Raw genomic sequence first — 56677 nt, 5'->3', positions numbered from 1 at the left:
ATATCTGATGGAATACAGTTTTTGCCGATAAACTCTGGGATGGTGCGCGTGTCTGACACCAGATTGACCAATGTCACCGTATCCACCAAGAGCATCCTGCTGATAATCACACGGCTGAGCCACGCCATATCGTAGGCGATCACCATTGGTGTCGCATTGGCTGCCAGTTCCAATGACACTGTCCCTGAAGCAGCGAGCGCCACATCTGCCCGCTTGAACCACGCCCGTTTGTCAGCACTGTCAGCAGGCAATACGGTGACTGGGGTCGCCCAGTCGGCCACTTTTTCGCAAACCAAGTCATGCACCCCACGTGTGGTTGGAATGACAAAACTGGCCTCTGGGTAGCGCGCTGCAATCTGCTGCACGGCCATACCAAACCGATCTGCGAGCCTGTTCACCTCTCCCTTGCGGCTGCCCGGCAGGACCAACACCACTTTGCCCTGCCCTAACTGCGCGGCCTCGGCGTCTGTTGCGACGGGTTCATCCACCACCGGGTGCCCGACAAAATCACAGCGCATACCAGCAGATTGCATCAAGGGCGGCTCAAACGGGAACAACGCCAAGACGTGATCAATATAACGCGCCATCTTGGCCGCACGCCCTTTGCGCCACGCCCAAACAGTTGGGGCGACGTAGTGGACGGTTCTAATATTGCTGCGCTCCTTGACGATCTTGGCCACGCGCAAACAAAAGTCCGGACTATCAATTGTGATCAGTACATCTGGCTGAGTTTCGATGATCGCATGTGCCATCTCGCGAATGCGCGCCTTGAGCGCGCGATATTTGGGCAAGATTTCCGCAAGCCCCATAACGCTCAGTTCTTCCATGGGGAAGCGACTTGTCAGACCCTCAGCTTGCATCAAAGGGCCGCCAACACCGTCAAAGCTGACCTCTGGCTGCAACTCTTTGAGACCAGCCATCAAAGCGCCGCCCAACTTATCGCCAGAGGCTTCTCCTGCAATCAAAAAGACTTTCACGCCCCACCCCTTGGTCGCACCCAAAGAAACATACCTTGCGCATCGAGTATGCGGCGGACTGCGGGTAGATCCAATACCATCACTCCGCCCGCCTCGATCACGATACCATCCAGTCCCTTGGCCGCTTTCGCAGTCGCAGGTCCAATCAGCGGCAGATCTGCGCGCCGATCTTGATTTGGTTTTGGCGCCTTAAACAAAACCCCACCGTCACCAACGACGCGGCCCAACATGGCGTCCGTCCCATTCGCATCTTCGCGTAGGGCGACCTGACCATCACGAATGACGCAGGCCTGCCCGGTATCGGCCTGTCCCATTTCAGCAACGCAAGCCTCACCAGTAAAGGCATCCACCGTATGGCTTGATGCTGGACCTTTTTTGGTCAACACGCCAGCCCGCGGCAAGAGATCACGGGCCACATCATGGGCCGCCATGACCTCGAACCCGTGTTCTTCAAGGATTGTGATGATGATACGCAGTGCCCCATCGTCACCTTGGGTCAAAGCGGCCTGTACCTTTGGAACCAAAGGCATGGTCGCTGCATCAATTTGAGCAGGGTCAATCTGCGGCCTGCGCACCGCCCCGGCCATACAAATCTGCGTCACTCCGCGTGACTTCAGCGTCGCCAGAAAACTACCCAGATGCTCCATCCGAAATGTGATATCTGGTGCGATACTGGGTTCAAACCCGCGCATTGCGCAAATCAACGGTCGCTCTGGCAGGCGGGCCACAAGCGCGGGAGGCAGATCACCCGTCCCTGCAATCAACGCTAGCATCAGCCCGGTGTTAAGAAGTTACGATCAGTGTCGCCCAGAATAAAGGCAACCATCTGCTGGACGTAATCACTATCGCTTTCGTCACCTAAGCGGCGTGCGCGATCTTGGAACGTTCCTTCGCCATCCTTGAGCATCTGAAACGCAGCACGAAGTGCGGTAATATCAGCGCGCGCTACGCCTTTGCGTTTCAATCCAACAAGGTTCAGACCATCCAGAACACCGCGCGGCCCCTGTACCAGACCATGTGGAACGACATCATTTGTCACCATTGTTACGGCGCCGATGATCGCACCTTTGCCAATGCGAACCCATTGATGAACACCGCTAAGGCCGCCGATGATCACGTCATCTTCGATAATGCAATGCCCTGCAACAGCCGAAGAATTCACGACAATTACGCGATCGCCAATTTGCGCATCATGGGCAATATGGCAACCGGCCATAAACAGGCCATCGTCGCCAATACGGGTTTCACCGCCGCCCTGCGCTGTGCCAGAATTCATTGTGACATGCTCGCGAATGCGGTTACGCGCCCCAATCCGCAGACGGGTATGTTCACCCGCGAACTTGAGATCCTGAGGTATCTCGCCAATCACTGCAAAAGGAAAGACGACCGTATCTTCGCCGATATGGGTATCGCCCTCGATGACGACGTGACTTTTCAATGTCACCCGATCACCAAGGACCACATTTTCCCCGATCACGCAAAAAGGGCCGATGGAACAATCCGCCCCTATCTTTGCACCCGGTGCAATAATTGCCGAAGGGTGAATCGTGCTCATTCTTTTGGCAGGTCCATCATCGCGGTGAACTCGGCCTCGGCCGCCATTTCACCGTCAACGGTTGCAACGCCTTTGAACTTCCAGACCTTTCCACCGGGCTTACCGCGCGTGGTTTCCACATGCATTTCCAGCACATCACCGGGCACGACTTTGCGGCGGAATTTGCACGCGTCAATCGCCATAAAATAAACCAAAAGGTTTCCGTCTGTCAGACCCAAAGTCGCACCGACCATGACTGCAGTCGTCTGCGCCATGGCTTCGACAATTGTCACCCCAGGCATAATCGGATTGCCGGGAAAATGGCCTTGAAAATGTGGCTCATTCATCGTGACGTTTTTGATCCCAACAGCAGATTGGGTGCCGTTGATGCTGTGCACCTTGTCAACCAGCAAGAACGGATACCGATGCGGCAGAATTTTTTGAATGAGTTGAATGTCGGCTTCGGTGACAGTTTCGGACATCGGTTGGTATTCCTTGTTATTGCTGCTGAACTGAGTAGCAAGGGAATGCCCGACGGGCAAGCGTGGGCTAGCGCGTGCCGTCACCCAATTCGGCGTCAACACGCACAATAACGTCATCGGTAATATTGGCCGCACGCACGGACATCACGACATTGCGCTGTTCCATTACGATGACCGCATTCCGTTCAATCATGACATTCGCGATGATGCCCTGCACACGATCCTCAAATTCGGATCGTTGTTCTGCGTCACGCGTTTGTAGCTCAATATTCTTGGCGGCCCGCACACGACGAACTTCTTCAACTTTGTCGTCAAAGGCATCCGCTTCGGCTCGAAAATCGACCGGATCCATATCGGGCCGACGCTGGGTCAAGCTACGCTCTTCCTCTGTCAGGGTCGCAACGATTTGGTCGTTTTCTTCTTGGACCTCTTCGATGGCCGCATTCAATTCGGCTGCGATCCGCCGCCCATAGAGTGTTTCATAATAGATCCGATCACTATCAATGATCAGGATCTGTGGCCCGCTATCTTGGGCTGTGGCAGGCGTCACCAACCACAGCCAAACGAATATGGCGCGCCACAGTTTCATTTAGAAGCTCGTCGAAATGGTGACGTCGAATGCTTTGGTGTTGTCGCGCTCTTGCGCATCCAAAGCCTCGGTAAAGTTGAACCGCAATGGGCCAATTGGCGTGGTCCAGAACAAGGAAACACCTGCAACAGCACGTGGCGTGAACTCGTCATAGATCACTGCTTCGCCGTAGGTCTCTCCCACTTCCCAGACTGATCCGTAGTCGATAAACGCACCGCCTGACAGACCGTATTCGCTGGGCAACCCAAGCGGAAATTCGGTTTCCAGACGCAGCACCGCAAAGGCGTTTCCGCCCAAGGCATCATCTGTTGCATCATCACGCGGCCCGATTCCGCCGGCCTCGAATCCACGCATCACACGGCTGCCCATAAAGAAGCGGTCGGTCACACGGCTGCTGCCCTCTTGGTAGCTCAGATAACCACCCTCAAGCGTTGCGCGCAATGTCACTTCTTCGTTCAGGATCTTAGCCTCGGCGCCAGCAAGTGCCGTGGATTTGATGAATTGCGTGTCACCAAATCCGAATTCTTGCCCAAAGCGAAGAAGAACGCCAGCATTCGGGTTCAATCCAGTCCGACGGGTATCAAAGCTATAGGTATAGCCAAGAGCATTGGTGGTAACTGCACCTTCTGCTGCTTCGTTGTGAATGATTTGGCTCGCGGACGATGAAACATCTGTCAGGTCATGATACTCAAGCGCATAGAGAACCGTCAAACGACCGTTTTCGCTCACTGGGAAGCTAAGAGATGGGCTAAACCGCAGATTCTCAGTGTCGTAGAGCGCATTTTCATTGTCTGTCGTGGCATAGGACAGATCAATGCCAAGGCGTAGGTCACGACCCAAAAGCTGCGGTTCAGTAAACCCAAATGCCAATCGGCGGTTTGATTCAGCCGTCGACAGATCAAAGTTCAATCGCTGCCCGCGCCCTTGAAAGTTCGACTGCTTGTAGGATGCGACCAACCCGACGCCAGTGTCGGTGTTGTAGTTTGCACCAAAGCTAAGGCTACCTGTTGGCCCCTCAACGACATCTACATCGACAATGACTTGATTTTCGCTCGTTCCCTGACGGGCATTCACGTCAACGTTTTGAAAGAACCCCAATGAGCGAATGCGACTTGCGCTATCGCGAATTGCGCGCGGGTTAAAGGGATCGCCTTCGACAACTTCGACACGGTTACGGATCACGCGGTCAAGCGTTGTGCCGTTTCCTTCGATATCGATCCGTTCAACAAAAATACGTGGGCCACGGGTCAGCACGTAGTTCAGATCAAGCGTCAAATCACGCGGGTTACGGGTGATGCGCGGTTCAACTTGCAAGAAGTTCACACCACGATTGACAGCCAAACGTTCGATACGCGTGATATCCGTCTCGATCGGCACTGGCGAATATGTTGCGCCAGACCGCACACGAATTGCGTTTTGATAGGGCGTTGGATCAAGCCCCTCGATTTCACTGGTGACTGTGACACGTCCAAAGTCAAATTTCTGACCTTCGCGCATGTTGTAGGTTACCAAATAGGCATCACGTTCACGTGTCAGTGCGACATCAACGTTTTGCACGACGAAATCTGGATAGCCGCGTGAGTTATAGAAATCCGTCAACAACTCACGGTCAGCAGCGACACGGTCGGGCGAATAGGTATCACGGCGAATTAGCGCGCGCAGCGCCCCCGCCTGTTTTGTCTCGAGCACACGGCGCAAGCGCGATTCAGAATAGGTGCGGTTGCCCAAGAATGATATCCGCTCGATCTCTGTCACGGCAGATTCGGTAACGACAAAGACCAAATCGACGCGATTGTCAGACAATGGAATAATGCTTGGCGTGACTGTAGCGTTGATCCGACCTTGCTGAGCGTAGGCTTCGGTGATCGCTGCCGTATCTGCCTCGGCCTGTGTCGGGTTGTACACGCGGCGCGGTTCGGACTGAACGACTTGCATCAGATCGCTATCACGCAAACGGGCATTGCCCTCAATGTTGATCCGGTTGATTGTCGGATATTCAACCACTCGAATAACCAAAGTGCCACCCGTTGGGACAACTTCGACGCTTTCAAAAAGTCCAGAGGCCCGAATTTTCTGGGCCGCATCGTTCAGCGCGCCCGTGCTCAATGAATCACCGGGTGAAATTCCCGCATAAGTCAGAATAGTTCCGTCAGCGACACGTAAATTGCCGTCAATTGAAACGTCGTTAACAATAAATCCTTGGGCCGAAACTGCACCAGTCGATAATGACGTAATAAGCGCAACGGCACCAATGCGGCACGCGGCCGAACCTTTTTGCGCCACAAGGCGCCCCACAAATTTATACATTTTGTCCGCCTGTTTTTATCTGCTGTTTATTGAACTAGCCGGAATAGTTGCACATGTCAAAATGACATAGGCCCCTATGGGCACAGCACTGTGTCGTTCAAGATTGTAAAGGGGATCGCAGTCAATATGATCGCCAACCCGATAAACATAAAGACCTGTATCGCCCGTTCAGAGGGCTTGCGACGTGCAACACCCTCATAGGCATAGAGCACGAGATGCCCGCCATCCAACACAGGAATCGGCAACAAGTTCACCAACCCAACTGCTGCGGAAAGCGCGCCAATCAGCCATACAAAGCTATGCACGCCCTTGCGTGCCATGGACGCGCTGGTTTCTGCAATACCGACCGGCCCGGACAAACTACAGGTCGAGATATTCCCGAGTACCATGTGCTTCATCCCCGACAAGGTCGTCGTGACTGACCGCCAGACGCTCTGTACCCCAAATCCCAATGCGCTGATTGGGCTGACACGTTCTGTCAGCGGCTCAAAGAAAAAGCTGCTTGTCACACCAATCATATATTTGGTTTCAAAACCGCCCTCTGGCAATGGCTGATCTGTGACGCGCGCAGCCAAGGTCACCTCGCGCGTTTCTCCTTCGTTCCACAAGGACAAAGTGACTGGTTCACCCGCAGCTTGGGTGACGACGTCTTGCAGCTGCATGAAGGAGAAAATGGGTGTATCATCCACGGACTGGACGACATCCCCGCTTAATACTCCGGATTCATCAGCCGCACTGCGGGGAATGACCTGACCAATCAGCGATGGCATCAAATATGGCCCCATCACTGTCATCTCAACGCCATCACGCAAGACTGTATACTCGAGCGACTGTTCTACGGGCAAAAGGTCAATCAGCCGTTCTGTTCGCGTCGCATCATCGAACTGGTGGCCATCCACCGCCAGCATCACGTCACCCGGCAATAAGTCGTTTTGATAGCTGTCAGGTAAAGGTTTGGCATGATCAAATGTCAGCGGATCAACCGACTGCCCCTGCACCATCGCAGAACCGGCAAAGACGAGGATCGCCAATACAAAATTAAATACCGGCCCCGCGAGAACGGTCGCAGCGCGCGCCCAAAGCGGGGCACCTTCCATCGTTTTGCGTGGATCAATATCCGGGGCGACATCCTCTGATCCGACACTTGCGGCATTGGCATCACCCAGAAACTTAACATACCCCCCCAGAGGCAGTGCAGCGATTTGCCAGCGCGTTGCACGCTTATCGACCCGGCTGATCAAAACAGGACCAAAGCCGACCGAGAAAACGTCCGCGTGAATTCCGCTCCAGCGGCCAACAATATAGTGGCCATATTCATGAACCGTCACGATAATCGAAAGCGCTACAACAAATGCAGCAATCGCAAAGGCGACATTCCCAAAAAGCGGGACAATCTGGTTCATAAATTCCAAGGCGTTATCCTAGTGTTGCAATTGCCTCACCAGCGCGAATACGCGCCAGCCTGTCAGTCTCTAAAACATTCTCAAGTGTAATGGCACCCGTAGTCACCCCAAGCTCGGATGACATTTTGTTCAACGTCATTTCAACAACACGCGCCATATCCAAGAACCCGATCTCAGATGCTATAAAACCATCCAGCGCACGTTCTTTGGCCGCGTTAAAAATCGCGCCTGACAGCCCGCCCTGCTCCATCACCTGATGAGCAAGTTCCAGCGCAGGATAACGTTCCGTATCTGGCTCTTCAAAACTCAGCTGTCCAATCTTTGCCAGATCAAGTCGTTCGACTGGCAGTTGCGCGCGTGTAGGCCAATGTAACGCGTAACCAATCGCATGGCGCATATCTGGCGGGCCAACATGGGCCATCAGGCCACCGTCATGAAACCCGACCAAGGCATGGACCATGCTTTCGCGATGAACCAGCACTTCGATCATTTGATGCGGAACGTTGAAAAACTCTTTTGTTTCAATTAATTCCATCGCCTTATTAAACATAGACGCGCTATCGATCGTGATCCGCTGGCCCATGTCCCAATTCGGATGACTCGATGCCTCTGCCAAGGTTGCAGTGGCCAGTTTTTCCATCGGCCAATCACGAAACGCACCACCGCTTGCGGTAATGATGACACGTTCGACGGCAGAGATATCCTCGCCCACGAGGGCCTGAAACACCGCTGAATGCTCACTATCAACTGGAAGAATGGTGGCACCGTACCGCTGGGCCTCGCCCATGAGTAAGGGGCCAGCCGTCACCAGCGATTCCTTATTCGCGAGCGCCAGAGTATTCCCTAGCTCAAGTGCCTTGAGCCCTGGGACGAGCCCCGCTGCCCCAACAATCGCAGATAACGTCCAATCGACCGGACGGGTCGCGGCATCTGCAATCGCCTCGTTGCCCGCGGCCACTTCGATCCCGGTACCAGACAAGAGGTCTTTGAGTTCTGCAAAACAATCGTCAAAACAGGTCACCGCAAGTTTTGCGCCCAATCGCTTTGCATCATGCGCCAACTGCGTGACATTCCTGCCGCCAGTCAGCGCTACCACATCGTATGCATCCTGATCGCGAGCGATCAAATCAATTGCGCTTTGCCCAATAGACCCCGTCGCGCCGAAAAGAGTGACGCGCTTCAAAAGGCTACTCCAGGCACGTTAAATACCACAGCGACCAAGAGCATAAACACCGATGCCCCAAGCAAAGCATCAAATCTATCGAACAGCCCGCCATGACCGGGGATCAGTGTTGAACTGTCTTTTACGCCCATACGACGCTTGAGCGCGCTTTCGGCAATATCGCCCATCTGCCCAGCAAAGCTAAGCACCATAGAGATCACAACGATCCACGACCCAGCATTGGTAAAGAGTGTAAAGATGTACCCAACCAGCGCGGCACCAATCCAGCCAGCGATTGTACCGCTCCAAGTTTTCTTTGGGCTGATCTTCGGCCAGAATTTGGGGCCGCCAAACGCGCGCCCAGCAAAGTAGCCGAAAACATCGGTGATGATCACGACCAGCATCAACCAAAGCAGCCAAAGGAAACCGAACTCCATCCGGAAATGCACCAGTCCCCAGCCAGCCACTTGGATACCCAAGGCAAAGATAAAGAACGTCAACCGCTCCTTCTTTAACTGGGTCACACCGATAGTTGGCACCACAAAGAACAAGAGCACGCCGATCAGCGTGCCATCCGCAATCGTCCCAGACAATATCGACGCCACAAGTGCCGCCAGCAACATCCCTTTGGTCGGTTCATCGTTGCGGATCATCATCCACAATTCCCAAACCATCACGGCAGTGACAAAAACAGCAAGCATCTGAAACCAGACGCCCCCCGCGATTACAGCTGCGGCGCCAATAATCGTCATGGCAGCACTGGAAGCGACACGCACCGAGAGGTCGTCCCAGTTCGAAGGTTTCGAGGTCGTCATTTAGGCTATTACTCCACCAAACCGCCGTTCACGTGCTCCGTAATTGGCAAGGACCTTGCCAAATTCGTCAGCCGAAAAATCCGGCCAAAGCGTGTCAACGAATTCGTATTCTGAATATGCAGATTGCCACAGCAAAAAGTTCGAGATCCGAGCCTCACCACTGGTACGAATAACCAAATCGGGATCGGGTAGAACATGGGTGTCAAGGAACCCAGAAAGGGTCTCTGCATCGATGTCTTTGTGCGAAAGTCTGCCCTGCTCTACCTCAAGGGCAAGCCGCTTTGCAGCGCGGGTGACTTCATCGCGGCCACCGTAGTTCAACGCCACAGTCAAATGAACGAGATCATTCTTCGCTGTAAGTAGTTCGAGGTCGTCCATCAGGCGCACCAACTTTTCGTCTAGCCGGTTGCGATCGCCAATGAAACGGACCCGCACGCCATTTTCCAACAGCGCTTTGGCCTCGCGTTCGATGTAGCGTCTGAACAATAACATCAGACCCGAAACTTCGGCCTGCGTGCGTTTCCAATTCTCTGTCGAAAACGCAAAAATTGTCAGATATTTGACCCCATGCGCGGGACAGGCGGCAACGATTTCGCGAACCCGCTTTGCGCCTGCCTGATGGCCAAACAAACGCGGGCGTCCACGTTGCTGCGCCCATCGACCATTCCCATCCATGATGATGGCAACGTGGGCGGGGCCTGTCATTGGGTCGTCTTGATCCTTTGGCATTGCTAGCCCTTCCGCCCGAGCGCGCTGGTCCGTGTCTTAGACCTGCATGATCTCTGCTTGTTTCACTTCAAGCGTTTCATCGACTTTCTTAATGTGTGCGTCCGTCAAATCTTGCACCTCGGTTTCCCAGAATTTCTGGTCATCCTCAGACATGCCATCTGCTTTGGCTTTCTTGATCTGATCCATCCCGTCACGGCGCAGGTTGCGGATCGAAACGCGTGCTGCCTCGGCGTAGTTACCGGCGACTTTGCCCAGCTCACGACGACGTTCTTCGTTCAACTCTGGGATTGGAAGCATGATAATTGTGCCGTTCAGCTGCGGGTTAATACCCAGACCGCTTTCGCGGATCGCCTTTTCGACCTTACCGACAAGTGCCTTATCCCAAACGTTGATTGTCACCATACGTGGCTCTGGCACGTTGACTGTCCCGACTTGGTTGATTGGGGTCATCGAACCATAGGCGTCCACCATCACCGGCTCGAGCATCGAACCTGAAGCACGCCCAGTCCGCAGCGAGGCCAGTTCTGTCCGCAAATTGGCAATCGCACCATCCATACGGCGCGCCAAATCATCGGTATCTAGTTCAAAATCTTCTGACATCTTCTACTGCTCTTCCTTGGCGGGCAAAGCCCGACTTTTGATCGTTTTACGGGAAACCGCGTAACTTGTATAGGTCAGCAAACGTGCAGAGTTTGTGCAGGTCTACCGACCTGAATTCTATTCGTGAACAATTGTATGCGTGCCTTCGCCGGCCAAAATCCCACGGAAGCCGCCCGGCTCATCCAGTGAGAACACAATGATCGGCAAACCATTGTCGCGCGCCAAAGCAATGGCGCTGGCGTCCATCACACCCAGATGCTTTTGTAGAACCTCGTCATAGGTCACATCATTATAGCGTACCGCATCTTCGAATTTCGCCGGGTCTTTGTCATAGACGCCGTCAACTTTGGTGCCCTTAAAGATCGCCTCGCAGGCCATTTCATTGGCGCGCAGCGTCGCGGCAGTATCGGTCGTGAAATATGGGTTGCCAGTACCTGCTGCAAAGATACAAACCCGCTTTTTCTCAAGGTGGCGTACAGCACGGCGGCGGATGTAGGGTTCAGCGACCTCGTTCATCGTAATGGCCGAGATCACACGCGTGTGGATACCCAGTTCTTCAAGTGCTGATTGCATGGCCAGCGCGTTCATGACGGTTGCAAGCATTCCCATATAGTCCGCAGTGGTGCGCTCCATCCCTTGGGCCGACCCTTGCAGCCCACGAAAAATATTTCCACCGCCGATGACCATGCAGATCTCAACGCCCATGTCGTGAACTGACTTTACTTCTTTGGCGATGCGCTGAACTGTAGGCGGGTGCAAACCAAAGGTCGTATCCCCCATCAACGCCTCACCCGAGATTTTAAGCATTACACGTTTATACGCTGTCTTCTCAGTGTCAGTCATGGCGGCCCCCGGCTCTATGTTGTTCTGCCGGGCAAAATGTCGCAAAACGACATCGAATTCAATGGCAGCTTGCCGACAAAACGACACGCAACGCAATAAGATTAATGATTACGATCACACCTCATAAACCAGTCTTGATTGCTGGCCCCACAGCATCGGGTAAGTCCGCGCTCGCGTTACATATCGCCCGCGAACAAGGGGGCGTGATCGTCAACGCCGATGCGCTTCAGGTCTTTGACGGTTGGCGCATTGTAACCGCACGCCCCGATGATGCCGATCTCACGCTGGCGCCGCACGCGCTTTATGGGCACGTAGCATATGATTCTGACTATTCAGTTGGCCATTGGTTGCGCGACGTGACGCCATATATCGGTACTGATCTCCGCCCAATTATCGTTGGCGGGACAGGACTAAACTTTAATGCCTTGCTCAAAGGGTTGGCAGATATACCAGCGACCCCGCCTGAAGTGCGGGAATATGCGAACACCCTGCCCCTCGAAACCTTGCTCGCCCAGCTCGATGAAACCACTAAATCCCGCATTGATCAGCGCAATCGAATGCGTGTGCAGCGTGCATGGGAGGTTTTGAATGCCACTGGCCGTGCGCTAAGCGACTGGCAAGACGCCACGCCGCCGCCCTTGCTGCGCCCGGACAATGCCGTTTTGATCAACCTGAACTCTGATACCGATTGGTTGAACGCTCGGATATCCAAGCGATTCGACCAAATGCTCGCACAGGGCGCGCTCGACGAAGCACGTGCGATGCTGCCAAACTGGAATCCTGCCCATGCATCATCCAAAGCCATCGGCGCACCGGAACTTATCGCGCATCTGAAGGAGGAAACGACCCTATCCGAAGCGCGCGAAGTCGCTATTATTGGTTCCAGACAGTACGCAAAGCGCCAGCGAACGTGGTTTCGTTCACGACATAAGGACTGGAATCAACTTCAGATTGATAGCTCTGACATATCAGCAACAGTCGAATTCGCAAACTGACGTATACGTTGATTTACAACGATTTTCGGCGAAACTGAAAATCAGTTTCAACATCGGGACACGTTGATGACTATTATGTCAGAAGTGAAGGCGTCACTTTCGCTGTCGCCTATTAAACATCAGGGGAACCAGAGTCGCTGGCGCACCGAAGCCATGCGAAGCCACGCATCGCCGCGACTTATTCACGTAACCAAAGGTCAGGGCCGCATTACAGTCGCGGGCCTGACCAATGGGTATGGACCGAATAACCTCATCTATATTCCGCCACATACAATGTACGGAATAGAGGTTGGGCCGACGGTCTTTGCCCAAATTCTAGAACTGCCAGATGCTGCGGGCATGCCACTCGACCCGTTTCATCTGCGGTTACTCGAAGTCGGACCACAAAAAGAACTTCTTGGGCTTTTTGAGTCAATCGAGCGAGAGCTTTTGCCAACAGGCGATCAGCGTGCAGTGCAATGCCACCGCGTTCTACTGAGCATCTTTATCGAAAGGCAGCTTAAGCTGCGCCCGGAAAGCGTAAGCGACGCGCGCCGAAATTCAGCCGCCGCTAAGTTAGTTGCGCGCTATACATCATTGATCGCACAGGACTTTAAGTCTGATCGGTCCGTCGCAGACTACGCCGCAGACTTGAACGTCACGCCAACACATTTGACAAGATGTTGCCAGCAGACTTGCGGGCGGTCGGCGCTTAAGCTCTTGAATGAACGGATCCACTACGAAGCATGCACTTTGTTGTGCGAAACACGTGCATCCGTGCAGGATATTGCGGATCGCCTAGGGTTCCAGTCGGCGGCCTATTTCACACGTACGTTCAAAGACCGAACCGGCGCAACTCCGACCCATTTCCGCAGAGCCGTCTAGGCTAGTGCCCCCAAATGACCCGAACGTAGTTCTGGGTTTCAGAATATGGCGGCACGTCGCCATATCTCTGAACAGCGCCGGGCCCGGCGTTATAAGCCGCAAGCGCCAATCGCCAATTCCCAAAAGCGTCATATTGTTGGCGCAGGTAACGCGCGCCCCCTTCTAGGTTTTGCACTGGATCGTGCGGGTCCACGCCAAGCACCGCCGCAGTCTGCGGCATCAACTGAGCCAACCCAAGCGCCCCTTTGACGGAAACCGCTGTGGCGTTCCATCCACTTTCTTGTTGGATCAAACGCAAAAATAAATTAGCCGGCACCCCATGACGCGCAGCGGCATCGCGGGCAATTGCCATAAACGGGCCCCGATACCCACCAGTGTAAGCAGGAACGATCTGCGCAGCATCTGCCCTTGGCGGCTGTAACCGTACGGAATCACGATATTGCGAAGCAGCCCGCCGATCCAAGACATCCGTCTGGCTTTGCAGCAGCCGCGTCCGGTTCATGGTCGACACTTGTTCTTGTGCGAATACAGGGCTGACCGTCAGTAGCAGTGCGATGCCAATCATCGGTGCCTTCATCTGCCTTATCCTATGCCGCTACAATGAACTTGGGCTAATATAGGGAATGTGCCGCACTCCGCCAAGGCTTTCAATTGGAAACGACGGACAAGCTTGTTGCGACGTGCCCGGTCTGTCACAAAAGCCCAAAGAAGAATCGTGGGAGATACCGCAATGGCCGGATCAGTGAACAAAGTCATCCTTATCGGCAACCTTGGCGCCGACCCAGAGGTGCGCCAATTTCAAAACGGTGGCAAAGTATGCAACCTGCGCATCGCGACCTCTGAAACTTGGAAAGACCGGAACACCGGTGAACGCCGTGAGCGCACCGAATGGCACTCTGTCGCGATCTTCCAAGAGGGTCTGGTGCGCATTGCAGAACAATATCTGCGCAAAGGATCAAAGGTATACGTCGAGGGCAAACTGCAAACGCGTAAGTGGCAGGACCAATCGGGTGCAGACCGCTATTCAACTGAAGTTGTTTTGCAAGGTTTCGACGGCACTTTGACAATGCTTGATGGCCGCGGCGAAGGTGGTGGCCAAGGTGGCGGTGGCTACGGCGGTGGTCAAGGCGGCTATGGTGGCGGCAACGACGGCGGTTATGGCGGTGGCAACAATGGTGGCTACGGCGGCGGATCAGGCGGTGGTGCACCTGCGGGTGGCGGCAGCGATATGGACGACGAAATCCCGTTCTAAACCACAGCCTATCTGATGAAGATACAAAAAGGCCGCGCAAATACTGCGCGGCCTTTTCTTTGGGAATATGATTAGCCGCCTATCCGCGTCCACGGTAAGGCGGGACGCCCTGATCAGGAATCCAGACGCCTTCGGGCATTTGACCCGTTTGCCAAAACACATCAATCGGAATGCCACCGCGCGGATACCAGTAGCCACCGATCCGCAGCCATTTCGGATCGAGAAAAGCAACAAGGCGGCGCGCGATGGAAATCGTGCAATCCTCGTGAAAAGCGCCGTGGTTGCGGAACGACCCCAAGAACAGTTTCAGTGATTTGCTTTCGACCAGCCAGTCACCCGGAACATAGTCGATGACCAAATGCGCAAAATCAGGTTGCCCTGTCATGGGGCACAAGGATGTGAACTCTGGCGCGGTAAAGCGTACATTATACAGCACATCTGCCTGCGGGTTTGGAACGCGCTCTAGCTCTGCGTCCTCGGGGCTAGCAGGCATAACAGTTGCGCCGCCCAATTGTTTGAGATTGCTATAGATATCGTCACTCATCAGAGATCCCTTTCGGAAGAATTAGACGCCGCGTTTGTTCCCCCAAACGAGCACATGCAATTGCGGAAGCACGCGCGGGGTAAACCAGCGGTCAGCGGTTACTTTTTCAATAAGCCAATGCAGACGGTCAATCGCTGCGTTCAAGTCAACAGGCAACTCAGGGTCCACTTCGGCATTTCCAGGCTGAAGATAGAGCGGTAGATCAGGGTATTTCGCGGCCGCCTCACGCGCCCAAGCGTAGTCGATATCGTCAAAGATAACGATCTTCATCACAACATTGGGCTGCGTTCCCGCAGCGGCAAGGCATTTATCAAAAGCCGCCCAATCAACTGTTTCCCCGCTTGAGGGCGGTTTTGGGCTCAGCACCAATGTATCTAGATCAGCAAACCACGGTTTCGCGATTGAGCCTTGGGTTTCACAAGCGAAGCGATACCCCTGTGATTGCCCCAAAGCGATCATTGGGCCGAAATCTTGGATCGCTGGGTTTCCACCTGAAATCGACACGGTGAGCGGCTGACCACCAGACAAGTCAGTGACCTGCTCCCAAACTTGTGCGGTGGTCAGCGCATCCCATGAGTGCCGATTGGCACTGTCGACGGCATGCATGGAATCGCACCACGTGCAACGGTAGTCGCAGCCACCTGCCCGCACAAATACGGTCGGCTCGCCGATCAACGCGCCCTCGCCCTGGATCGTCGGACCAAAGATTTCAGCGATCCGTAGTGTCATGGCCGGTACTCGGCCCAAGTTTTTGGTGTTTCTGAGACCTTCACAGCACTTGTTTCTGGCCAGCGCGATTTGCACCAACTGTAGAAATGAAACGCCATGTTTTCCGCCGTCGACGGACCATCAAGCACATCATTCAAGTGCCGATGATCAAATTCGTCATCGATATAGGTCTTTAGCGGCTTGAGCTCGTGATAATCGCGCACAAACCCATCACTATTCAGCGTGGGTGACGCCAATTCGACGACCACAATATAGTTATGGCCATGAAGCCGCGCACATTGATGATCCGCGGGCAGATGGCTCAATTGGTGCGAGGCCGAAAAGTGAAACTCTTTGGAAATGCGAAACATCAGTTGCCACCGTGCGTTTCAATCGCAGCGCGCCAGAACTCTGGGTCTTCGTATTCCGTTGGGTCGGTCACACCTGCCAGATGGAATGCTTCGCGACGTTCAACGCAAGTACCACACCGCCCACATTGTTTTTCTCCACCTTTGTAGCATGACCATGTTTGCGCAAATGGCGTGCCGACACGGGCCCCTTCGGTTACGATATCCGCCTTTGACCGGTGCACGAATGGCGTTGACAAGGCAACATCTGCATAACCGTCGAGCGCTGCACGCTGCATCCGATCAAAGCTCTCGGTAAATGCGGGCCGACAATCAGGATAGATAAAGTGATCACCGCCATGCACTGCCGTCGCGACGGCATCATCACCATTGGCGGCTGCAATGCCATAAGCAATCGTCAGCATGATTGCATTGCGGTTTGGCACCACGGTGATTTTCATGGTCTCTTCGGCATAGTGACCATCAGGCACATCGATGTCATCGGTCAGGGCAGAACCACTCAGCGCGGCGCCAATCTGACGCATATCAATGATATGATGCGGCACACCCAATCTCTCGGCGCAGGCCGCCGCGAAATCAAGCTCTTTGCGATGCCTTTGACCGTAATCAAAGGACACAAGCCGGGACAGGTTGCCTTCGTTGGCAACCACATGCGCGAGCGACACGGAATCCAAACCGCCCGAGCAGATAACAATCGTCTTCATTCTTTCAGTCCTTGTTTTGATGACCGGGTAGGCTGCGACCGGTGGAGCGCCGTTTAGACAAGCTGCATTCTGTTGGCAACACCGAATGCAGGGTTCCTATCCTTTGTGACAGTTAGTTTTGCGCCGCTTTCAACGATAACGCATCCTGTAGGACGGTTAGCACCGCGTCACGTGGTACATCCGACGTGATAAATGCGTCACCAATCCCGCGCGCAAGGATAAAGCGCAATTTACCATCCAGTACCTTTTTGTCCTGCCCCATCAGTTCCAGCAAGCCCTGGGCATCGGGTAATTCGCCAGCAATATCGGCGATATCGACTTTCACTCCCATGTCGCGCAGATGCGCACGTACACGGCTTGGGTCCTCTTGGCTACAAAGCCCAAGACGCGCTGAAAGTTCAAACGCAAGCGCGCAACCGATAGCAACACCTTCGCCATGCAACAGACGATCAGAATACCCTGTCGCTGCCTCTAGCGCGTGCCCGAATGTATGTCCAAGATTTAACAATGCGCGATCACCTGCTTCGGTTTCATCGCGTTGCACGATATCCGCCTTCATCTGGCAAGACCTCTTTACGGCCTCAACACGTGCATCCGTGTCACCAGCGGCCAAAGCGGGCCCATTGATTTCTAACCAGTCAAAAAACGCCGCATCGCCCAACATGCCATATTTTATGACTTCCCCGTAGCCCGCCAAAAAATCGCGTGCGGTCAACGTCCCCAAGAGCGCAATGTCAGCCAAAACCAAACTCGGCTGATGGAAAGCTCCAATCAGGTTTTTACCATGCGGAGAGTTGATGCCTGTCTTGCCGCCGACAGAACTATCAACCTGCGCCAATAGCGTTGTCGGAATTTGAACGAACCGAACCCCCCGCCGCATGATCGCCGCAGCAAAGCCCGCCAAGTCACCGATCACGCCGCCGCCAAAGGCGATCACGACATCGCCACGCTCGACCTTTTGCGACAACAGCCATTCAACAGATCGCTGCAATTCGGCCCAGCATTTCGTGGATTCACCTGCTGGCAGGACAAGCGCCTCTGCACTAAGGCCCGCGGCATTTAGTGATTGCTTCAAGTGATTCAGATGGAGCCCAGCAACCGTTTCATCCGTGAGAATACAAACATGTTTCCGGCCGCCAAATTTCGCGATCTTCTCGCCCGCCTGATCCAACAGTTCTGGGCCAATCAGAATGTCATATTCGCGCCCCGGTAAGTCAACATGAACAGTTGCGGTCATTTATGCAGCCTCCAAGATATCAGGACGGTTCGCGAGCGCCTCAAGCGCGCTCTCGGTGGTTTCATCAATACTGGCATCACGTGCGACCTTGAGTTGGACGCCAGCATGTTCGTAGATCGGGCGACGTTCCTGAAAAATATGTGTCAGCGTCGCTTTGGGGTCGGGTGTGCGTAGCAATGGGCGTGTATCTTTGTGGCGGACGCGCTCCCACAGGGTGTCGATATCTGCGTCTAACCAGAGGGCAACACCCATATCTTGGATCAAATCCCGATTCCTTGCGGCCAAGAATGCGCCACCCCCGGTTGAAACAATCCCCGGCGGCCCTGAAAGTAAGCGTCGTAGCACTTCAGCCTCACGTTCTCGGAAGAATGCCTCACCGTCACGTTCAAAAATCTCAGCAATGGATTGCGCGGCGGCAGCCTCGATTGCGGCATCACTATCGACAAACGGCACGCCCAATCGTTCCGCAAGTGCACGACCAATGGCAGATTTTCCGGACCCCATCATCCCCACCAACACAACTGTGCGATGCAGTTGATAATCCGGTCCGTCTGTCATTTGTCTTGCCCCCCGACTTTCGGCATTTTGCCGCCTCACGTAAATTTAATGCATGAATGCCGTGATCTTGCGGAAAAGGCCATATATAAACACTTCATAAGCGGGCAATAAGACCACATACTGAGGCAGAAAAAGAGAAACGGGGCAGGAAGAATGTTGCGGCTCATCAAGGCACTATTGTTTTTAATCGTATTGGCGGCTCTGGGTTTAATAGCCTTTGCCTATATCGGACCGATTTTCTTTCCGGCTGATTTCGCCGCTCCTTCAAGTGAGGTAACACGCCCTGTTACGCTGGAAACAAACTAAGCGGGCTGCTCTGATTTGTAGTGTGCTAGGAACTTCTGCCTTGGCAGAGGGTGAACCTTTGTCGGCTATTGATTGGTTGTCGCGCAGTGTAGAGCCTGCAATCGCCCAACCAGAGCCACCAATCACTACCGGCGCGCTTTCTCCACATGTCAGCGTTACGCCACTTGAACAACCGTCCAAAGACCCGGTTGGATTGCTCCCCACGTCTGTAACAGGCCTACCCAGATCGCTTTGGGCGGCCAGTCAAGAGGACACGCTTGTCGCGCTTTTGGCGGCCGAACGAATAGATGGCCTGCCCGCAATCCAAGATTTCCTAAAGGTTTTGATCCTTGCCGAGGCGGACGCGCCACTCAATGCAAGCGCCTCTGGGCAGATGTTTTTAGCACGCGTCGATAAACTGCTTGATATGGCCGCGATCGAACCGGCCAAGGCGCTTATCGAACAGGCCGAACCTGATACGCCCGCGTTGTTCCGCCGTTGGTTTGATGTGGCACTTCTCACTGGGACAGAGGATGATGCCTGCGACGTGATGCGCGACAAACCCTCTATCGCACCGACCTACCCTGCCCGCGTATTTTGTCTGGCACGAAACGGCGATTGGGCAACCGCGGCGCTGACGTTAAACACTCACCGTGTTCTTGGGGATATTAGCCCCGCCGAAGAGACCTTGCTCACAAGGTTTCTTGACCCGGAGCTATTTGAGGGCGAACCGCCGCTTGATCCCCCCGAACGCATCAGCCCGCTGATGTTTCGCATCCACGAGGCCATCGGCGAAGGATTGGTCACTGACAGCCTGCCACTCGCGTTTGCCCATGCAGATTTGCGGCCCACCGTTGGTTGGAAACCGCAACTTGAGGCGGCCGAGCGTTTGGCCCGTCATGGCGCGGTATCTGAAAACGTTTTGCAAGGCTTCTACACGGCTCACACCCCCGCCGCATCAGGCGGGATCTGGGACCGCGCGACGGCGGTGCAGCGATTTGATCGGGCAATCTCAAACGGCGACACGTCTGAAATTGCACGCGTTTTGCCTGCTGCTTGGCAGGCGATGAAACAGGCCCGAACCGAAATTCAATTCGCCAAGAGCTACGCCCCGGCCCTGTTGGACCTCGACCTTAATGGCCAGGCGCAATTGGATGCGATCACGATTGGCCTGCTCTCTCCGAATTACGAATCTGTTGCCCTGCGCGCCGCTGACAGCCGTTACGATCCGTTCTTACTCGCGCTCGCGCGTGGCCGCCCCCAAGAGGTCGCGGTCAACTCTCCGATTGCCCTGGCAATTCAGTCTGGTTTTAACGGAGCACCACCACCAGCGGTCCTACGTGATTTAGCCCGTGATGGAAAACTTGGCGAAGCGCTCTTGCGGGCTATTGCAATATTCAATGCTGGATATGCGGGCGACTTTGGGTCGCTGACCGATGCCTTGGCCTTTATGCGGTCGGTCGGGTTAGAAGATGTAGCGCGCCGCGCTGCCCTACAAGTGATGATCTTGGAACGCACACCGTGACCGCCACACATGCACCCATGCAAAATTGGATCCAATCGTTCCTAGAGGCCCAAGCTGCAGAGCTAGACGCAGCAACAAACACGCAGCTTGCCTATGCACGCGACCTGCAAAAATTTGCCGAGTGGCTCTCGGATCAAGACTTTCACTTTTCTGACGCCACGCGCGACCACATCGAAGGCTTTTTGATCGATGCCGAGAATGAAGGATTATCGCAAGCGACGCGCGCGCGCAGATTGTCTGCGATCAAGCAACTTTATCGTTTCGCATTTGAAGAAGGCTGGCGCGACGATAATCCGGCTATCCAGATCAAAGGTCCGGGCCGGGCAAAACGGCTGCCCAAAACGCTCGATATCGCAGAAGTGGACAGGTTGCTTGCTGCCGCGCGTTCCTCCCCGCGAGAAGCGCTGCGCAATACTTGCCTGATGGAATTGCTTTATGCGACGGGCATGCGCGTGACTGAACTGGTAAGCCTGCCAGTTGTCGCGGCGCGCGGTGATCCAAGGATGCTCTTGGTACGCGGCAAAGGTGGCAAGGAACGACTTGTCCCGCTTTCTCCGCCAGCGCGTGCAGCGCTTGAGGCGTATCTCTTGAGCCGCGACGAACTCGAAGAGAAAGCAAGAGAAAAAGGCAAACCCGCCTCGCCTTTCCTCTTTCCATCACGCGGTAAGCTGGGGCACCTCACGCGCCATCGGTTCTTTGGGTTAATCAAAGAGTTCGCCATCGCAGGAGGCGTTTCCCCAGACAAGGTCACCCCACACACCTTGCGCCATGCCTTTGCGACGCATCTTCTTGCTGGTGGGGCGGATTTACGCTCGATCCAAACCATGCTGGGGCACGCTGACGTTGCAACAACAGAAATCTATACACATGTTCTTGATGAACGACTAAAAGAGCTTGTGCTAGAACATCATCCGCTCGCCAAAAAGAGCAAACCCGAAAGACCCTAATGGAAACCCTGACTTCTGACGCGACCTTTTGGATTACAGCAGGCGCGATCCTTATCCTGTTGATCCTCTCCGGATTTTTCTCTGGCTCTGAAACGGCGCTGACTGCTGCCTCTCGCGGAAAATTGCGCTCTGCTGCGGACAAAGGGTCCAAAGGCGCGGAAACCGCACTGAATGTCACTGAGGATAGCGAGCGCCTGATCGGGTCTGTTTTGCTGGGCAACAACGTCGTCAACATTCTGGCGACCTCATTGGCTACGGCGCTTTTGACCAAAATCTTTGGACAAAACGGCGTTGCCGCAGCCACGCTGATCATGACTTTGTTGGTGTTGATCTTTGCAGAGGTGCTGCCCAAGACATTTGCAATCACCTACCCCGAAGAAGTCGCCTCAAAGGTCGCAGGACCAATTGCACTGGTCGTCTTGGTGTTTTCGCCCATGGTGTCCGCAGTCCGCTATTTGGTGCGCGGCGTATTGTATCTGTTTGGGGTACGCACTGACCCGGACAGCAATATTCTTGCCGTGCGTGAAGAAATCGCTGGTGCGCTGCAACTTGGCCACTCTGAGGGGATTGTCGAAAAAGAAGACCGCGATCGGATTCTTGGCGCACTTGACCTGAATGAGCGCGCGGTCGAGGAAATTATGCTTCATCGATCAAGCATTCAGATGGTTGATGCGGATTTGCCCCCGCAGGATATCCTTACGCAAATTCTCGATAGTCCGCATACGCGCCTACCGCTGTATCAAGGCGATCAAGAAAACATCGTTGGTGTCATTCACGCCAAAGATTTGCTGCGCGCGATGCATAAACTACTCGCAGGCTCTGACGCACAGGGCCTTGCAGCCTTTGATGTTATGAAAGTTGCGATGCCTGCGTATTTTGTCCCCGAGACAACAACGCTGGACGACCAGATGCGGAACTTCCTGAAACGTCAGACGCATTTTGCACTGGTCGTGGACGAATACGGCGGTTTGCAGGGGCTCATTACACTTGAAGATATTCTAGAAGAGATCGTCGGCGAAATCGCTGATGAGTTTGATGATCACGAAGAAGACTTGATTGAGGCCACTGCCGATGGCGCCTTTATCGTGGATGGCGGCATGACGATCCGTGACCTTAACCGCGCGCATGATTGGTCTTTGCCTGATGATGAGGCCAACACCGTGGCGGGCCTGGTGATTCACGAGGCGCAGATGATCCCCGTCGAAGGACAGGTATTTTCCTTCCACGGGTTTAGATTTGAAGTTCTCAAGAAAGAGGAAAATCGAATCGCAACGCTTAAGATCCGGCAGCTCTAAGGTAGGGTGGATTTAAATCCACCCTACGTCGATCAGCGCGCCTTAAACAGACTTCCCAGAATGCCGCGCACAATGCGGCGACCGGTGGTGCCCTTTAGCTCTTTGGCAACGACAGATGCGAGCGCACCGCCAAAGCCCCCACCAGACGAACGCCGTGAACGCGAACGGCTCTCGCCCCCATCGTAGCGGCGCGCGTTTTTGAACTCGCGCTCACGCTCTTCAGCTTCAGCCTCAGCGGCTTCTGCTTCAGCGGCTTCTTTTGCTGCTGCCTCAGCTTTTTTCGCCAAAATCTCATGTGCACTTTCGCGATCAAGTGGCGTGTCATATTTTCCGGCCATTGCAGAGGCGGCCATCACCGCTTTGCGCTCTGCGTCTGTGATCGGTCCCAATTGCGATGAGGGTGGGCGGATCAATGTACGCTGCACGACTTGGGGAATTCCCTTGCGATCCAGAAACGAGGTCACCGCCTCGCCTGTGCCTACTTCTTGGATCGCTTCGGCAGTATCGAACGCAGGATTGTCACGGTAGGTTTCTGCAGCGGTCTTCAGCTCTTTGCGATCTTTGGCGGTAAAGGCACGCAACGCGTGTTGCACGCGATTGCCAAGCTGCCCCAAGACATCCTCGGGGATATCGCCGGGGTTCTGGGTCACAAAATAGACGCCAACACCTTTAGAACGGATCAACCGCGCGACTTGTTCGACCTTATCAACCAGCGCTTTGGGGGCGCCGTCAAAGAGCAGATGGGCCTCGTCAAAAAAGAACACCAATTTAGGTTTATCCGGGTTACCGACCTCGGGCAGTTCCTCGAAAAGCTCGGACAGTAGCCACAGAAGGAATGTCGCATAAAGCCGCGGGCTGCCCATCAATTGATCCGCTGCGAGGATATTGATTTCGCCGCGCCCTTCGCGCGTGCGCATCATATCAGACAGCTCTAACGCAGGTTCACCGAACAGCGCCGCCCCACCCTGATTTTCCAACACCAAGAGTTCGCGCTGAATCGCACCCACAGAGGACGACGCAACATTTCCGTAGCGCAGCGACAATTCTTGGGCGTTTTGCCCGACCCAGACCAAGAGCGCTTGAAGATCCTTGAGATCAAGCAGCGGCAATCCTTCTTCGTCGGCCACACGGAAGGCGACGTTCAGTACGCCTTCTTGGACATCCGTCAAATCCATCAAGCGCGCGAGCAAAAGTGGCCCCATTTCGGCGACTGTCGCACGAATGGGGTGCCCTTTCTCACCAAAGAGATCCCAGAAGGTCACGGGAAACTGATCGTACGATAGATCCAAACCAATGGTTTCCGCACGTTTGGTAAAAGCTTCGTGGAGTTTAAATGTCTCGCTTCCACTTGCCGCGAGCCCCGACAAATCACCTTTGACGTCAGACAAGAACACTGGCACGCCTGCCGCAGAAAAACCTTCGGCCATGATTTGCAGCGTCACAGTCTTACCGGTTCCGGTTGCACCCGCGATCAGCCCATGTCGATTGGCCTTGTCCAGCAACAAAGTCTGCGCTTCGCCATAATCTTGGGCACCGCCGCCGATAAAAATGTGATCCGCCATTCAACTGTCCTTTGATATGTTGCGGGATCAAAATACAGGCTTACCACATCGTTTCCAGCACAAAGACAGGCAGAACATCATCCCTGCCCTGAAACGCGTAATTTTCCCCGCAATCTATGATTGCCGGATTTGTATGAATTTCAGTTAAGTCACTCAATTCTCATTTGATATTGACGCCCATACGCGCATTGCGTAACCTCTGCTTCAATTAGTCGGCCAAGTCCGGCAGGGAAAAATGGAAAAGGGTTCCTTTACGGGCCCTTTTTCTATTTACGCCCTCGAAATTGTGAGCGAAACACAGCCACAACGACGCCATTCCCCACTGACAGCTGGAAAAGCCCGTGCTAAGCAAATCCAAAAGCAAAAGGACCTATCTGATGCGCAGTACATTCAAATCAATTGTTGTGGCCGCCCTGCTCGCACACGCGGGCGCAGCATTCGCCCAAGACGACGTTGAAGCACCTGAAACAGAAACCGAAGCCACGCAAGAACAAGAAGAGCAATCTAGCGATCTTGATCTTGGACAGCCTGCCGGTCCCGCTGTTGGTCAGGCCTATATTTTGCAAGAGTTCGGCGATTGGGCCATGCGCTGTATCCGTGCTCCTGAAGGCGAGGCAGATCCTTGCAACATGTATCAGTTGCTCAGCGATGATCAGGGAAATGCGATTGCAGAGTTTAACTTTTTTCGTCTTCCCGAAGGATCAACAGCCGTTGCAGGGGCAACGGTCGTCGTGCCGCTTGAGACGCTCTTGACCGAACAGTTGACGCTCTCAGTTGATGGCCAAAATGCGCGCCGCTACCCGTTCCGTTTTTGCAACCAAGGTGGCTGTATCGCCCGTCTTGGGTTCACCCAAGCAGAAATCGATCAGTTTAAGCGTGGTGCCGAAGGGACAGTCCGTTTGGTTCACGCAGCGAATCCATCCAATGAAATCTTGCTGAAACTGTCTTTGACAGGATTTACCGCAGGGTTCGAAGGATCAGTCAGCCCAGCTGAATAAAACAATCACGCGCGATACCCGGACAGTCCGTTCGGGTATCGCGCCCTAGAATTTGCGTAACGCGATCACTGCGTTCAAGCCACCAAAAGCGAAGGCATTTGACAATGCCACATCGACGTCTGCTTCGCGGGCGACATTTGGCACCACGTCTAACGTACATTCGGGATCGGGTTCTTCGTAGCCAATGGTCGGCGCAACGATGCCGTCCCGCACTGCCATCACACAGGCCAAGAGTTCAACAGCCCCCGTCCCACCAATCAAGTGACCGTGCATTGATTTAGTGGACGAGATCATCAGTTGATCCGCATGCGCCCCAAAGACATCAGCAACGGCAGCGCATTCTGTCTTGTCGTTTGCGGCAGTTCCTGTGCCATGGGCGTTAATATAGCCGACTTGATCCGAGGACACGCCAGCATCGCGCACCGCACCGGCAATGGCACGTGCCGCCCCTTGTTTTGAAGGTGTCACAATGTCGGACGCATCCGATGACATGGCGAATCCAACAACCTCGCAAATAATTTCTGCACCGCGGGCCTTGGCGTGTTCATAATCTTCAAAGACAAAAACAGCGGCGCCCTCACCCTGGACCATTCCGTTTCTGGTGGCCGAAAATGGGCGGCAGGCATCCTTTGACATCACGCGCAGACCTTCCCAGGCTTTTATACCGCCGAAACACAGCATCGCTTCGGAACCACCCGTGATCATCACCTTGGACATGCCGCTGCGGACCATATTGAACGCCTGCCCCATGGCATGGTTCGACGACGCGCAGGCCGTCGCCACAGTGAAGGTCGGGCCGCGCAGGTTACATTCGATTGAGACATGGCTAGCAGCCGCATTGTTCATCAATCGCGGAACGATAAAGGGATGGACCCGGTTCTTACCTTCCTCATAAACGGCGCGATAGTTTTCGTCTTGGGTGTTGAGCCCGCCGCCGGATGTTCCGAGCACGACGCCAGATTGATCTGCCAATTCCCCGCTGAAAGTCAGACCAGATTCTCCAATCGCCTGACGTGCGGCCAAAAGCGCGAACTGTGTAAACCGATCATAAAGCGCGAGCTGTTGTCGATTGAAATGCGCAGATTCGTCGTAGCCCTTGATCTGCCCACCGATCTGGATCGACAGGCGATCAACGTCTTTGATTTCCAGCGGGCCAATACCGCAACGCCCTTCGCGAAATGCTTCGAACGTGCTGGCCACATCAAAACCTAGTGGGTTAACGGTACCCGCCCCGGTTATTACGACCCGCCTCATTAGTTGGACTGCTCGCTCTTTAGCTTATCGACTGCTGCAATGATTGCTGCGACTGAAGATATATCAAAATCGCTTGCGCTCGGATCATTCGCGTTGAACGGCACGGTGATATCAAAACTTTCTTCAATTGCAAAAATGCTTTCGACGAGACCAAGGCTGTCGATCCCGAGGTCCTCAAGCGTGTGATCCATCTTGACATCTGATGGTTCCAGCATCGCCTGCTCTGCTATAATTTCAATCACCTGTTCTTTGACGCTCATAATCTGAGATCCGCTATTGTTTAATGCGATTTAGGTCGTTTTGCCCAAGATTGAAACAGTTTCTTAACGTTTCGTGAAACTGTTCAATATTCGTGGCAATCGGCGCAGGGCTTTGTAGCTTTCGAGATGGGTTTGCATCTTGGTTGCTGGGTAACCCATCATCACGCGCCCCGCAGGCACGTTTGATAGAACAACGGAACCGCCACCCAGAACCACATCAGCGCCGACAGTTACGTTATCAGCAACACCTGCCTTGCCGCCGACGACAACACGGTCCCCTAGCACAGTTGAACCAGCCACGCCCGCCTGCGCACAAAGCAAGCAGTCTTCGCCGACAATCACATTATGCCCAACTTGGACGAGATTATCGATCTTGGTACCACGTCCAACCTTGGTCGCGCGGATCGTCCCTGCGTCGACAGTAGAGCCGGCCCCAATCTCGACATCATCGCCAATCTCAACACCGCCAAGCGAATGAATACGGTGCCATGTCGTGTCTTGTGGGGGCGTCAAAGGCGCGACGCCAAGCGTTTCGCGCGCAAGCTCTACATTGGACGGTTCTTTGCTGACAAAGGAAAATCCGTCTCCGCCGACAACGACATTGGGCTGCATAATGACGCGGTCACCGATTTTTGCACCGCGCTGTAATCGTACACCAGCATGCAACTGGCAGCGCGCACCAACGTGTACACCCTCTGCGATGCTGACGTGATCCGCGATCCAGGTGTTGTCGCCAATCTCGGCGTTTTCACCGATCACCGCAAATGCACCGATCACGACGTTCGCACCGATTTTCGCACCGGGTGCAATAACCGCGTGCGCGCTAATGCCATTGCCCGCCAGCGGCTGATCCAACATCTGGGTCAGGCCCGCCATGGCAAGCCGTGCACGGGGCGCATAAATCGCGGCCTCTAGGCCCAAGGCCTGCCAATCCGCACCGGGCCATACAACAGCGGCCCGCGCCTGCCCCAACGCCAGCGCGTCACCATAATTTGGCGTCATCGCTAGCGCCAAATCCGATGGGCTAGCTGTTGCAGGTTCGGATGCACCAACCACCAAAAGATCAACGGCGCCAAAGGCCTGAGCCCCGAGCGCCGCTGCGATGTCTTTAACTGAATGTGCCATCATACCCCCGGATCAAGTTCCGAGGATAGATTTACCCACGAACGGCGCGGACTGCCACCCCTTCACGTGCAAGAGCATTCCAAATCCGCGCATCACGACCGTAGACGTCACGGCGATACTGCATGCGGCCCTCGGGTTTCGTAAAGGCTGTACGATATACCAAGTGCACCGGAACCGGATCGTTCAAATCAACACGCTGCTCACGGCCAGTGCTCAAACGGGACTGAAAGAACTCTTCAGGGTTTGACACCTGACGCGCGAGCAATGCATAGGCAAAGTCAAACGGATCCGCCAAACGAATGCAGCCATGACTATAGGCACGGGTTTCGCGTCCAAAGAGGCTCTTGGCAGGTGTGTCGTGCAGATAGATGTTGTACCGGTTTGGAAACATGAATTTCACCAAACCTAGCGCATTCCCACGGCTCGGCGGTTGACGCATCGAAAACGGAAAGTTCGCTTCCGTGTATTGCGTGAAATCAACAGAACCACGGTTCACAGTACGTCCACGTGAATCAGTAATCTGCAACTGGCTGACAGCATTCGGGTTACGTTGCAGCTGCGGCAGATACTCTTTGGTGATGATCGAACGCGGGACATACCAGCTTGGGTTAATCACCATGAACTCCATCACGTCAGAAAACTCTGGGCTAACCCGGTCGCGGTGATTGGCTCCGATGACAGAGCGTGTCTCAAAGGTCACGACATCATTATCGACAATCTTGGCTGTGAAGTCAGTTAAGTTTACCCAAATGTGACGGGTGCCGCGCGGACGGTTGTTCCAACGCTCGCGTTCCATCGCAACGATGATGGATTGCAAACGCGCCTCAGGCGATACGTTGATTTCACGCAACGTGCCTTGGCCGACGGTACCATCAATGGCCAGACCATGTGCTTGTTGGAAACGCTGAACTGCATTCACAATCGCGGCGTCATAGGTCTGTGTATTCGTACGCTCAAGGAAACCCATCGCGATCAAACGGTTACGCAGTGCAATCACGCGATTTCCTGTACTCCCTGCCTCCAGCTTACCAGCAGGCACGGCAGGACCCCAGCCGCCATCCGCCAACAGTCGCTCCATCGCGATCTTTTCACGCATCAACCGTGTATATTCAGGCGAACTGGGCGGTAGCGCACGCAAAAACGCGTCTGGACGCGATTGAACAAAGGAACGGATCGTCGTCAAACGCGAACGATACGGGACCTGACGATGAATATTGCTGTCAACGCGCGAGGGAACCAAAATCCCCGTTTGCACATCACGCGCATAATCCAGGAACATACGGGTCAGTTCCACCTCTGCGCGCCCCTGCTCAAGCGGAGTGCGGGCAGCTTGCAAACGCGCCATCAGTGGTTCTGGATTGTAGCGATCAGCCGGCAGCCCGTGATCACCAGCAGCAGCAAAAGCAGCCATCAACGCATTGCGGCGGCGGCGATCTGCCCCGGTGCTCCAAATGCCTTCAAAATTACGTTCACGGTAAAACGCGGCGATATCTTCGTCGGACGCAGCTGCCTGCGCGACAGCCTGACGAAAATCCGTTACCTGCGCCTGCGCAACTGACGCAGCAAAAAGCGTCATGAAAAACGCCGAAACAACCAACCAAGCCCGGGCCATATTGGCACCCAAAGGCATACTCTTGATCAACATTACTTATCCCCCAAGAATTTATGGTTCAGACCTAGCCTACAAGGCCCTAAACTTAAAGCAGAGTATGAATATCCTTACCTTATAAATGTCTATTCATAATCGCGCGAGCGCCCCCACACGACGCGGCAGGTGTTGCCCCGTTACCGTGTTTCGTTCAACCCACCAGTTATGAGGTGCACAAAATCTGCGCTAATTCTCGCTTATTTCCCCTTTGTTACCTATATTTTAGTTAAAGCCCCTTGGTGAACGAATCAAAATGTGCCATAAATTCAGCACATCTGGGGACACGATGAAAAAAGCCGCAAAGCGGCATGGTTGAGCGACGGGACAGGCGCAATTCTATGACTAACAAGAACTCCTCTGGGATCACACGTCGCGGTTTGCTTGGTGCATTCGCGGCGACAGCGGTATCAGCCGCACCAACATATTCACAGGCAGCTGGCTTTCTTCGCGGTGCGGGCGACATCCGCCGCATTGCAATGTATTCCGGCCGTACTGGCGAACGGCTCGACACAGTCTATTGGATCGAGGGCGAATACATCGCCGAAGCCGTCCGCGAGATTAACATCCACATGCGCGATTGGCGTACTGGCGAAGCCGTTCAGATGGATTTGCGTACGATCGACATCATGGCCGCCGCATCGAACCTGATGGAGGCCGACGAACCCTACCTCCTATTGTCAGGCTACCGCTCTCCGCAAACTAACGCGATGTTGCGCAGCCGCTCTTCGGGCGTCGCACGCAATTCGCTGCATATGCGTGGTCAGGCCGCCGACCTCCGGCTCCAAAGTCGCACCACCTCGCAAATGGCGAGTGCCGCTGCTGCATGTCATGCAGGCGGCGTAGGTCGCTACGCTGGATCAAACTTCGTCCATATGGACTGCGGCCCAATCCGTACTTGGCGCGGATAAAGACCGACACACAGGTAATCTTTTTGCACAGAGGGCCACGCGCCCTCTTTTTCTTTTCTACGCTTGAGCGATTGCCACGAACTGACACCCCGACAAACGAAAAGCGCCCCGATTTGGGGCGCTTTTTCATTTAAGGCCAATGCCTTAGGCTAGTTGGCTCCGACGGTAGGGATCGAACCTACGACCAATTGATTAACAGTCAACTGCTCTACCGCTGAGCTACGTCGGAACAACTGAGGGCCTTTTAGCAATGTGATTCAGTGGCGTCCAGAGGCAAATCGACAGTTTTTTACTTTCCCTTCGGTCAGCCGCCAGAACCCTCAATAAAATGATATTTTGCGTCCAAATTTATTTCTGGAACGGCCTGAATTTTCCCTCGTTGAACGAGATCAATGAGGTGCGAAAATACATTTCTTTGGGCGACTCGCTGCAAATGCTCTGGAACATCGCTGTAGAGTGATTCCGTTAAGGCCGGAATCGTCATTGCCCGCGCTAACAATTTTTCGAGAATCTGCATTTCTCGTTCTTGCCGATGACGGATCAACCAAACCAATCGTTTTGCGGGATCCGTAATTTGCGCGCCATGTGCTGGGTAGTATATGGAACAATCAATTTGGCTCAGGCGTCGGCATGATTCCATGAATTGCGTCAAATCCCCATCGGGTGGTGAAATCAGCGAACTTGCCCAGCCCATCACATGATCACCGGTAAAGATCGCATCCTGCCAATGAAAGCACATATGGTTCGCCATATGCCCCGGGGTATGTATGGCCGTGATACGCCCCCAGCTTCCCTCAATTGATGAACCATCTTCGAGGCAGTGATCAGGCTGAAAATCATGATCCACACCTTCGCCACCTTCGACCATTCCCGCGTGGATCAAACGTTCCATCACTTCGCTGCGCCCTGCCCGGCTATTCCCAAAGCCAAGCACAGGCGCGTTGGTCGCGTCACGCAATGCGCCCACCAATCCCGAATGGTCCAGATGACTATGCGTAATCAAAATATGATGCACCGTCCGGCCAGACAAAGCCGTCAGTAGGTTTCGCAGATGTTCCTTATTATCCGGCCCTGGATCTATGACCACGACATCCTGCTCACCAATGATAAATGTATTGGTCCCCCAAAACGTCATCGGTGACGCATTCGGCGCGAGCACAGATTGCAACCCCGGCCTAATTTGCAGCAATTCGCCGGGCGTGGGCATCTTGTCGGTGGAGCCTGTCATCTTTGCTTTCCGTTTGTGCAACAGCGCGCTAGCCTGCGACCATGTTCTTTCGTTGGCTCAAAAACTACATGCCGCGCGGGATTTATGCCCGTGCTGCTCTTATTCTGATATTGCCAGTCATTCTGTTGCAATTGTTGATTTCTGTTGTCTTCATTCAGCGACACTTTGACGGTGTAACCCGCATGATGACAAGCGCCGAGAACATTGATTTGCTCTATCTTATTGAGGCGGCTGATCAGGCAGACGACATCAATCAGGCGAAGGCTGTTCTTGCACAAATTGGAGAGCCATTGCGGATCGGAACCACCCTACCAGCAATGGATCAGCCCGCACGCGACATCAAACCATTTGTAGATTTAACCGGGAGTACAGTGATCGAAACACTGCGTGGAGGGATTCCCGCGACGCAAGCGATTTCACTTGAGAACCGGCGGGTGGTCGTCGTTTGGGTCGAAACCAAACACGGTTTGCTCAGAATGGAGTTCAGCAGACGCCGCGTATCTGCAACTAACCCTCATCAGCTGTTGGTGATTATGGTTGTTATGGGCGCGCTTATGACGGCGGTTGCATTTATCTTTTTGCGTAATCAATTGCGCCCGATCAAACGAATGGCTGTCGCGGCGACAGATTATGGTCGCGGGCGGATCACACCCTTCACCCCGACAGGTGCAATCGAGGTCCGCGCCGCTGGGATGGCGTTCTTGGATATGCGCAACAGGCTCGAGCGGCAAATCCAAAGCCGAACCCTGATGCTCTCAGGCGTTAGTCACGACCTGCGTACCCCGCTCACGCGACTGCGGCTCGGGCTATCATTTCTGGATGACGAAGATACCGCCCCACTGCTCAAAGACGTCGATGAAATGCAAAGCCTGCTCGATGCGTTCTTGGATTTTGCCCGTAGCGATGCCGGAGACGGAATCGAGGCTGTTTCCCCCGGTGATCTCGTACGTGCGGTGCTCGAAGACAATGAGCGCATCGGCAACGCGCTGACACTTGCAGAGATCGACGGGCCGAATACACCTGTCGCCCTTCGACCTGCAGCCATTCGGCGCGCGCTTGATAACCTCGTGGGGAATGCGCTGCGCTACGCAGACAAGGCCGAAATTGGCGTCAGCGTGACCGAGCGTGCAATTCGTTTCTGGGTCGAAGACAACGGCCCGGGCATTCCACCTGATAAATATGAAGATGCAATCAGCCCCTTCGTACGTCTCGACCCTGCACGCAACCAAGACAAAGGCAGCGGTGTCGGACTGGGCCTCTCCATCGTCGCCGATATCGCCCGCACCCACGGCGGCGTGCTTAGGCTTAGCCAAAGTGAACGACTAGGCGGGTTAATGGCAGAATTGGTCATCGCGCGGTGAACTTAAAATATGCGACTACATTGGAGCATTAAATGTCAAAGAAAGCCACGATGCTGCTATTTTCTAGATATGTTCATTTTTCAAATAAGGATGACCACTATCAATGACCGAAGAAGATTTCTGGACGATCATTGAGCAAACCCACGCTGACGGTATGAACCAACAGTTGGCTGCACTTAGATCATCACTCGAAACGCTCACTCCTCACGACATCATATCCTTTCAATTCACTGAACAGAGGATCTTTGACCTCGCGAAACGCTGGGACTTGTGGAGAGCAGCATAAGTGATGAATGGCGGATGCTCGGCAGATGGGGTTGATTATTTTTGTCGCTGGCTCATTTCTAGAGATCACGCGACTTTTGATAAGATCTCGAGCGATCGCGAAAACCTTTCTGATTGCGATCAATCGGAGGACATACTTATCCACGATTATGGCGACGGCATTAGTGAAATCTATAGGACCACGGCTACGCGTACAGTGGAAATCGACTTCCTGCCCCTTGGGGAACCCAAAGGTACTCCATTTGACGCAACAAACGTTGAAAACCAATATCCACACTTCTTGGGATCAGTGAACCAGAGCGAGTGATCTGAGTAACATGTTTCTAGTAGATTTGACATTAACGCCTCGTACTGGGGTTCCTAACAAAATACGCCAACCCCAACCTTGGGAAAAGCCTCGGCGCAGGACTAACATCGATCATCTACACCATCATACCAATGATTTTTTCATATCGCGATTTTGGTGGGCGCGATGTATTCGGTCAAAACGATACGAAGCGGTGGAAGTGGAACATCGACCCCGCCCAAAATGGCGGTGGCGACTTCACGCGGTGGCGGATTGTTCTCAGGGCCTGCGGCACAGCTTTCAAACGCGGCAGGTTGCCTTGAAAAGACCGCTGCAAGAGCAGATCGCTGGGGATGTACTCAAACCCATGTGACTCTGATATCTGCTTCGCAGCCTCGTATTTCTGATATGCTAGGGCACCCTCACCTAGGCGCAATAACCGCCATTCCGCGCGCTTTAGTTCTTCAAGCGCAAATGCCTTGCGTTTTGCAACACTGCGATCAGCCGTTTTCAACGCCTGCCGTATCTGCCGCACTGGTTGGCCATTCCGGCCTACCACCTTACCAAACAACTCCTTAGGGACGTTCAGCACAAAATAATAACGCCCAAGATCTAGGGTTAAGCCCATCCACAAGCCTCCTCTATAATGCACCTCCTATGCGGGATTACATGCGGGAATTCATGCGAAAAAGACTGTCCACAAAAGGTTACTAAGCCTTAGATGACTGAAAAAATAGAATTATTCGTGAATAAACGCCCAGCATACGGGCAATTTAGTGGCGGACAGACAGGGATTCGAACCCTGGAGACGGTCTCCCGCCTACACACTTTCCAGGCGTGCGCCTTCGACCACTCGGCCACCTGTCCGTGGGGCGCGGTTTAGCCCTAACCGATCACCTATTGCAAGCCCCTATCGACATGTTTTTGCGGTGTTTACCCTTGGGCGCTCTGCCCCCTATAATAAGTGCAGAAAAACATAGAATGACCTCCTTAGTATGCAGCAAGACCATCAGCCGACAGGCATCAGCGAGAAACGCGATACAAATCGGCTTCAGACCGGCGCTTTGGTGGTCATTGCCTTTGCTGTTGTTCTCTTTCTCTTGGTCCAAGCGCGTTTCATGCTGATTTCACTCGCGACAGCGATCATTCTATTCAGCTTAACAAGTGATGTTATCACGTTTATTGCGCGTCAGCGGATTGGACCGTTTCGGATACCAAATGCTTTGGCCAGCCTTGCGGCGATGGTGCTCATTGCGACGGCACTGCTTATGTTGACCTCGATTTTGCTCGCTCAGGTGAACACCGTACTCGTTACCACGCTTTCTTATACAGAGCGTGCGCCGTCGGCGATTGCCTCGCTGTTTTCATGGATGGGCGAGGATAGTGAACTTGCGGTTCTCAACGCCCTACGCTCGGTCGATGTGTCGAGCTATCTGCGCAGCGCTGCGGGTCAAGCCAGCGGGATTATGCAAGCCACTGTCTTGGTGATCCTATTTGTCGGGTTCTTGTTTGCGGAACGAATTTGGTTCCAGACTAAACTCACGAATTTTCTGGGTAATGAGGCACAAGCTGCGCGAACGGGAAAAATCATCCAATCCATCATTCACCGCGTGAACTATTATCTTTTGGTCAAGACGCTGATTAGTGCGATTACAGGCGGGATGGTCTTTGTTCTTGCGCAGGCCTTTGGTTTGGACCTCGCGTCATCGATTGGGATCATCACCTTTGTTTTGAACTTTATCCCAAATATCGGATCAATCGTCGCGACCTGTTTGATCGCGCTGATCGCGCATGTGCAAATCGGCGATTCCACAACGACCCTAATCATCTTTTCGATATCGACCGTCATTCAATTCATAAACGGAAGCATCATTGACCCGATGCTTATGGGGCGTGCGCTGCGGCTATCATCATTCGGAATCATTCTGTCGCTGGCATTCTGGGGCGCTGTTTGGGGCGTGCCGGGCATGTTCCTGTCGGTCCCGATTATGGTGATGATGCTGGTCGTTTGCAGCTATGTCCCCGGTTTGCGCCCGATCGCGATATTGCTTTCACGCGAAGGCCTGCCCGAAACCGAACAAATGTTGGACCAGCCCATTGAACATGATCTCTTTGGGAACGAGCGCAGGCCGAACAACTAGTCTGTACTTGTCTTTCCAACGACCGGTTGACGCGCATAGTACGTCACATCCTCTGTGAAATACTGATAGCTGTCCGCGTTATCAATCGCACGTGCAACATCGCGAACGGCCATTTGTGAGCAGTCTCCGCGCGAATAGCAGTGGTCGTCAGTGCCTGCGACCCGCAAAAAATGCGAGAGCTCGTGCACGATTGTGCCTTCTTGGGTTCCGTTGTCACTGTGGCGTGCACCCGGTTCGAGCGCCGTCAGATGTGGCAAGTCAAAGAATGGCGGGCACAGATGTAACAAATAGGGTTCATGCGGATAGACCCATGCGTATTCACCGGAATCGCACCCATCTTGAGTGGGAAGATTACATGATGCGGTGACGGCACCGCTTCGGATTGCACCGACGATTGCCTTAAGGTTGGCGCGCACCTCTTCGGCATTGCCGCGGCTGTATTCGCCAAACCAACGTTCGTATTCTGGGGTATCACCGACCGAGGTCGCAGCTTTGAGGGTCAGTTCTTTAGCATTGCGCAAAACGCGCTCGACCGCCAGTGCTTGGTCCTTATCACAACCAGTGACGCTCTGAGCCGCTGCTGGCTGTGCGAACAGTAATGCGCAGAATAAAACCGAAACCCTTTTCATGACTACTCCAAATGCAAATAGACCCGTCTGTTTTGACGACCCTTCTTTTCTATTTTTCCAATGCGCACGCGACCGATTTCTTCGGTATTGGCCACATGCGTACCACCGCAGGGCTGAAGATCGGCTGTTTCCTGACCGACACCGATGCGTACCAACCGGACTTGGCCATTTCCACGAGGTGGGCGCACGGACATGGTTTTCACCAAATCTGGCTGGGCATCCAATTCAGCATCGCTAATCCATTCAGTCGTCACAGCCATATTGCAGGCGATCAGCCTATTCAGGTCGTCCTCGATCGCTTGTTTGTCGTCTGGAGCCTCTGGCATATCAAAATCTAACCGCCCCTTATCCGTGCCAATAGAGCCCCCTGAAACAGGCAGCGGCATGACAACTGACAACAAGTGAAGCGCGGTATGCATACGCATCAAACGATAGCGCCGATCCCAGTTGATAGATTGTATCACGACCAGTCCCGAATTCGGCAAAGCAACTGGTTCGGCAGGTATTAGAACAATGGTATCGTCAGGTCCCTTAACGGTCGTGGCAATTTCGATTGCACCACCATCCCAACGTAACGTGCCGCTATCGCCGGGTTGGCCGCCGCCAGTTGGATAAAACACAGACTGATCCAGTACGATCCCCCCCTCAGAGGTAATCGCAACCACCCTGCCCTTTGCTTCGCGCATATAGGCGTCATCGCGAAAGAGTGGCTCGGTCATGTGTTGCCTCCATTTAGGACTTCGGGGTTACGCAACCAAATATCGCGCTGCGCAAATGGGATCTCGATCCCAGCTTCAGCAAACTTCTTGGCAATTTCATGATTAAGTTCGGAACGGGTCGTCATGACCAAATTCACATCACGTAAAATCGCGCGAATTTCGAAATCGAGTGAATCTGCCCCGAAACCAGTGAACAGCACATTCGGCGGCGGCGTCATGATCACAAGAGGATGCGCCTCTGCAATCTCGCGCAGAATTTTCGTGACCAGATCAATGTCAGACCCGTAGGCAACCCCCACAGGCACGATCACACGACCAACAAGATTACCGCGCGTCCAGTTTGTTACTTGCCCGCTGACCAAATCGGCGTTGGGGATAATCACATCTGTTCGGTCAAAGGTCTCAATCCGGGTAGAGCGCACAGAAATCGCGCGAACATAACCCATCTGGCCACCCACCTCGATCCAGTCCCCTTCGCTCACGGGGCGTTCAATCAACAGGATAATCCCCGAAACAAAGTTTGACACGATGTTTTGCAGGCCAAAACCGATACCCACAGACAAGGCACCAGCAACAATCGCAAGGTTTGAAAGATCAATACCTGCGCTGGTAATCGCAACGATGGCAGCCAAAATAATCCCAATATAGCCGAAACCCGCAACAACCGCATTTTGCCCACCCAAGTCCAACCGGGTACGCGGCAAAACCGTTTTGCGGAGCGTCCCTTGAATAGTCCGCGTCAACAGATAGCCAAGTGCAAAGACCAGCGCGAAGGTAATGAAGTCTGTGGGCGAGATACGGCTTTCTCCAATGGCGAAACCCTCGCGAAACCGTGCCCAAACTTCGACCAAATCATCGACACGTGCGCCCCAGATCAATGCAATGATCGGTAGGCTTAAAACATATAGACACAGGCTAATCACGACCGGCAACAAGGCAAGCGCACCAGTCTTTGGAGCGTCTTCCTGATCAACTGGCGTGCTGAGGTCGTGAACCAGACGCTGCAAGATCAGCACGACACCAATGACACCCAAGGTCATCAGCCAAGACAACATCACGCTGCGCCCTGCACCATATCCCGTTGCAACCATCAACGGCGTTACCACGGCTACCGTATAGCTCAGCTTTGCAACGATACCCCGAATTCGGCCCTGTGATACGGTCTGCCCTTCGACCTCTTGGGGTTTGGTTGCGATTGCCACGCCGAGCCGCCACAACAACAGCCCCAAAATGACCATCACGGGCAAAGCGATCGCCGCATTTACCCCGGCGTCGATATCCATCACAGACATCGCTGCATCAAAAAGCGAGGCAAGCGCCACCAACCACGCAATCGCCAGACTATAGCGCCGCCCGGCCGAACGTGTGTTGCGATCATAGGCAAGGTAGCCTGGCTTTTCTCCGCTTGGGAATACCAACCGGCTAAGCCACCAAGTGAACAACACCACAAGCCCTGCCCAAGGCAGCGCATTTGCGACGGCCTCTCCGGTTTGGCCAAAAACATTTAGCGTCTCTAGCCCCGTCATCATGGTGTACAACCCGACCACGGGCACCAAGATCTGCAAGAGCGATAGCATAAAGAGCCAAAGCGGCATCAGCGGCCAATGGGTTTGCTCTAGCTGCGACCGCCAGCTCGTTACGCGCCGCCGCCCGGCACCAAGTAACCCGATCCCGACAAGTAGAAAAAATCCGGCGCGCGGTAAATTTGCCCACAGTTCACCATGCTGGCTTTGGACAGCAAAACCTGCCTTGGTTTCGACGGTAAGCGTTTGAAAAATATTCCAAAGCGTACCGACTGCAGGGGCAAAATAAACAGGATTGAGAGGCACAACACCGCGCTGCGTCAATTCTTGCGTTTGACGCTGAAGCACCTGCGCATCAAATTCGCTAATCAATCCGTTTGCGCGGGCATAGGATTCTTGGGCCAGCAAACGTGGTGCCATCAATTCCTGCCGCTGCGCAATGAGCGCATCGCGTCGATCCGCGACACTAGCCGCCTCTTCCCCGCTTTCTGGTGTCGGGCCAAGCGCGGCAAGCTGCGCATCGACCGTCGCTATACGACCAGCATTTATGGTCGTTTGCGCCAAGAAATAATCACGCCAATTCACCAATTCTGCCCGCAGGTGCGTCATTGCGAATTGTGAAATATCCTCGCGCCCGGCGAGCCGTTCAGCACGAGTTGCGACCTGTTCCCACCCGTCAGTCTCTGCATCCGACGCATCCTGCGCACTGGCCAAAAAAGGCCAACAAAGCGCAAGACATATGATCAGACAAAAGCGACGGATCATGCGGTCTCAAAAACGGATGGAAGGTTGGCCTTGTTGGCTTCCAACCACGCAGGCACTGGCAGCCCTTTATCGCGTAGGAAGGTCGGATTGTAGAGCTTGGATTGATAGCGCGTACCATAGTCACAAAGCACGGTAACAATCGTGTGCCCCGGTCCCATTTCGCGTGCAAGGCGGATCGCGCCGGCGATATTCACGCCCGTAGAGCCTCCCATGCAAAGCCCCTCATCCTTGAGCAGATCAAAGACCAATGGCAAGGCTTCGGCATCATCGATGCGATAGCTAAAGTCTGGCGTAAATCCTTCGAGGTTCGCTGTAATGCGCCCTTGCCCGATACCTTCGGTAATCGAATTTCCGGGGTTTTCTTCGCCGGTGTACAGTTTGAACAGGCCAGCCCCTTCGGGATCGGCCAGACCAATTTTGACGCCCTTCGGCTGGAGCGACATGCCGACACCGGCCAATGTACCACCCGACCCAACTGCACAGATGAACCCATCCACCTTGCCGCCAGTTTGTTCCCAAATTTCGGGGCCAGTGGTTTCAATATGCGCCTGACGATTGGCAACATTGTCAAATTGGTTCGCCCAAATCGCGCCGTTTGGTAGTTGGTCCTTGAGAGCGTCTGCAAGCCGACCAGAGTAACGCACATAGTTATTCGGGTCGCGATACGGTACGGCTGGCACTTCGACAAGCTCAGCACCTGCGAGGCGCAACATATCCTTCTTTTCCTGACTTTGCGTTTCAGGAATCACAATGACGGTTTTAAAGCCCATAGAGGCCCCGACCAGCGCAAGGCCAATCCCCGTGTTTCCAGCGGTTCCTTCGACGATTGTGCCGCCAGGTTTCAGCTCACCGCGTGCAATAGCGTCCTTGATGATGAACAGTGCCGCGCGATCCTTGACCGATTGGCCGGGGTTGAGGAACTCTGCCTTGCCCAAAATGGTACATCCGGTCGCTTCGGATGCAGCCCGTAGTTTAATCAGTGGCGTATTGCCAACAGCTTGGGCAAGGTCATTTCGGATGGTCATAGCTGCGCCTTTCGTTTCGTTCATCCTGTGTAGAACTGCGTTGGCATGAACTCAAGCCATCGTACGTAGCCTGTCACGATGACGCGACAACCAATTCAACAAGAACAACAGCGGCCCGACCTGAATTTCACCGCTATCAGCCAACTGCAATGCCGCATCATAAGTCACTGGATGCAAACGAATATCTTCACCCTCTTCAGCTAAACCGCCAAAGTATGGCGCGTCTTGCGGCAAATCACAAAGACCGACAAAGGTATAAAAATAATCTGTTGTCGCCCCAGGAGACGCGTAGAAAGACCCCGCTGGCACAAGATGACGCAGCTTTAGCCCGGCCTCTTCCTCGGTTTCGCGCATCGCGGCCTGCTCTGGTGTTTCTCTGGCGTCGATGATTCCAGCGACAGGTTCTAACATCCATGGATTGGGATCTTGGCGCATCTTTGGCCCAAAACGGACCTGTTCAACGAGCAGCACTTTGTCGCGGATTGGATCATAGGGCAAAACCATGGCAGCATCGACCGCGATAAATATCTCTCGGTTCAGCGTTGCAGAGCGATCGCCCTGAAATCTGCGGTGATGCACGTCGATATTCTGCATCCGAAAGAAACCGCCCGTCGGTGGCTGCTTTGCGGTTATCGTAACGTCCTCTTCAGTCGCAGAAAACCGAGTTGTACTCGGGGCTTGGGCAACCCGCGTTTTGGCCCAAGCACGCGATTCAATCATTGGCCACATACGGCGCAATTGCGCAGGGTCTGGCAAAGGGTCATGTGAAAACAGTTCTTCAGCAGCTAAAATCGCGGGCCTAAGGTGATCAGTCTCCCAATCCTTCAAGCGCCAAGGCTGCTCTAGCACTTCTTGTCCTGCCGGCGGCATATAACAAAGCACAGAGTGTGCCTGCCCATTAACGGTGACGTTCACCTTTTGAGGAGTATAACCGAACGCCCGTTCATACAAATCAAGCCGCTGGATTGCCGCCTCATCCAGCCCCGTCCAAAGGACACCATTGACTGATCCGTCCGCCGCACAAATCGTCGGAACGACATTGCCCGCAATACGACGCACTTCAAAACCTGAGAGCTCTGCGCTCTGATCTTTCGCACCGTCAAGCCCACTGACCGCTGCAAATAGCTGCGGGGCCATCAACGTGCCGTAAACAAATAGGTCCATAGTATCAGGGATATCGCTTTGCAAAAAATTCAGTCGCCCAGGCGCAAAGAACGCCACCAATCAGCACCGACCCTATCATTTCAGCGTTAGCGAATTGGAGCGCGACCTCACCTGTTTCCGTGAAAGAAGCAACAATCGCCTCCATCGGACCGCTGAATTGATTGCGCATCGCATCTTTCATCATACGCATGAAACCCATGATATAGAGAATCCAAAAGGCAAGCACTGCAGCAACAGTCAGCCCCATGCCAGTGGCAGGGTTATAACCGCGTCCGCCGTTTGAGCCACACATACGCCAGCCAAAGAATAACCCAAGCGCCACCAAAACTGGAATCAAATATCCGGGTGCATTTTGTTCGGGGAAATACTTGATAGAAATCCCGGCGATGTACCAACCATAAAGGGCAAAGAATACAGCGCCAGCGAGCCGTCCTGCAGTGGGCATTGATCGTGTTCCTTGTTCTACGGTGTCTTTGAGTAAGACAGAAGTTCACGATATTTTCCGTTATGTTGGCACACCATGCAAGTACACCGCTACATCTTTGATGATTGCAGCAGCGTACGGGCAAAATAGTGGCCGCAAACACATCTGAAACAAGCGATAGGTATTGGAATTTAATTATTTAACATCAAACCACTAAAGAACAACGTTAAACCAAAATTCCACCCCGAAAAACTGTTGCCGGTTTACCCACTACCGCGCTACTATCTCGCCTCATATGCTGCTAGCGCCCGATCCCGTCCCGCTTTGAGCGAGATCATCATTTCTGGATATCCATCATTCGCTGAGATACCCCATTTACGCGGCACCATATCGAAATATGCAGTCGCGCTCGCGGGAGGATTCGTTTGCCCCTCGGCGATCCAGTGCTTTGCGTAGTTGTGTGCGCCATCGAACTTTTCGAGCTGCGTTTCGGGGTTAAAAATACGGAAATAAGGTGCCGCATCCGGGCCAGACCCTGCAGCCCACTGCCATCCCATCGCGTTGCTACACGGATCCCAGTCGATCAGACAATCTGCGAACCAATCAAGCCCGACTTTCCAATGTGTCAGCAGATGTTTTGTCAAATAGGAGGCAACAATCATCCGCCCACGATTATGCATGACCCCAGTGACATACATCTGGCGCATCGCCGCATCCACAAACGGGACACCGGTGCGCCCCTGCTTCCACGCCATAACCGCATCATTTTCATCGGTATTCCACGGAAAACTATCCCATTCTTGGCGCCAGTTTCGTGTCAGCAATTCTGGCGTATGATGCGCGAGATGATATGCAAACTCCCTCCAGACCAACTCTTTCAGAAAGACTTCCGCCTCGGCTTTGCCATCATGAAGCGCCCGCCAACCCGCATGCCAGCATTGTGCAGGACTAATTTCACCATAGGTCAAATTCTCTGACAGTCCCGAAGTACCATCAAGCGCGGGAAAGTCTCTATTCGTTTTATATCCCTGAACCTTGTCTTCGATGAAGCGGTGAAGCCGTTCATTGGCTGCATGTTCACCTACAACACAATGTGTCGCTAGAATCGCCGCTCCGCGCTGCATAGGGCGGTTCATCTGCCATTCTGAAATCTGATCGGACTGGGGCCAATCAAGCGGCGGCGTGATCAACTTTGGTGCCAATAGCGGTGCGGCGACATCGCGTGTGCGCACCGTTTTCCACAACGGCGTGAAAACCTTGTAAAAGCCGCCGGTCTTGTTTTCGACGGTCCAAGGTTCAAACAACAGGTGTCCTGCGAAGCTCTCGGCTGCGATGCCCTCGGATTTGAGCGCGGATTTGACATGTGTGTCACGCTGCTTGGAATCTGGATCATAGAGGCGTGACCAATATACCCCTTTTGCGCCAGTTTCTGCGATCAGTTGACGCAAGACCATCAGCGCATCGCCGCTCCGCAGGATGAGGCGCGAACCACGTTTTTCCAATTCGCCAACAAAATGCGATACAGCCAACCCCATACGCAGCTTTGCGGCTGCACCAAGCATGTCAACGCTGGTGTCGCGGATAAACACTGGGATGACAGGACGCCCAGTTTGGACCGCTTTGGTCAGCGCGGCATGATCGCTAAGCCGCAAATCACGGCGAAACCATAGAATAATCGGTGCGTTGTCCATCTGTGCCTGCTCCCATTGTTTGGGGCACGAATTAGCACAGATCAGCAGAGGTCAAGGCCTAATAAAGCAAAAAGCCCCGGCGATTATCACGCCGGGGCCCATATTGCTTGAACCGCTTATGAATCAGCCGTGGTTGGCATCCCTGCTGCCTCGCGTTTGCCATCGAGGTAAATGGCCTTCACCAGACTGATCGACATCAGAACCATCACGACCGAGAACGGCAACGCCCCAATGACCATCGCGGTTTGGATCGCTCCGATCCCACCGATCAGCAAAAGTGCTGCAACGACAGATCCCAGCGCCACACCCCAAAAGATGATATGTGGGCGGGCCTTGGGTCCCTCATCACCGGCCGCATTAATTGTGTTCACGATCAAAACAGCCGAGTCCGCAGAGGTGACCAAATAGGTCATCAACAAAACAACGATGATGACGGCCATGAGCCACGATAAAACCCCGCCACCGAGCAAGATGTCAGTCACAGCAAAAATCTTACCGCCGTCGGTTGCCTCAAAGATTTGACCACCCGCTTGCCCGGTTAGCTCTAGGTCAATTGCCGTACCACCTGCCCAAGCAAACCACACAAAGCACATCAAGGCCGGTACGATCACTGCGCCCAAGACAAATTCCCGGATCGTGCGACCACGCGAGATGCGCGCAAGGAACAATCCAACAAAGGGGGCAAATGCGACCCACCAAGCCCAGTAGAACACGGTCCAGCCGCCTTGCCAGCCCACGAGCGCATCACCCGTCTCAGAACCGCCGCTAAAGACAGTCACTGCCATCGCGGGCAGATTGATCAAGTAATCCCAAATCCCTGCAAACATCGCGACTGTGCCAAACCACGTTGATCCAAACAGCATAAGAAAGCCGAGCAAGAAAATTGACAGACCCATATTCAGGTTCGACAGCCACTTGATGCCTTTGCCCACACCAGAAAGCGCCGAAAGCGTCGAAGCCCCCATGATCACGATAATTGCCACGATCACGCCGAGCGTCGAAGGCGACCCATCTGCTTTGGTGATCCAATCTCCGATGCCGATGCGTGATAGACCGTCGACAAATTGGTTGACCCCAAACCCAAGGGTCTGTGCCACACCCAAAATTGTTGCAATCACAGCTACGGCATCAATAAAATGCCCGAGCGGCCCAGATAGGCTTTTTCCGAAGATAGGTGTCAGTGACGAACGAATTGTTAGCGGCAGACTGCGCCGATATGAAAAGAATGCCAGCGCAAGCCCTGCAATCGCATATGATGACCAAGCTGAAAAACCCCAGTGCAAATAGGACCACTTGAAAGCATTGAGGACGTTGTCATCGCCCTTACTGGTTGCCAGCCCCTGAATGACATCCGGGTTGTTGTTAAAGTGATAAATCGGCTCTGCCACGGCCCAAGTCAGCATTCCGACCCCGATCCCGGCACCAAACATCATGGAAAACCACGAAAAATTGCTAAACTCCGGCTCATCTTCGGGCAGCCCCAATTTGAGCCGTCCTGCTGCGGGCCATAGCGCAAGAACAATGCAGACAATCACAAATGCGGCCATAACGCCAACATACCATGTCGCAAAGTTTGCCAAGATAAACGCATTCAAACCGCCCAAGACGGATGCTGCTTGATCAGGAAAAGCCACAGCCCAAATCACGAGCAAACCGATCACGATTTTGGATGAAAGCGTCACATCTAAACTGAACCCCCGATAAAAGCCGCGATCCGCGACCTTAATCGGTAATTCTGAGATAATTGGTCTTGGTGCCATTCTTCGTCTCCTCTGTTGTGTTATACATATTACGCTAGGGCAATCCGACCAGCGACAGAGCGATAAACCGACCCTCCGACCGCCAAAACCGTCAGTTTTTATAGGAAAACGCGTGGATTTTCGCCAAATCCACGCGCGCGCTTTACATACTCAACAGGGAAATTCTGCGTCGTCGGTCAGCTATTCACGTCAACGACAACCCGCCCCTTAACGCTGCCTTGCAGGATATCTGCCCCCAATTTTGGCAGGTCAGACAATGTGGCCGGTTGGATCATGCTCTCAAGCTTCTCCATGGGCAGATCGCTTGCGATGCGCTCCCACGCTTGCAGACGCCGCGCATAGGGCTGCATTACACTGTCGATGCCCAACAGGTTCACGCCGCGCAACAAAAACGGCACCACTGTAGCGTTCAGCGCCGCACCACCTGCCAACCCAACGGCAGCCACAGATGCGCCATACTGCATTTGCCCCAGAACGCGCGACAACATCGCACCACCGACCGCATCAATACAGCCACCCCATGTCTCAGACTCCAGCGGGCGTTTGGTCGGCGTGTTTATTTCGTCTCTGGGCACGATCTGGGTTGCGCCTAGACTGGTAAGATAGTCGGCAGTTTCGGGGCGCCCTGTCACAGCGGCTACTTGATAGCCAAGCTTTGACAAAATCGCAGTTGCAACGGACCCAACGCCACCTGCGGCACCTGTGACCAAAACGGGGCCATCCTTGATCCCATGATCTTCAAGCGCCATCACCGCTAGCATTGCAGTAAACCCAGCGGTTCCGACGGCCATCGCCTGTCGCGGATCGATGCCGTCCGGCAATGGCACCAACCAATCCGCCTTTACCCGTGCTTTTTGGGCGTAGCCACCCCAATGGCTTTCTCCGACGCGCCACCCTGTCAACACGACCTTATCGCCGGGCTTGTAACGCGGGTCATCAGACGCCTCTACGTTACCCGCAAAATCGATACCCGGAACATGGGGGTACTGCCGCACCAATCCGCCTCCGGGGCCAAGACATAGCCCATCTTTGTAATTCAACGTCGAATATGTGACCGCGACAGTAACATCGCCTTCGGGCAACTGATCCAAATCAATCGCTTGCACACTTGCAGATGTTGTCCCTTCAGCATCCTTTTCGACGACCAAAGCGTTGAACATGGCTCCCTCCTCCTTTTCGTTGAAGCCACAGGATCAGGTTTCCGGCATAAAGGGAAGATCAGTCGCGATGGGATTTTCGCCGGCGGCCGTTAACATCGCATGTATTTGCCCACGGTGATGCGTCTGATGATTGAACATGTGCACAACACATTGGCTCATGGGTTTGGTAACCGTTTGTCCCAATGCGGCAGAATGCCAAGAAAGCGGGCCAACAAGATCAACAGTATGCAATTTATCCGCCCATTGCGCGATACGCCCATCCATTCGGAACCGCTCGGCAGCCCAAACTGCCGGTGTTGGAGAGAAAGCCGTACTCTCGCTAAGCGCAACGTCAGTTCCGCTACTTTTGTCCAGACGCGCTATCCAAACAGTGTCAGCCCAGAGCAAATGGTTCAGCGTTCCAAAAATGGAACCAAAGAAAGCTCCGCGATCTCGGGTTAGCACATCTTGCGACGTAGATTGAACAAGATCGCGCAGCCCATTGTTTTGCCAGGCATTATAGGCAGCCATCATTTGACAATACTCAGGTGTAATCATGTGACGTCCCCCATAATACTTTCAACACAGACCTCAGCTTGAGGTAAGAACAGCAGCCCGGAAAGGTCAACAAAAACAAGCGCATGTTTTCAGTGCAGCCGCCGACCAAATTCGCTCAAAACAACATCACCTCGCGAACAGTTTACACACCAGCGGAATCTGTCTTGCCGCACTTCATTTGCGGTTCTAATCTCACTTTCACAGATCAATCGGGAGTGTGATGAATGACATCCTCTAAACTACTGGGCGCAGCTTCTTTTGTGGCAATGGCCACTGCGGCAACAGCGCAAGACGCGGACCTGCTCGTCTTTGACTATTCCGGCTTTGAAGACGCAGCGTTTCACAGCGCCTACATTGAACAGCACGGCGATAGCCCAAGTTTTTCATTCTTTGGCGACGAAGATGAGGCATTCCAGAAAATTCGCGCTGGGTTTCAGGCGGATGTTGCGCATATCTGCGCAGGCTCCGTCAGCAAATGGTCAGAAAGCGGCATCATCGAAGCATGGGATGTTAGTAAAATTCCCGCCTACGCTGACCTTGATAGCAATCTAACTGGCACTGATGTGGCTGCGGGCGAAGATGTCTTCTTTATCCCAACCGATTTTGGCTCGACCGCGATTGCATATAACCCAGAGCAAGTCCCGGCGGACGATGTCGCGTCGCTGCAAGTCTTCAAGGACCCGGCCTATGCGGGTCGCCTGACTTTGCCAGACAATGTCGATGATGCCTATGCGCTAGCCTATCTGGCAACGGGTGTCGATAATTGGACGAACGCAACCGATGAACAATTCGAAGCGGCGTCAACTTGGCTGCGCGAGGTACATCCGAATTTGCGCACCTATTGGACCGATCCGGCGGAACTCGCGCAGCTTTTGTCATCTGGCGAGGTACTCATCAGCTGGGCATGGAACGAAACCTATCCGACCATGGTTGACGAAGGCCGCCCCATCGGGTTCCAGCGTGAAGCGACAGAAGGGTCTTCGCTCTGGCTATGTGGCTACGTCAACTTGGTTGATGGTCAAGGCACCGAAGACAAAGCCTATGACTATATGAACGCGATGCTAGCCCAAGCCTCTGTCGTTCCGCTGTTGGACGCTGGCTATGGATCGTCGAACGCTGTTGCGTTGAACGCGGCTGTCAGCGAAGAAGACCTTGTTGCTTCAGGCCTTGGACAAATCGATGTGCCCGTGCTCGCCCAGCTTCCGATGAGCAATGCAATGCGCGAACGTCAGGCCGAGACCTTTGAATTGATCAAAGCGGGCTTCTAACCAATAGACCGAATTGCGTTAGGTTCCGTAGGGTGGATCTTGATCCACCCTACCTGCGACGGTTTAGCCTTTGATTGTTTTGGCAATATGACCTAGATCATCGCCATGGCACTCCGCGCGCTCATATCACTTTGTCTGATTGTTTCTTTGACCCTCGTTGGGTTTGGGCATCGGACGCTCGGACCGAATACGGATGCCCGCGCGACAGCCTATGTTTTGGCGGGTGGCGACTGGTCTGATATCTGCGGCCAATCTGGCGACCCGCGCCACGCACAATCTGATCGCTGTATCGCATGTGTTATCGCTGGCGGTTGTCTTGCACCGCGTATGGCTGAACTCGCCCAACCCGATCGCGATACACGTCTGCTCTGGCGAACACCCGAGCGAGATACACACACACTTTCTGAACTTGAATGGTCTTACGCCGCGCGTGCGCCACCATTGGCGTGACCAAACCCCATTCAATTTAATCTCGGTTCAAACGACGTTTGAACCACTCAGAAAGACGACCAATGAAACTGACTACTCTGACCGCTGCCACATTGGTGGCATTCTCATCATATGCCGCAATGGCGGAACCTGTCATTACGGTGACGGATGCACGCGCCTTTGAAACACCGCCGACCGCTATGTCGGGCGGCGGCTTTATGCATATCAAGAACGACGGTGACACCGACGATCGCTTGATCGGCATTACAGCTGACTTTCCCAAAGTCGAGCTACACACAACCGAATTCACGGACGGCATCGCCAAAATGATGCATGCTGACGGCGTCACTGTTCCTGCGGGCGGTATGGTCGCTCTGGAACCGGGCGGCTACCACGTGATGTTCATGGGATTGCGTGGCGATCCACTTGAGGTCGGTGAAACGATTCCAGCAACTCTGGTTTTCGAACAGTCAGGCGAGATCGAGGTGCGTTTCGACGTCGTAGCGCGCACGATGGAACACAGTCACTAAATCATAGCAAAGCACCTTCGTCATCGCGAAGGTGCAAAACAAAGGATTTCAGCCATGAAAGCTGTTATTATTGGCTCAACCACCCTTGTTGCGGCGGCCGCACTTGGGTTCTACACATGGTCAGCATCGCAACCACCAGCGCCCTGCGGTGATACGGCGGTTGCAACATCAGCCATTGGCGGACCGTTTGAACTGCTCTCAGAAACGGGTGCTTTGGTCACGGATCGTGATGTGATCACTAAGCCGACATTGGTCTACTTCGGCTACACCTTCTGCCCCGATGTTTGCCCGCTCGACAGTGCCCGCAACGCTCAGGCGGCATATATGCTCGCGGATGAAGGTTACGATATCGGCACTGTCTTTATCACTGTTGATCCAGACCGAGACACCACCGAAGTTGTCGCCGAGTTCACCGATAACTTCCACGAGGATATGGTCGGTCTAACCGGGACTGCTGAACAGGTTGATGCCGCATCCAAAGCCTACCGGACCTACTATCGCAAGCAGGATGGCGATGATGAGTATTATCTGGTCGATCATTCGACCCAGACCTATTTGATGATGCCAGAAACCGGATTTGCGACCTTCTTTAAGCGCGAACACACGCCGGAACAGATCGCACAAACCGCAGCCTGTTTTATCGATGCGCAGGCTTAGGCCAAATCAAACGTGAATTGATCTAGCGCAAAGAATCACAGGCACGTTCCTGCGAAAACCCGAGGCATGACAAATATTGCACGCCTCCGTCAGCACGGGCTGTTTACCGCCCGTGCGCCCCGCTACACCAGCTATCCACCCGCCACCGAATTCACCGCGCAGATTGGTGCGGATTTTCAGCGCAACTGTTTGCAGTCGCTCGCGCATGATCAGCCAGTGTCGGTCTATGTTCATATTCCATTTTGCGAGCGTCTGTGTTGGTTTTGCGCCTGTCGCACCCAAGGGACGCGCACGCTCGACCCGGTCGCGACCTATCTACGATACATCAAACAGGAATTGCAGCGCGTGGGCGAAGCTCTGCCCAAAGGTATCAAAATGGCGCGACTTCACTGGGGCGGTGGCACACCAACGATCCTAAGCCCTGCAATGATTGCAACGCTTGCCAAAGATATCTTTCAAACCTTCACACCGACCGATCACTTTCAATTCTCGGTCGAAATTGACCCCACATTGGTCAATGTGGAAAAGATCGCAACGCTCGCAGAATTTGGCATGAACCGCGCGAGCATCGGCATCCAAGATTTCGCTCCCAAAGTCCAATCCGCAATTGGACGAAACCAAAGTTTTGCAACAACCCGAGACTGCATCGACAAACTGCGTGCCGCTGGAATCAATTCGGTAAATGCTGACCTTGTCTATGGGCTGCCCTACCAAGGTCAGGCAGAACTGGCGCAAACCGTATCCTTGGTCGATGATCTCAAACCTGATCGCATTGCGCTATACGGGTATGCCCATGTCCCCCAGATCGCAAAGCGCCAACACTTGATCCCGGAAAACAGTCTCCCTGATCCGGTGGCACGGTTCAACTTGGCCCAATTTGCGGCCCATGAACTGACTGCACGCGGCTATCGCAGCATTGGGATTGATCACTTTGCCATGCCCAATGACGCGCTCAGCAAAGCCTCTGATGAGGGCCTATTGCATCGCAATTTTCAGGGCTATACCGACGAACCTTGCGAAACGCTGATTGGGTTGGGGGCATCATCTATCTCGCAATTCAAAGAAGGCTATGTACAAAACGCACCTGCAACGGCCGCCTACACCCAACGGATCGCAAACGGAGATTTCGCAGGCATGCGCGGCTTTGCTCTAACCCACGACGACAGGTTGCGCGCCCGCGCGATTAACCAACTGATGTGCAGATTTGAAATTGATGACAAAGAGTTCGACGCGAACGGTCAAAACAGTCTTTGCCCGATCCATGCAGCGGTGCTCAGAGATTTCGCAGGGTTGGTCCGCTACGAAAATGGCATCCTCAAGATCGTGCCCGAGGGAAGACCGCTCACCCGTTTGATCGCGCAATATTACGACGCCTATGCTAAAGGCTGCGACCAATTCTCGCAGGTTTCCTAGAAATCATGGGTTAGGGCCGCCGATATATTAAATTGGTCCTGCCCATCCCGCAGTGCGGCCAAATCAGCAGCAATGCCCGGCCAAATCTCGTATTGCGCACCTGCGCCGACGGCCAAGTGACTACCTTTGGTATGTTGCACTACTGCGGCCAGCTCGACCTCGGGGATAGGCGCGATCTGGACACTGAGTTCTGCCATATCAGCCGCACCGTTTGCCCGCCCCACAAAAACAGAACCCTGCAATTGGAGCGTACCAAAATCATATGCTGCTTGTGCCTTAGTGTTCCAACGCCAAACATCCAGCTCGGTTACCGCCTCGGTGGCGATCGCCAGTCGCCACGGACCATATGTCGCTTCGGTCCCTGCCCCCAATATCGCGATATCCGTATCAGGCACACCGTGAAGCGAAAGCCCGCTTTGACCGATGCGATACGCACCCCCGTATGGGAGAAAATTGGATTCGTAGAAGACCCCAGCTGTTGCGCGGCTCATCGTGCGATCGACCTGCCACAAGGCATAGCGCGGCATCAATGCAGTCAGGGCAGACTTGGCAAATTGGTCATAGGTGGGACGCGGGAACCCAAGTTCCACTTTCTGTTCAGCATGCGACCAAGTAACGGCCGCATAGGTTTCGTGAAGCCGACCAACAACGCCGAACATCCCAAGCTCTGCGCCCCAGTTGTTTTGTTCTAACCCAAGGGTAAAGTCGCCAAATAAATAGCCGCCGCTAAATCCATCCGCCTCAATATGCCCAAGCGATATCTGGTCATTTCCGTTTGCATTGGCCGTCGTCGCAAACAAAGCACAAACCGCAGCGCACACACCACCGAGCGCCAGCCATTTCAGTGAAGACATATCGAGAAACCATATTACTATTGCAACGCCCGACTAACGCCGTGGCTAGGTGACATCCACCGCGAAATCCGCGAAATCAGCCCAATTGACGCTACTTAACTTGATTGTGAACTCAGCGATTTTTTCGCGATCACCCGTTGCCCACTTGCGCAGCACTCTGTGAACACCTATCTAACAGTTGTCCTTCGGGACTATGAACATAAACGCGCTCGTAATAAGCGGATCGGACCAGGGGGCGGTACCCTGCGGCTCCACCAAACATCCTTCATTTGGGGATCATGGGGCCGAAATAGGATCGACGAACGTCTAAAGGGGTTAGCTTTGTTTCGGTGAGACACCACCGTTATCGGTTCAATTAAGCTAGTTGCAAATGACAACAAAGCACCGATGGCTCTGGCTGCTTAAGCAGTCCGAAATATCGAAACTTTAAGTCCTTAGGCTCGCAGCCTCTGGCGGGGTTCGCAGGTACCTGGCAACAGAAACCTGCACTTCACGCATTTTCATTTTGGGAATTCACCCATAGGTGGTATTCAACACAAATGAAACACGCGATCCTCTCTGCTTTGATCTGTATTTCTACGCCCCTCAGCGCTTGCGATACCGCGCTGATGCTCAGCATTGATGTTTCGAATTCCATCGACGTTGCAGAGTATCGGCTACAGGTCGATGGCATGGCTGATGCGCTCAGTGATGAGGACATTGTTAACACAATGGTACAGGGCGAGGTCGCGATTGCCATCATGCAATGGTCTGGCGCCGGTCATCAAGAACTGTCGATCCCTTGGACCCGTATTCGGACCCGGTTTGACACCGTACTGCTCGCGGATCGTGCCCGCGACATGGAGCGTGCCTTTACCCTATCGGACACCGCACCCGCCGAGGCGATCTATTTCGCGCTAGACGCATTTGACCATGCGCCTCAATGCGACCGGAAGGTCATTGATATATCTGGCGACGGCACGCCCAATGGCGGTAGCGACGTAAACGCCGCCCGCTATATTGCGCAACGCGATGGCGTGACCATCAATGCAATTGCCATTGAAACGATGGGGCTTGCGATTTCAAATTTTTATCGCAGAACTGTCGTCACCGAAGACGGCTTCGTCATGACGGCCCGCACCCACCAGAACTACCCTTCAGCGATCCGCGCCAAAATTCTGCGCGAATTGACCAAAGTTCTCGGATAGTCTTGACGCTGATACATTCGTTGCCCATCAAACCCGCGGTGCAATCCTGAGGCATCAATCTGTACAACTTTGGCCAAAGGACGCGCATTTTGCTTTCTGAACTCATTCGCGTCTTTGGACGTATCGGATTGTTATCCTTTGGTGGGCCAGCTGCGCAAATTGCACTGATGCACAAGGAACTGGTCGAAGACCGCGACTGGCTGAGCGAGCAAGACTACCTCAAGGCGCTATCATTTTGCATGCTTTTGCCGGGACCAGAGGCAATGCAACTGGCAACATATGCGGGTTGGAAACGCGCTGGTATTCTGGGAGGTTTCATAGGCGGCGGCCTATTTGTGCTGCCCGGTGCTGTGGTGATCGCCGCACTGGCATTGCTTTATGGGCGATATGGCGACCTAGCCATCGTTCAGTCGCTCTTTCTTGGGGTCAAAGCCTGCGTCGTCGTGATTGTCTTGCAGGCGCTCATCAAAATTTCAGGTCGCGCATTGGTCTCTCGGCTCCACAAATGGATCGCCATCACGACATTTATCGCGCTTTTTGCGTTTCAACTTCCGTTTCCAGTGGTGATTGTTATCGCCGCAATTTTAGGTGCCACGCACCCTGCCCCAAATGCTCCAGTTTCAACCGCATCAAGGCCAATGCTCGGGACATCAATAAAAACCGTTTTGATCGGAATATGCGTTTGGCTCGCGCCCTTGGTCATCTTGGCTGTCACCAACCAACATCTCCTGTTTGAAATTGGGAAATTCTTTTCTGTCTTGGCCGTGGTCACCTTTGGTGGCGCTTATGCTGTGCTTAGCTACATGACCCAAGAGGTGGTCGTTTCCTATCAATGGCTTAGCACACAACAAATGATGGACGCGCTTGGCCTCGCAGAGACCACACCGGGGCCGCTCATCCTTGTAACGCAGTTTGTTGGGATGCTTGTCGGCTGGATGGACAACGGCATCGCCGGTGCAATCTGGGCGGGGTTGCTGACACTATGGGTGACCTTTGTTCCCTGTTTTATCTGGATCTTTGCGGGGGCGCCGCTCATCGATTGGCTTGATAGCCAACCTCGGCTGCGCAGCGGGTTAAATGCCATCACGGCTGCAGTAGTTGGGGTGATCGCAAATCTATCACTTTGGTTTGGATTACACGTTATATTTGAAGATGTTACAATTCAAAGCTGGAGCATTATCTCAATCCCTACCCCCGAAATTTCTTCCGTGAGCTGGGTCGCACTGGTTCTTACCATACTCTCGTATTTTTGGCTCGTGCATCAACGCTGGTCACTGCCTGCAACATTAGGAACATGCGCCCTCATCGGAGTTGTGATGGGATCATTCTAAACTCGGCTCTTTTCACCCGGCGAAAACCACGTATGCTAGTGGCATTCAACGTGGAGAAGAGACAGTGACCGGCACTATCGACTATGGAAACCTAATGCACCGCGCCATGCGGAGCCTGATCCAAAACGTGCTGTCCGACATCGCTCAGGAAGGTCTTCCTGGCGAACACCACTTTTTCGTGACTTTTGACACGATGCACCCCGATGTCGAGATCGCAGATTGGCTGTCTGATCGCTATCCGGGGGATATGACTGTCGTAATCCAACATTGGTTTGCCGACCTCGAGGTCACAGACGAAGGGTTCGGAATTACCCTGAATTTTGGCGACAACCCAGAGCGGCTTTATATCCCCTATGACGCCATTCGGACCTTTGTTGATCCATCAGTTGAATTTGGCCTTCGCTTTGAAACACCCGAGGATGACGAAGACACAGAAATCCTCGATATCGAAGAAGCACCAATGGATGAAATGGTCGAACCCGACCCCGAACCAACCGAGCGCAAAGAAGCCGAAGTGGTTAGTCTGGATCAGTTCCGCAAGTAAGCTTGCGATCTAGCGGTCAGCAGCTTAAACCCTGCACTGAAAGCATTTCAGAAGGGGGATCATCCATGACCGAAACACGCACAGAAACCGATAGTTTTGGCCCACTTGAGGTTCAAGCAGATCGTTATTGGGGTGCGCAAACGCAGCGTTCGTTGATGAACTTCCCTATCGGTTGGGAAAAGCAGCCGGTCGCAATTGTCCGGGCGCTTGGCGTGATCAAACAAGCCTGCGCAATGGCAAACAAAGAGCGCGGTAAATTGGACGCCGAAAAGGCGGATGCGATGATTGCCGCAGCCTCCGAGGTCGTTGCCGGCAAGTTGGATGATCACTTTCCTTTGGTGGTTTGGCAGACGGGTTCTGGCACGCAATCCAACATGAACGCCAACGAGGTGATCAGTAACCGCGCAATCGAGATTTTGGGCGGTGTCATCGGCTCCAAAGATCCAGTGCACCCGAACGATCACTGCAACATGGGCCAGTCGTCAAACGACACATTCCCCACTGCAATGCACATCGCTGTCGCGACGACTGCGCGTGACGTGTTGATCCCCGGCCTTGAAAAACTGCACGCGGCTCTGGTCGCCAAGCAAGAAGAATTCAAAGACATCATCAAAATCGGTCGCACCCACACAATGGATGCAACGCCTTTGACACTGGGCCAAGAGTTCAGCGGTTACAGCCATCAGGTCGCAATGGGCCTTCGCCGTATCAAAGCCGCCCTGCCCGCAATCTATGAACTCGCGCAAGGTGGAACCGCAGTTGGGACTGGTTTGAACACGCCAAAAGGTTGGGGTGAAACAGTCGCTGCGAACATGGCAGAAATCACTGGCCTACCGTTCGTCACCGCCCCCAACAAATTCGAGGCACTGGCCGCACATGACGCACTGGTCGAGATGTCCGGCGCGTTGAAAACTGTTGCTGCAAGCCTTTACAAAATCGCCTGTGACATCCGCATGCTGGGTTCCGGCCCACGTTGTGGTCTGGGTGAATTGATGTTGCCAGAGAACGAGCCGGGCTCTTCGATCATGCCCGGCAAAGTAAATCCAACTCAGGTTGAGGCGCTGACACAAGTCTGTGCCCATGTGATGGGCAATGACGCGGCCGTCGGTTTTGCTGGGTCACAAGGTCACTTTGAGCTGAACGTTATGAAGCCAATGATGGCCTATAACGTGTTGCAATCTATGCAGCTTTTGGGTGATGCATCCTCTGCATTTACCGACAACTGTGTTGTTGGTGTCCGCGCAGATCGGACACGGATCGAAAAGCTGATGCGCGAAAGCCTGATGCT

At 53.8% G+C, this 56677-nt stretch carries 57 protein-coding genes, 2 tRNA genes and 1 other RNA gene (2 of these 60 cut by a window edge); 21 read left to right on the top strand and 39 right to left on the bottom strand.

What is annotated here, in order from left to right:
• The 12 genes from lpxB to pyrH all read right to left on the bottom strand — a co-directional run.
• Positions 1 to 977 carry the 5' portion of a lipid-A-disaccharide synthase gene (lpxB, locus tag TW80_RS04530; RefSeq protein WP_045997015.1) on the bottom strand. It extends 139 nt beyond the left edge of the window, so 977 of the gene's 1116 nt are visible here — the first part of the coding sequence; it begins with the start codon at positions 975 to 977; its stop codon lies beyond the left edge, outside the window.
• A complete protein-coding gene (locus TW80_RS04525; RefSeq protein WP_045996117.1) occupies positions 974 to 1750 on the bottom strand; it encodes an LpxI family protein in 777 nt (258 codons plus the stop codon). Before TW80_RS04525 ends, lpxB begins: the two co-directional genes overlap by 4 nt.
• Entirely contained in the window at positions 1750 to 2532 is a 783-nt protein-coding gene (gene lpxA, locus TW80_RS04520; RefSeq protein WP_045996116.1) for an acyl-ACP--UDP-N-acetylglucosamine O-acyltransferase, read from the bottom strand. The genes TW80_RS04525 and lpxA overlap by 1 nt, the downstream gene beginning before the upstream one ends.
• Positions 2529 to 2993 (bottom strand): 3-hydroxyacyl-ACP dehydratase FabZ, encoded by a 465-nt coding sequence (fabZ, locus tag TW80_RS04515; RefSeq protein WP_045996115.1) that lies wholly within the window; start codon positions 2991 to 2993, stop codon positions 2529 to 2531. The genes lpxA and fabZ overlap by 4 nt, the downstream gene beginning before the upstream one ends.
• 67 nt (positions 2994 to 3060) lie before the next feature.
• Positions 3061 to 3582 carry an OmpH family outer membrane protein gene (locus TW80_RS04510; RefSeq protein ID WP_045996114.1) on the bottom strand — a complete coding sequence of 174 codons (522 nt, stop codon included), beginning with the start codon at positions 3580 to 3582 and terminating at the stop codon, positions 3061 to 3063.
• On the bottom strand, positions 3583 to 5889 hold the full coding sequence (gene bamA / locus TW80_RS04505) for an outer membrane protein assembly factor BamA (RefSeq protein WP_045996113.1): 2307 nt from the start codon (positions 5887 to 5889) through the stop codon (positions 3583 to 3585).
• 74 nt (positions 5890 to 5963) lie between these two features.
• Positions 5964 to 7292: an RIP metalloprotease RseP gene (gene rseP / locus TW80_RS04500; RefSeq protein WP_045996112.1), complete on the bottom strand. Its 1329-nt coding sequence runs from the start codon at positions 7290 to 7292 to the stop codon at positions 5964 to 5966.
• Between the two features lie 13 nt (positions 7293 to 7305).
• Positions 7306 to 8475: a 1-deoxy-D-xylulose-5-phosphate reductoisomerase gene (dxr, locus tag TW80_RS04495; protein ID WP_045996111.1), complete on the bottom strand. Its 1170-nt coding sequence runs from the start codon at positions 8473 to 8475 to the stop codon at positions 7306 to 7308.
• On the bottom strand, positions 8472 to 9269 hold the full coding sequence (locus tag TW80_RS04490; RefSeq protein ID WP_045996110.1) for a phosphatidate cytidylyltransferase: 798 nt from the start codon (positions 9267 to 9269) through the stop codon (positions 8472 to 8474). Before TW80_RS04490 ends, dxr begins: the two co-directional genes overlap by 4 nt.
• Entirely contained in the window at positions 9270 to 9998 is a 729-nt protein-coding gene (gene uppS / locus TW80_RS04485) for a polyprenyl diphosphate synthase (protein ID WP_045996109.1), read from the bottom strand.
• Positions 9999 to 10034: 36 nt separating this feature from the next.
• Positions 10035 to 10598, bottom strand: coding sequence for a ribosome recycling factor (frr, locus tag TW80_RS04480; protein WP_045996108.1), 564 nt, complete (start codon positions 10596 to 10598; stop codon positions 10035 to 10037).
• 117 nt (positions 10599 to 10715) lie between these two features.
• The gene (pyrH, locus tag TW80_RS04475) at positions 10716 to 11441 is read right to left on the bottom strand and encodes a UMP kinase (protein ID WP_045996107.1); all 726 of its coding nucleotides are present in this window, start codon (positions 11439 to 11441) and stop codon (positions 10716 to 10718) included.
• 104 nt (positions 11442 to 11545) lie between these two features.
• Between pyrH and miaA the strand changes: the two genes are divergently transcribed.
• Entirely contained in the window at positions 11546 to 12436 is an 891-nt protein-coding gene (gene miaA / locus TW80_RS04470; RefSeq protein WP_084625712.1) for a tRNA (adenosine(37)-N6)-dimethylallyltransferase MiaA, read from the top strand.
• Positions 12437 to 12502: 66 nt separating this feature from the next.
• The gene (locus tag TW80_RS04465) at positions 12503 to 13300 is read left to right on the top strand and encodes a helix-turn-helix domain-containing protein (protein ID WP_045996105.1); all 798 of its coding nucleotides are present in this window, start codon (positions 12503 to 12505) and stop codon (positions 13298 to 13300) included.
• Between the two features lies 1 nt (position 13301).
• Here the strand turns inward: TW80_RS04465 and TW80_RS04460 are convergent, their stop codons facing one another.
• Positions 13302 to 13877 carry a lytic transglycosylase domain-containing protein gene (locus TW80_RS04460; protein ID WP_045996104.1) on the bottom strand — a complete coding sequence of 192 codons (576 nt, stop codon included), beginning with the start codon at positions 13875 to 13877 and terminating at the stop codon, positions 13302 to 13304.
• Positions 13878 to 14030: 153 nt separating this feature from the next.
• On the opposite strand from TW80_RS04460, the gene ssb reads away from it, so the two are divergent.
• Entirely contained in the window at positions 14031 to 14552 is a 522-nt protein-coding gene (gene ssb, locus TW80_RS04455; protein WP_045996103.1) for a single-stranded DNA-binding protein, read from the top strand.
• A gap of 79 nt (positions 14553 to 14631) precedes the next feature.
• Here the strand turns inward: ssb and queF are convergent, their stop codons facing one another.
• The 6 genes from queF to TW80_RS04425 form a co-directional block, all read right to left on the bottom strand.
• A complete protein-coding gene (queF, locus tag TW80_RS04450; protein WP_045996102.1) occupies positions 14632 to 15096 on the bottom strand; it encodes a preQ(1) synthase in 465 nt (154 codons plus the stop codon).
• 21 nt (positions 15097 to 15117) lie between these two features.
• A complete protein-coding gene (gene queE, locus TW80_RS04445; protein WP_045996101.1) occupies positions 15118 to 15825 on the bottom strand; it encodes a 7-carboxy-7-deazaguanine synthase QueE in 708 nt (235 codons plus the stop codon).
• Positions 15822 to 16175, bottom strand: a complete 354-nt coding sequence (gene queD / locus TW80_RS04440; protein WP_045996100.1) for a 6-carboxytetrahydropterin synthase QueD — start codon at positions 16173 to 16175, stop codon at positions 15822 to 15824. The genes queE and queD overlap by 4 nt, the downstream gene beginning before the upstream one ends.
• Positions 16175 to 16876 (bottom strand): 7-cyano-7-deazaguanine synthase QueC, encoded by a 702-nt coding sequence (queC, locus tag TW80_RS04435; RefSeq protein WP_045996099.1) that lies wholly within the window; start codon positions 16874 to 16876, stop codon positions 16175 to 16177. Before queC ends, queD begins: the two co-directional genes overlap by 1 nt.
• 112 nt (positions 16877 to 16988) lie before the next feature.
• Positions 16989 to 18113 (bottom strand): 3-dehydroquinate synthase, encoded by a 1125-nt coding sequence (aroB, locus tag TW80_RS04430; protein ID WP_045996098.1) that lies wholly within the window; start codon positions 18111 to 18113, stop codon positions 16989 to 16991.
• Positions 18114 to 18671: a shikimate kinase gene (locus TW80_RS04425; RefSeq protein ID WP_045996097.1), complete on the bottom strand. Its 558-nt coding sequence runs from the start codon at positions 18669 to 18671 to the stop codon at positions 18114 to 18116. It abuts the gene before it with no gap.
• Positions 18672 to 19017: 346 nt separating this feature from the next.
• On the opposite strand from TW80_RS04425, the gene TW80_RS04420 reads away from it, so the two are divergent.
• From TW80_RS04420 to TW80_RS04410, 3 genes are read left to right on the top strand one after another with little or no spacing between them, the layout of a single operon-like run.
• Positions 19018 to 20481 carry a hypothetical protein gene (locus TW80_RS04420; protein WP_239450486.1) on the top strand — a complete coding sequence of 488 codons (1464 nt, stop codon included), beginning with the start codon at positions 19018 to 19020 and terminating at the stop codon, positions 20479 to 20481.
• 17 nt (positions 20482 to 20498) lie between these two features.
• Complete coding sequence (locus tag TW80_RS04415) at positions 20499 to 21428, top strand: site-specific tyrosine recombinase XerD (protein ID WP_045996095.1); 930 nt, start codon at positions 20499 to 20501, stop codon at positions 21426 to 21428.
• Positions 21428 to 22723: an HlyC/CorC family transporter gene (locus tag TW80_RS04410; protein WP_045996094.1), complete on the top strand. Its 1296-nt coding sequence runs from the start codon at positions 21428 to 21430 to the stop codon at positions 22721 to 22723. The genes TW80_RS04415 and TW80_RS04410 overlap by 1 nt, the downstream gene beginning before the upstream one ends.
• A 32-nt stretch (positions 22724 to 22755) precedes the next feature.
• On the opposite strand, the gene TW80_RS04405 is transcribed toward TW80_RS04410, so the two are convergent.
• Entirely contained in the window at positions 22756 to 24285 is a 1530-nt protein-coding gene (locus TW80_RS04405) for a helicase HerA-like domain-containing protein (RefSeq protein ID WP_045996093.1), read from the bottom strand.
• A 377-nt stretch (positions 24286 to 24662) separates the two neighbouring features.
• Here TW80_RS04405 and TW80_RS04400 point away from each other — a divergent pair, with 377 nt between their 5' ends.
• A complete protein-coding gene (locus TW80_RS04400; protein WP_045996092.1) occupies positions 24663 to 25283 on the top strand; it encodes an invasion associated locus B family protein in 621 nt (206 codons plus the stop codon).
• A gap of 45 nt (positions 25284 to 25328) precedes the next feature.
• On the opposite strand, the gene TW80_RS04395 is transcribed toward TW80_RS04400, so the two are convergent.
• The 4 genes from TW80_RS04395 to TW80_RS04380 all read right to left on the bottom strand — a co-directional run bounded on the left by TW80_RS04395 (position 25329) and on the right by TW80_RS04380 (position 29567).
• Positions 25329 to 26537, bottom strand: coding sequence for a beta-ketoacyl-[acyl-carrier-protein] synthase family protein (locus TW80_RS04395; RefSeq protein ID WP_045996091.1), 1209 nt, complete (start codon positions 26535 to 26537; stop codon positions 25329 to 25331).
• The gene (locus TW80_RS04390; RefSeq protein WP_045996090.1) at positions 26537 to 26797 is read right to left on the bottom strand and encodes an acyl carrier protein; all 261 of its coding nucleotides are present in this window, start codon (positions 26795 to 26797) and stop codon (positions 26537 to 26539) included. Before TW80_RS04390 ends, TW80_RS04395 begins: the two co-directional genes overlap by 1 nt.
• A gap of 63 nt (positions 26798 to 26860) precedes the next feature.
• Positions 26861 to 27922 carry a UDP-3-O-(3-hydroxymyristoyl)glucosamine N-acyltransferase gene (locus TW80_RS04385; protein WP_045997014.1) on the bottom strand — a complete coding sequence of 354 codons (1062 nt, stop codon included), beginning with the start codon at positions 27920 to 27922 and terminating at the stop codon, positions 26861 to 26863.
• Positions 27923 to 27953: 31 nt separating this feature from the next.
• Positions 27954 to 29567, bottom strand: a complete 1614-nt coding sequence (locus TW80_RS04380; protein WP_446720128.1) for a L,D-transpeptidase family protein — start codon at positions 29565 to 29567, stop codon at positions 27954 to 27956.
• Between the two features lie 341 nt (positions 29568 to 29908).
• On the opposite strand from TW80_RS04380, the gene TW80_RS04375 reads away from it, so the two are divergent.
• A complete protein-coding gene (locus tag TW80_RS04375) occupies positions 29909 to 30478 on the top strand; it encodes a YcbK family protein (protein ID WP_045996089.1) in 570 nt (189 codons plus the stop codon).
• 154 nt (positions 30479 to 30632) lie between these two features.
• Here TW80_RS04375 and TW80_RS04370 read toward each other — a convergent pair.
• Together TW80_RS04370 and TW80_RS04365 are read right to left on the bottom strand one after the other, a co-directional pair.
• A tRNA-Asn gene (locus TW80_RS04370) sits at positions 30633 to 30707 on the bottom strand.
• A 75-nt stretch (positions 30708 to 30782) separates the two neighbouring features.
• Positions 30783 to 31706 (bottom strand): MBL fold metallo-hydrolase, encoded by a 924-nt coding sequence (locus TW80_RS04365; RefSeq protein WP_045996088.1) that lies wholly within the window; start codon positions 31704 to 31706, stop codon positions 30783 to 30785.
• Positions 31707 to 31747: 41 nt separating this feature from the next.
• Here TW80_RS04365 and TW80_RS04360 point away from each other — a divergent pair, with 41 nt between their 5' ends.
• Positions 31748 to 33067 (top strand): ATP-binding protein, encoded by a 1320-nt coding sequence (locus TW80_RS04360; RefSeq protein ID WP_045996087.1) that lies wholly within the window; start codon positions 31748 to 31750, stop codon positions 33065 to 33067.
• 103 nt (positions 33068 to 33170) lie between these two features.
• Entirely contained in the window at positions 33171 to 33353 is a 183-nt protein-coding gene (locus TW80_RS18530) for a DUF4240 domain-containing protein (protein ID WP_045996086.1), read from the top strand.
• Positions 33354 to 33834: 481 nt separating this feature from the next.
• Here TW80_RS18530 and TW80_RS04345 read toward each other — a convergent pair whose 3' ends face one another.
• The gene (locus TW80_RS04345) at positions 33835 to 34266 is read right to left on the bottom strand and encodes a DUF6538 domain-containing protein (protein WP_045996084.1); all 432 of its coding nucleotides are present in this window, start codon (positions 34264 to 34266) and stop codon (positions 33835 to 33837) included.
• Positions 34267 to 34415: 149 nt separating this feature from the next.
• Positions 34416 to 34505: transfer RNA gene (locus TW80_RS04340), tRNA-Ser, on the bottom strand.
• Between the two features lie 128 nt (positions 34506 to 34633).
• Between TW80_RS04340 and TW80_RS04335 the strand changes: the two genes are divergently transcribed.
• Positions 34634 to 35779, top strand: a complete 1146-nt coding sequence (locus TW80_RS04335; RefSeq protein ID WP_084625711.1) for an AI-2E family transporter — start codon at positions 34634 to 34636, stop codon at positions 35777 to 35779.
• On the opposite strand, the gene TW80_RS04330 is transcribed toward TW80_RS04335, so the two are convergent.
• From TW80_RS04330 to TW80_RS04285, 10 genes are all read right to left on the bottom strand, one after another.
• The gene (locus TW80_RS04330) at positions 35776 to 36408 is read right to left on the bottom strand and encodes a M35 family metallo-endopeptidase (RefSeq protein WP_045996083.1); all 633 of its coding nucleotides are present in this window, start codon (positions 36406 to 36408) and stop codon (positions 35776 to 35778) included. The two genes, TW80_RS04335 and TW80_RS04330, sit on opposite strands and share 4 nt — an antisense overlap.
• Positions 36409 to 36410: 2 nt before the next feature.
• Entirely contained in the window at positions 36411 to 37127 is a 717-nt protein-coding gene (locus TW80_RS04325; protein ID WP_045996082.1) for an alanyl-tRNA editing protein, read from the bottom strand.
• Positions 37124 to 39415 carry a DUF3772 domain-containing protein gene (locus TW80_RS04320; protein WP_045996081.1) on the bottom strand — a complete coding sequence of 764 codons (2292 nt, stop codon included), beginning with the start codon at positions 39413 to 39415 and terminating at the stop codon, positions 37124 to 37126. Before TW80_RS04320 ends, TW80_RS04325 begins: the two co-directional genes overlap by 4 nt.
• Positions 39412 to 40440 carry a cysteine synthase A gene (locus TW80_RS04315; protein ID WP_045997011.1) on the bottom strand — a complete coding sequence of 343 codons (1029 nt, stop codon included), beginning with the start codon at positions 40438 to 40440 and terminating at the stop codon, positions 39412 to 39414. The genes TW80_RS04320 and TW80_RS04315 overlap by 4 nt, the downstream gene beginning before the upstream one ends.
• Before the next feature lie 51 nt (positions 40441 to 40491).
• A complete protein-coding gene (locus TW80_RS04310) occupies positions 40492 to 41604 on the bottom strand; it encodes a gamma-glutamylcyclotransferase (RefSeq protein WP_045996080.1) in 1113 nt (370 codons plus the stop codon).
• Positions 41605 to 41608: 4 nt separating this feature from the next.
• Positions 41609 to 42049, bottom strand: coding sequence for a TrgA family protein (locus tag TW80_RS04305; RefSeq protein ID WP_045996079.1), 441 nt, complete (start codon positions 42047 to 42049; stop codon positions 41609 to 41611).
• A gap of 260 nt (positions 42050 to 42309) precedes the next feature.
• Complete coding sequence (locus TW80_RS04300) at positions 42310 to 43719, bottom strand: cryptochrome/photolyase family protein (protein ID WP_045996078.1); 1410 nt, start codon at positions 43717 to 43719, stop codon at positions 42310 to 42312.
• A 116-nt stretch (positions 43720 to 43835) separates the two neighbouring features.
• Positions 43836 to 45479: a BCCT family transporter gene (locus tag TW80_RS04295; RefSeq protein ID WP_045996077.1), complete on the bottom strand. Its 1644-nt coding sequence runs from the start codon at positions 45477 to 45479 to the stop codon at positions 43836 to 43838.
• Between the two features lie 176 nt (positions 45480 to 45655).
• Positions 45656 to 46639 (bottom strand): acryloyl-CoA reductase, encoded by a 984-nt coding sequence (gene acuI, locus TW80_RS04290; RefSeq protein WP_045996076.1) that lies wholly within the window; start codon positions 46637 to 46639, stop codon positions 45656 to 45658.
• A 33-nt stretch (positions 46640 to 46672) separates the two neighbouring features.
• Positions 46673 to 47176 (bottom strand): DinB family protein, encoded by a 504-nt coding sequence (locus TW80_RS04285; protein WP_045996075.1) that lies wholly within the window; start codon positions 47174 to 47176, stop codon positions 46673 to 46675.
• 224 nt (positions 47177 to 47400) lie between these two features.
• Here TW80_RS04285 and TW80_RS04280 point away from each other — a divergent pair, with 224 nt between their 5' ends.
• From TW80_RS04280 to hemN, 5 genes are all read left to right on the top strand, one after another.
• Positions 47401 to 48444: an ABC transporter substrate-binding protein gene (locus TW80_RS04280; RefSeq protein WP_045996074.1), complete on the top strand. Its 1044-nt coding sequence runs from the start codon at positions 47401 to 47403 to the stop codon at positions 48442 to 48444.
• A gap of 105 nt (positions 48445 to 48549) precedes the next feature.
• The gene (locus TW80_RS17595) at positions 48550 to 48894 is read left to right on the top strand and encodes a hypothetical protein (protein WP_052700883.1); all 345 of its coding nucleotides are present in this window, start codon (positions 48550 to 48552) and stop codon (positions 48892 to 48894) included.
• A gap of 62 nt (positions 48895 to 48956) precedes the next feature.
• Positions 48957 to 49403, top strand: a complete 447-nt coding sequence (locus TW80_RS04270) for a copper chaperone PCu(A)C (RefSeq protein ID WP_045996073.1) — start codon at positions 48957 to 48959, stop codon at positions 49401 to 49403.
• A 54-nt stretch (positions 49404 to 49457) separates the two neighbouring features.
• A complete protein-coding gene (locus TW80_RS04265; protein ID WP_045996072.1) occupies positions 49458 to 50060 on the top strand; it encodes an SCO family protein in 603 nt (200 codons plus the stop codon).
• A 66-nt stretch (positions 50061 to 50126) separates the two neighbouring features.
• Positions 50127 to 51473: an oxygen-independent coproporphyrinogen III oxidase gene (gene hemN, locus TW80_RS04260; protein ID WP_045996071.1), complete on the top strand. Its 1347-nt coding sequence runs from the start codon at positions 50127 to 50129 to the stop codon at positions 51471 to 51473.
• On the opposite strand, the gene TW80_RS04255 is transcribed toward hemN, so the two are convergent.
• Positions 51470 to 52327, bottom strand: a complete 858-nt coding sequence (locus TW80_RS04255) for a hypothetical protein (RefSeq protein ID WP_045996070.1) — start codon at positions 52325 to 52327, stop codon at positions 51470 to 51472. The genes hemN and TW80_RS04255 overlap by 4 nt on opposite strands.
• A 141-nt stretch (positions 52328 to 52468) precedes the next feature.
• Here TW80_RS04255 and ssrA point away from each other — a divergent pair.
• The 5 genes from ssrA to fumC all read left to right on the top strand — a co-directional run.
• Positions 52469 to 52817: a transfer-messenger RNA gene (ssrA, locus tag TW80_RS17780) on the top strand.
• 49 nt (positions 52818 to 52866) lie between these two features.
• On the top strand, positions 52867 to 53514 hold the full coding sequence (locus TW80_RS04250) for a VWA domain-containing protein (protein WP_045996069.1): 648 nt from the start codon (positions 52867 to 52869) through the stop codon (positions 53512 to 53514).
• An 86-nt stretch (positions 53515 to 53600) separates the two neighbouring features.
• Entirely contained in the window at positions 53601 to 54845 is a 1245-nt protein-coding gene (chrA, locus tag TW80_RS04245; RefSeq protein WP_045996068.1) for a chromate efflux transporter, read from the top strand.
• A gap of 64 nt (positions 54846 to 54909) precedes the next feature.
• Positions 54910 to 55389: an SspB family protein gene (locus TW80_RS04240; protein WP_157033208.1), complete on the top strand. Its 480-nt coding sequence runs from the start codon at positions 54910 to 54912 to the stop codon at positions 55387 to 55389.
• A 65-nt stretch (positions 55390 to 55454) separates the two neighbouring features.
• Positions 55455 to 56677 carry the 5' portion of a class II fumarate hydratase gene (gene fumC / locus TW80_RS04235; protein ID WP_045996066.1) on the top strand. The gene runs 169 nt beyond the window's last position, so 1223 of the gene's 1392 nt are visible here — the first part of the coding sequence; it begins with the start codon at positions 55455 to 55457; the stop codon falls past the right edge of the window.

The organism is Loktanella sp. S4079 (assembly GCF_000967725.1).
GTDB lineage: Bacteria > Pseudomonadota > Alphaproteobacteria > Rhodobacterales > Rhodobacteraceae > Yoonia.
The sequence above is the reverse complement of the archived record's forward strand: the minus strand, read 5'-3'. Positions and strand labels throughout refer to the sequence as shown.

What these genes read in the sequence shown, in the direction of transcription:
- acuI (WP_045996076.1), bottom strand. Translation starts at nt 46,639, where the DNA reads ATGTTCAACGCTTTGGTCGTCGAAAAGGATGCTGAAGGGACAACATCT.
- TW80_RS04280 (WP_045996074.1), top strand. Translation starts at nt 47,401, where the DNA reads ATGACATCCTCTAAACTACTGGGCGCAGCTTCTTTTGTGGCAATGGCC.
- TW80_RS04295 (WP_045996077.1), bottom strand. Translation starts at nt 45,479, where the DNA reads ATGGCACCAAGACCAATTATCTCAGAATTACCGATTAAGGTCGCGGAT.
- TW80_RS04255 (WP_045996070.1), bottom strand. Translation starts at nt 52,327, where the DNA reads ATGTCTTCACTGAAATGGCTGGCGCTCGGTGGTGTGTGCGCTGCGGTT.
- TW80_RS04490 (WP_045996110.1), bottom strand. Translation starts at nt 9,269, where the DNA reads ATGACGACCTCGAAACCTTCGAACTGGGACGACCTCTCGGTGCGTGTC.
- TW80_RS04335 (WP_084625711.1), top strand. Translation starts at nt 34,634, where the DNA reads ATGCAGCAAGACCATCAGCCGACAGGCATCAGCGAGAAACGCGATACA.
- TW80_RS04465 (WP_045996105.1), top strand. Translation starts at nt 12,503, where the DNA reads ATGACTATTATGTCAGAAGTGAAGGCGTCACTTTCGCTGTCGCCTATT.
- TW80_RS04320 (WP_045996081.1), bottom strand. Translation starts at nt 39,415, where the DNA reads ATGATCCGTCGCTTTTGTCTGATCATATGTCTTGCGCTTTGTTGGCCT.
- TW80_RS04250 (WP_045996069.1), top strand. Translation starts at nt 52,867, where the DNA reads ATGAAACACGCGATCCTCTCTGCTTTGATCTGTATTTCTACGCCCCTC.
- TW80_RS04270 (WP_045996073.1), top strand. Translation starts at nt 48,957, where the DNA reads ATGAAACTGACTACTCTGACCGCTGCCACATTGGTGGCATTCTCATCA.
- TW80_RS04380 (WP_446720128.1), bottom strand. Translation starts at nt 29,567, where the DNA reads ATGTTGATCAAGAGTATGCCTTTGGGTGCCAATATGGCCCGGGCTTGG.
- TW80_RS04410 (WP_045996094.1), top strand. Translation starts at nt 21,428, where the DNA reads ATGGAAACCCTGACTTCTGACGCGACCTTTTGGATTACAGCAGGCGCG.
- queD (WP_045996100.1), bottom strand. Translation starts at nt 16,175, where the DNA reads ATGTTTCGCATTTCCAAAGAGTTTCACTTTTCGGCCTCGCACCAATTG.
- TW80_RS04400 (WP_045996092.1), top strand. Translation starts at nt 24,663, where the DNA reads ATGCGCAGTACATTCAAATCAATTGTTGTGGCCGCCCTGCTCGCACAC.
- hemN (WP_045996071.1), top strand. Translation starts at nt 50,127, where the DNA reads ATGACAAATATTGCACGCCTCCGTCAGCACGGGCTGTTTACCGCCCGT.
- TW80_RS04285 (WP_045996075.1), bottom strand. Translation starts at nt 47,176, where the DNA reads ATGATTACACCTGAGTATTGTCAAATGATGGCTGCCTATAATGCCTGG.
- queF (WP_045996102.1), bottom strand. Translation starts at nt 15,096, where the DNA reads ATGAGTGACGATATCTATAGCAATCTCAAACAATTGGGCGGCGCAACT.
- TW80_RS04365 (WP_045996088.1), bottom strand. Translation starts at nt 31,706, where the DNA reads ATGACAGGCTCCACCGACAAGATGCCCACGCCCGGCGAATTGCTGCAA.
- uppS (WP_045996109.1), bottom strand. Translation starts at nt 9,998, where the DNA reads ATGCCAAAGGATCAAGACGACCCAATGACAGGCCCCGCCCACGTTGCC.
- TW80_RS04460 (WP_045996104.1), bottom strand. Translation starts at nt 13,877, where the DNA reads ATGAAGGCACCGATGATTGGCATCGCACTGCTACTGACGGTCAGCCCT.
- TW80_RS04395 (WP_045996091.1), bottom strand. Translation starts at nt 26,537, where the DNA reads ATGAGGCGGGTCGTAATAACCGGGGCGGGTACCGTTAACCCACTAGGT.
- TW80_RS04345 (WP_045996084.1), bottom strand. Translation starts at nt 34,266, where the DNA reads ATGGGCTTAACCCTAGATCTTGGGCGTTATTATTTTGTGCTGAACGTC.
- ssb (WP_045996103.1), top strand. Translation starts at nt 14,031, where the DNA reads ATGGCCGGATCAGTGAACAAAGTCATCCTTATCGGCAACCTTGGCGCC.
- miaA (WP_084625712.1), top strand. Translation starts at nt 11,546, where the DNA reads ATGATTACGATCACACCTCATAAACCAGTCTTGATTGCTGGCCCCACA.
- TW80_RS04525 (WP_045996117.1), bottom strand. Translation starts at nt 1,750, where the DNA reads ATGCTAGCGTTGATTGCAGGGACGGGTGATCTGCCTCCCGCGCTTGTG.
- TW80_RS04315 (WP_045997011.1), bottom strand. Translation starts at nt 40,440, where the DNA reads ATGACCATCCGAAATGACCTTGCCCAAGCTGTTGGCAATACGCCACTG.
- TW80_RS04360 (WP_045996087.1), top strand. Translation starts at nt 31,748, where the DNA reads ATGTTCTTTCGTTGGCTCAAAAACTACATGCCGCGCGGGATTTATGCC.
- TW80_RS04300 (WP_045996078.1), bottom strand. Translation starts at nt 43,719, where the DNA reads ATGGACAACGCACCGATTATTCTATGGTTTCGCCGTGATTTGCGGCTT.
- TW80_RS04325 (WP_045996082.1), bottom strand. Translation starts at nt 37,127, where the DNA reads ATGACCGAGCCACTCTTTCGCGATGACGCCTATATGCGCGAAGCAAAG.
- TW80_RS18530 (WP_045996086.1), top strand. Translation starts at nt 33,171, where the DNA reads ATGACCGAAGAAGATTTCTGGACGATCATTGAGCAAACCCACGCTGAC.
- pyrH (WP_045996107.1), bottom strand. Translation starts at nt 11,441, where the DNA reads ATGACTGACACTGAGAAGACAGCGTATAAACGTGTAATGCTTAAAATC.
- TW80_RS04390 (WP_045996090.1), bottom strand. Translation starts at nt 26,797, where the DNA reads ATGAGCGTCAAAGAACAGGTGATTGAAATTATAGCAGAGCAGGCGATG.
- queC (WP_045996099.1), bottom strand. Translation starts at nt 16,876, where the DNA reads ATGAAGACGATTGTTATCTGCTCGGGCGGTTTGGATTCCGTGTCGCTC.
- TW80_RS04425 (WP_045996097.1), bottom strand. Translation starts at nt 18,671, where the DNA reads ATGACAGACGGACCGGATTATCAACTGCATCGCACAGTTGTGTTGGTG.
- queE (WP_045996101.1), bottom strand. Translation starts at nt 15,825, where the DNA reads ATGACACTACGGATCGCTGAAATCTTTGGTCCGACGATCCAGGGCGAG.
- TW80_RS04310 (WP_045996080.1), bottom strand. Translation starts at nt 41,604, where the DNA reads ATGGACCTATTTGTTTACGGCACGTTGATGGCCCCGCAGCTATTTGCA.
- TW80_RS04330 (WP_045996083.1), bottom strand. Translation starts at nt 36,408, where the DNA reads ATGAAAAGGGTTTCGGTTTTATTCTGCGCATTACTGTTCGCACAGCCA.
- frr (WP_045996108.1), bottom strand. Translation starts at nt 10,598, where the DNA reads ATGTCAGAAGATTTTGAACTAGATACCGATGATTTGGCGCGCCGTATG.
- fabZ (WP_045996115.1), bottom strand. Translation starts at nt 2,993, where the DNA reads ATGTCCGAAACTGTCACCGAAGCCGACATTCAACTCATTCAAAAAATT.
- lpxA (WP_045996116.1), bottom strand. Translation starts at nt 2,532, where the DNA reads ATGAGCACGATTCACCCTTCGGCAATTATTGCACCGGGTGCAAAGATA.
- TW80_RS04375 (WP_045996089.1), top strand. Translation starts at nt 29,909, where the DNA reads ATGACTAACAAGAACTCCTCTGGGATCACACGTCGCGGTTTGCTTGGT.
- TW80_RS04385 (WP_045997014.1), bottom strand. Translation starts at nt 27,922, where the DNA reads ATGGCACATTCAGTTAAAGACATCGCAGCGGCGCTCGGGGCTCAGGCC.
- TW80_RS04510 (WP_045996114.1), bottom strand. Translation starts at nt 3,582, where the DNA reads ATGAAACTGTGGCGCGCCATATTCGTTTGGCTGTGGTTGGTGACGCCT.
- aroB (WP_045996098.1), bottom strand. Translation starts at nt 18,113, where the DNA reads ATGACCGCAACTGTTCATGTTGACTTACCGGGGCGCGAATATGACATT.
- bamA (WP_045996113.1), bottom strand. Translation starts at nt 5,889, where the DNA reads ATGTATAAATTTGTGGGGCGCCTTGTGGCGCAAAAAGGTTCGGCCGCG.
- TW80_RS04265 (WP_045996072.1), top strand. Translation starts at nt 49,458, where the DNA reads ATGAAAGCTGTTATTATTGGCTCAACCACCCTTGTTGCGGCGGCCGCA.
- TW80_RS04305 (WP_045996079.1), bottom strand. Translation starts at nt 42,049, where the DNA reads ATGCCCACTGCAGGACGGCTCGCTGGCGCTGTATTCTTTGCCCTTTAT.
- TW80_RS04415 (WP_045996095.1), top strand. Translation starts at nt 20,499, where the DNA reads ATGCAAAATTGGATCCAATCGTTCCTAGAGGCCCAAGCTGCAGAGCTA.
- TW80_RS17595 (WP_052700883.1), top strand. Translation starts at nt 48,550, where the DNA reads ATGGCACTCCGCGCGCTCATATCACTTTGTCTGATTGTTTCTTTGACC.
- rseP (WP_045996112.1), bottom strand. Translation starts at nt 7,292, where the DNA reads ATGAACCAGATTGTCCCGCTTTTTGGGAATGTCGCCTTTGCGATTGCT.
- TW80_RS04405 (WP_045996093.1), bottom strand. Translation starts at nt 24,285, where the DNA reads ATGGCGGATCACATTTTTATCGGCGGCGGTGCCCAAGATTATGGCGAA.